The following is a 57,671-nucleotide window of genomic DNA, read 5'->3' as shown; positions in this document are numbered from 1 at the left end:
AGGACCCAAGCTAAGGCCGCCCGGCCCCGGTCACCCCTCGGACCTGCCAGTTGCCTCGGGCCGCCCGTCGCCCGCCACCGCCTTGAAGGGAAGCGCTACGCGCCTTCCGGATTCCTGAGATCGCGGCGCAGTTCCTTCGGCAGCGAGAACTGGATGTGCTCCTCCGCCGAGGTCACCACCTCGACGTCCGCGAAGCCGCGCTCGGCCAGCCACTCCAGCACGCCCTCGACCAGGATCTCCGGCACCGAGGCGCCCGAGGTGACGCCGACCGTCGACACACCGTCCAGCCAGGCCTCGTCGATCTCGTCGGCGAAGTCCACCAGGTGCGCGTCCTTGGCACCGGCCTGCAACGCCACCTCCACCAGCCGCTTGGAGTTGGAGGAGTTCCGCGAACCGACCACGATCACCAGGTCGGCGTCCGCGCCGATCTGCTTCACCGCGACCTGGCGGTTCTGCGTGGCGTAGCAGATGTCATCGCTCGGCGGGCTGACCAGCGCCGGGAAGCGGTCCTTGAGCCGGTCGACGGTCTCCATCGTCTCGTCCACCGACAGCGTGGTCTGCGACAGCCACACCAACTTCTTCTCGTCGCGCACCTCAAGCTTCGCGACGTCCTCCGGGCCGTCCACCAGGTGGATGCGGTCCGGGGCCTCGCCCATGGTGCCGATGACCTCCTCGTGGCCCTCGTGGCCGATGAGCAGGATGTCGTAGTCCTCGCCCGCGAACCGCTGGGCCTCCTTGTGCACCTTGGTCACCAGGGGGCAGGTCGCGTCGATGGAGGCCAGGCGGCGCTCGGCGGCCTCCTCGTGCACCACCGGGGCGACGCCGTGGGCGGAGAAGATGACGATGGAGCCCTCGGGCACTTCCTCCGTCTCGTCGACGAAGATCGCGCCCTTCTTCTCCAGGGTCTGCACGACGTACTTGTTGTGCACGATCTCCTTGCGCACGTAGATCGGCGCCCCGTACTGCTCAAGCGCCTTCTCGACGGTGATCACGGCTCGGTCCACGCCTGCGCAGTAACCGCGGGGAGCGGCAAGCAGGACCCGGCGGGAAGTCGTAGCAGTCATGCCCCCATCGTAAGGGCGCGCACCGACGCCCCCAGGGCGCGGCTTCGTACCCGCCGGGGCGCCCGCGGTGGTGCAATCGGGACGTCGCGCCCGCCGCCACCCTCAAGGGAAGGCGCGTACGCGCCCGCTGCCCTGTCCGCCCGAGGAGGCACCCGTGACCGCCGCACCGCAGCCCGTCCCGCTGCGCCGCACCCTGGGCGCGCGCGACCTGGTGGTCTACGGGCTGCTGTTCATCGCGCCGATGGCGCCGGTCGGGGTCTTCGGCGCGCTGGACGCGCGGTCGCACGGCGCGGTAGCGCTGGTGTACATGGTGGCCACGGTGGCGATGGGGTTCACCGCGTACTCGTACGCGCTGATGGTGCGGGTGGTGCCGCAGGCGGGCTCGGTGTTCGCGTACGCGCGGGCCGGTCTGGGGCCCGGGCCCGGGTTCATCGCGGGCTGGATGGCGATGCTCGACTACGTGCTGATTCCCGCGGTCGCCTACCTGTTCTCCGGTATCGCGCTGCACGCGCTCGTCCCGTCCGTCTCGCAGTGGGTCTTCACCGCGGCCGCCGTGGTGGTGACCACGGCCCTGAACATGTCGGGGGTACGGGCGGCGGCGCTGGTCGGCTCCCTGGTGCTGGCCATGGAGATCGCGGTACTGCTGGTCTTCGTCGGCGCGGCGGTGGTGGTACTGGTACGGCACGGCGCCAGCCGCGGCCCGGCCTCGCCGTTCACCGGGCAAGGAGGGTTCTCCGGCACGGCGGTGCTGGGCGCGGTGTCGGTGGCGGTGCTGTCCTACCTGGGGTTCGACGCGATCGCCGCGTTCGCCGAGGAGAGCAGCGGAGGGCCGCGGCGGGTGGCCCGGGCGGTGCTGTGCTGCCTGGCGCTGGCCGGGGTGCTGTTCGTCGTCCAGACGTATCTGGCCGCCCTGCTGTCCCAGCGGTCCTCCGCCGCGCTGGCCGCCGACCCGTCCCGGCAGGGCTCGGCCTTCTACGACGCGGTGGAGGCGGGCGTCGGCCACTGGCTGCACCAACTGGTCGCCGTGAGCAAGGCGATCGGCGCCGCGTTCGCGGCGCTGGCCGGGCAGGCGGCGGCCGGCCGGCTGCTGTTCGCCATGGCCAGGGAGCGGCGGCTGCCCGGTGCGCTGGCGAAGGTCGACCCGGGCAGCGGAGTGCCACGCCGCGCGCTGCTGGCGGCCGCCGCGGTGACGCTGGTCGCGGCGGTGTGGGCGGCGCGCCGGGCGGACGGCCTGGCCTGGCTGGTCTCGGTGGTGGACATCGGCGCGCTGACCGCGTTCTCGCTGCTGCACCTGTCCGTGGTGGCCTGGTTCGCGGTACGGCACCGGGACGCCGGGTTCAGCGTCGTACGGCACATCGCGGTGCCGGTGCTGGGGCTCGCGGTGACCTGCGCGGTGATCGCGGCGGCGGCGCGCACCGCGCAGTGGGTCGGGCTCGGCTGGCTGGTACTGGGCCTGCTGGTGCTGCTGGCGCAACGCGGCGGGCGTACGATGCGGGCCGCTTAGACTGGGGGATCGGTCCCCGCTGGGGCCGAACCATTCGTCCTCGCTCTGGGAAGTCGCCACGTGTCGCTCACGATCGGAATCGTCGGTCTGCCGAATGTCGGCAAGTCGACCCTGTTCAACGCCCTGACCAAGAACGACGTACTGGCGGCCAACTACCCGTTCGCCACCATCGAGCCGAACGTCGGCGTGGTCGGCGTCCCCGACCCGCGCCTGGACACGCTCGCCGAGCTCTTCGACTCGCAGCGCAAGCTCCCGGCCACCGTCGACTTCGTGGACATCGCGGGCATCGTGCGCGGCGCCTCCGAGGGCGAGGGCCTGGGCAACAAGTTCCTGGCGAACATCCGCGAGTCGGACGCGATCTGCCAGGTCATCCGGGCCTTCAAGGACGAGAACGTCGTCCACGTCGACGGCAAGATCTCGCCCAGGGACGACATCGAGACCATCAACACCGAGCTGATCCTCGCCGACCTGCAGACCATCGAGAAGGTCCTGCCGCGGCTGCAGAAGGAAGCCCGGCTGCAGAAGGACAAGGCCGCGGTGGTCGCCGCGGTCGAGGCCGCCCAGAAGATCCTGGAGGAGGGCGGCACCCTCTTCTCCGCGGGCATCACCAAGGGCACCGAGCAGGGCGCCCTGCTGCACGAGCTGCACCTGCTCACCACCAAGCCGTTCCTGTACGTGTTCAACGTCGACGAGGACGAACTGGTCGACGAGGACTTCAAGAACGAGCAGCGCGCCCTGGTCGCCCCCGCCGAGGCGATCTTCCTCAACGCCAAGATCGAGTCCGAGCTGATCGAGCTGGACGACGACGAGGCGCTGGAGCTCCTCCAGTCCATGGGCCAGGACGAGCCCGGCCTGGCCACCCTCGCCCGCGTCGGTTTCGAGACCCTCGGCCTGCAGACCTACCTGACCGCGGGCCCCAAGGAGGCCCGCGCCTGGACCATCAAGAAGGGCGCCACCGCCCCCGAGGCCGCCGGAGTCATCCACACCGACTTCCAGAAGGGCTTCATCAAGGCGGAGATCATCTCCTTCGGCGACCTGGTCGAATGCGGCTCAGTCACGGAGGCCCGCGCCCAGGGCAAGGCCCGCATGGAGGGCAAGGACTACGTCATGCAGGACGGGGACGTGGTGGAGTTCCGGTTCAACGTGTAGGCGGCGCCTTACCGCCACGTCGTTGTTCTGGCGAACATGCGGTCAGAAGGGGTTGCGCTACCGAGAGTCCAACCTCTTCTCGACCCCCTGCTGAATCGGTGCTGGGTATTCTGACTTGACGTCAGGAGACTTCAGGTGCCGTTGACGGTGGAGCGATGTCCGACGTGCACGCCCCACACCATCAGCTCGCCATTGTCGATCGTGGAGATCACGCGATAGTCGCCCACCCCAGGCGGCGGCGGTCGGGCTGGGAGACGAGAGCTTTGCTGTCTCCACGCGCGCCGCCTTGGCTGGAGGGGCAGCCTGTCTCAAGGCATTCCGCCCCGTCTGCGGATGACATGACGAGTGTTTGGCTGTCTCGCAAGAAGTACCAGGCTTCGACCTGGTCGACGTCTGTCGCCATACCGTTTCCATTTACGGCTACCGCTTCAAGAAGGCGTGCGTATCGGTCGGCCTGGCCGAGGTGCATGCGCTGCGGATCGGCGTGCCGCTCTGCTGCGCGTGGCTGACTCAGCGAGTTACACGGCCGCGACGCTCGAGGCCGCGCCAGTCAGCGCGCGGAGCTTTTCGCGTGTTTCGGCATCGGTCGAGTACACCACCGTGCCGATCATCCCTCGCGTTAGCAGGACCTTGTACGTGTTGCGGATCAGCCGGTCAACATCCGCGTCCGGGGTGGACTTCTTGAAGACCGGATCCTTGGACGCTGAACGGTCGGTGATCCAGTGGTCGCCTCGCCACACCAGGTCGGGACCCATGATGACGCCACTCCAGTCGTACTCGAAGCCCTGAGCTGTGTACACGCAGCCCACCTGCCCGAAACCGGCCGGATCGGTTGCCCACAAGGCGGCAGGAGGCGCGCCCCCGACGGACCGGTCACCGAAGACGTTCCAGGGCCGTTCCCACTCCCCGATGACGACGTCCGCAGGCAGCGCCTGCCCGGGCGACACCTTCTTCGTCCACTTCCAGCAGTAGCCTGCGGATATGCGCGCGCTGTACCCCTGCGAGCGGCGGTTGTCGAGGAACGCCTCCAACTCCTGAGGGCTGTCCGCGACCGTGAGGCGCATCTTGTCGTCGGGTTCCCATTTCACCGGGCCGCCTGGCTCAAGGCCCAACAGTCGTACCACCCATCGCAGATATGCGTCGCTGCCACCGCACCGGAACTGGCCGTCCAGCGGCACCACGCGACATTGGAACCCCTTCTTCGCGGCGGCTGCCTTGATCTCCGCGACCGTGCCCATTTCGCCGGGCCGAACGACCTGATGCTCGTCGAGCAGGAAGACCGGGACACGTGCCGCGTCGATAAGTTCCTCGATCTGGGCTTTGCCGGTGCGGTTCGACGCCGGCGTGTAGCGGTTGGCCGATGTCTCCCGGATACGATGGGCCTCGTCGCAGATCAGGACATCAAGGCTGTTGCGCTCAGCGGCCATGAAGCTGTTGAAGTATTTGAAGAGGTCCTGCACCTCACGCTTCCGAGCCCCAGCCACCTTTCTCATGGTCGTCGTGAACGAGTTGGAGCCCGTCGCGTGAAGCGCAGTGGTGCCCTGCCGGTACAGCTCACCGAGGAGCGACAAGGCGATGACGCTCTTGCCGGTGCCGGGTCCGCCGGTGACGATCACGACCTCCTTGTGGTCGGACTGCCTGGCGCGGCGTACGGCGTTCAAGACAGTGCGATACGCGATCCGCTGCTCGTCCAGCAACACGAACTGCTCACGTTCGCGCACCTCTCGGGCGGCAACTGCCATGAGTTGCTTGGACGGGCCGATCTTCCCGTTGACCAGCTCGTCCGCGGCCCAAGCACCGGACTCCGGCCCCAGCTTCGTCCGCAGATAGTCGACGAACTCGCCGCGCCGCGCCCCGACGAAGAGCTGACCGTACTGGTCCTGGTCGACATCGAAGAGTCCGCTGACGCCGAACTCAGTGGCGTTGTGCAGATATGCGGCGCCGTTGACGCGTTCCGGGTGTTGGGCGAGCGCTCCGTTGAAGGAGACGAGGTATTCGCAGTAGCCGCGTACCTGGTCGACTGGATTCAGTACCGCCCGCGCGTATGAGTCGATGCGGCACAGCGACGGATCGTCGTCGTCCGGCTCCGCGCTGCTCCACTGCTTCAGCTCCACGATGACGTAAGACGGCAGCCCGGTCTCGGGGTGCACCCCGGCCAGCACGGCATCGGCCCGTTTGCTGTTCAGCGGCAGTCCGTACTCCAGGAGCACCTCCACTTGCCCGAGTCCGGCATCGTTGAGCGCGCTCGCGAGTACAGGGATACTCCGCTCCCACGAGCGCACCTCGGACGAACCAGGCTTGTGACCGTGCACGTGCACGAACTGCTCCGTCAAGCGGAAGAACAGGGCACCGGAGTGGCACTCGGCAGCGATCGCTGCGGCGGAGTCGCGGAACAGCAAAACATGCCCCCAGGCAGCACGGAGAAACTCGTGCGGGTGGGGGCATTTCCCTCGCTACTCCGCCAGGCGGAGCGGAAGCCCGGCGGGCCGCAGCTACGTCGGGATCAAGGTTACCTTTGCCGTCTGCGGTAGGCGGGTGGCAGCTGTGATCCTTCGGCGGTGAGCTTCGGCTGGACGCCGTCGTAGTGCTGCATACCGATCGCGCCAGTGATGAGCCTGCGCAGTGCGTTGTGAGTCGCCGGGTCGACGGCGTAGACCACGGTGCCGACGACGCCGCGGGTGAGGAGCACGTGGTAGGCGTTGAGGATGCACCGAGTGGCTACCGCGTCGTCGATCGGACCGCGGAAGGCGGGATCGCAGGAAGCGCTCCGGTCCACCCTGAACTTCCCGTCACGGAACAGCAGATCGGGTCCGATGATGACGCCGTTCCAGTCGTACTCGAAGGTCTGTGCCGTGTAGACGCAGCCGACCTGGTCGACACCACGGCGATCGGTCGACCACAGGTCCGACCGTGGTGCGTTCGGGACGCTGTGCTCCGGCTTCACGTTCCAAGGCCGACGCCAGTCCCTGATATGTACGTCGTCGACAAGCTGTTCGCCGTCCGGGTTGCTCCACGGCCAGCAGAAGCCTGCGGTAATACGGGCTGTGGCGCCTTCCAAATGGCGCTCCCGGATGAACTGCTCCATCTGCTCGGGGGAGTCGGCGACCGCCAGCGTCATCCTCCCGTCCGGTCGCCAGGCCACCGGATCGGAGGCGTCAAGGCCCAGCAGTTGTTGGACCCAGCGCTGGTAGCGCTTGCTTCCGCCCGCTCGGAACGTGCCCTCCAGATCGGTCACCTCGACTTCGCAGCCCATGCCCTCGGCGAGCTTTTTCAGATACGCGGCAGTGCCCACCTCGTCCGGACGGATCGACTGGTGATCGTCGAGCAGGAAGATCGGCACTTTGGCGGCTCTTATCACCTCAGTTGCCTGCGGCCGGTCGTCGTCTCGCAGAGCTTTCGGCATCCAGCGGTATGTCGAGCTGCGTCGCATGCGGTGTGCCTCGTCGCAGATAAGGACGTCGATGCTGTCCGGTGGGCTCTCGCTGAAGCTGTTGAAATAGCGGTACAGCCTGTTGGCCGCGCGGCGCTTGTCCGCTGTCTGTCCTCGACGGGCCGTGCTGAGCATGATCTCGCGCAGAGTCTCCGTGTAGGCGTGCGAGCCGCTTGCCAGCACGGCTTCGCGCCCCTTGAGGCCGAGGGCGCGCTGCAACTCGAGGGCCACTGCGCTCTTCCCGCTGCCAGGACCGCCCCGCAGGATGTAGACGCGCTTGACGCCCGGATCTTGGGCGGGGCTGTGGGGGGCTTCGGCGTCGTAGAACAATCCGACGTCGAAGCCGGTGAAGTGGGCAGTCTTCTCCAGGTGCCGGGTGATCCGGTCGACTGCGACGTACTGCTCGTCAAGGAGCGTAAGACCCCCACCGACGACAGAGCGCTGACGGGCCACATCGGTGACCTTGAGCAGGGGATCCTGGCGGGCCTGCTCCAGTGCTGATGCGGCCCGCTTCCCAGACGCGGGAGCGAATCTCGAAGTAAGGACTCGTCGGAAGCGGGCCAGATCATCGAGTGTATAAAGGAAGCCGTGGTCGGTCTCGGGCAGACCGAACAGCGCCTCCACATCCGCGTCACGTGCGTTGTGGAGCAGTGCCACACCCATCAACTGGTCCTCGTTCTCACGAAGATGGGGCAGATAGCGCAGCATGTACTCGCAGTAGCGCTGGACCTGCCGGACCGGGTGCAACTTGTTCTTCCCGTCACCGAACCCGAGATCGACGGCGATGGGACACAGAGGGTCCACTGTGGCGTGCCGTACCTGCTTCAGCTCAACCGCAAGGTATGAATCCGTCCCTGTACCGGGGTGCCGGCCGCACAGCACCAGATCGACGGCGGAGTTGGTGTGCGGCAGGTCGACCTCGATCTGCACCTCGACTTCGTCGAGGCCGCAGTCCAGCAGAGCTTTGACCACTACGGGGACGCTGTTGTTCCAGGAAGCGATGTCTCCCTGTCCGGCCGCTCCTCCCTTGATCCGGGAATGCTCGTGAATCAGTTGCTCGGTGAGCGGAAGATGCACAGATCCGGCTCGGGCCACGGTGAGTCGGCCGAGCTCGGCCGCGGACAGTTGTAGGAGCACGAAGGGTCCCCAGGCACGAGATGACTCGTGCGGGTGGGGGCATATCCTTCGTGACTCCGCCGAAGCGGAGCGGAAGCCCGTCGGGCCGCAATGACGTTCTGCAGATTACCCGGCTGCAAAGGTAAGGAGGGCGGGCCCCTGGAGGCCCGCCCGCCGCCCGGCTCAGCCGAGGCGGTGCACCACGATCTGCGCCAGAGCCCACGCCAGGTTTGAGCCGAGGCTCGCCGCGATGCCAACCAGGACATCACGGACCCAGGTGCGGCGCTTGGGCGTGTACTCGACGGCAACCACAGGAATGCGTCCCCTTCGGTTTGATCGGTGACGGCGCCGGATGGCTCCCGCCGGGAGCGCACCATGGAGCTACGTCACCGAACCGAAGGGCATTGCGCACGCCCCGGGGCACGTCGCGTACACCCTCCGGGGAGGGCACGCGGTGCATGGCAACGGTAGTCCACGACTGGGCAGTGTGGGCAAGAAGTTAATACACAGGCACTGACGAGCCGGTGCGGCGAGGGGGGATGACGGATTGAGGAAGGTCGGTCGGGCATCGACTGCACATGGTGCTGGGACGAATCTCCCGTGCTGGGCTCGTGCTGGGATGCCCGCGCCGAATCAACGTTTCCGGATCAAGGTTTGGGCGGCGCCTTAGCGTTGCTGGGGGGTTTGACAAGTCTGCAGGTCAGGGGGCGGCCCTGTACGCGTGCCCGTTGCTGGATCCGTGCTGGACGGGGGTGACGGGGCGTCTGCGGGGTGGGGCGGGCCCGGCTGTGGATTCCGTCGCTGCGGGCCGCGCTGCGCGGGATTCCGTGCCGGTGGCGGGTCCTGATCTGCACACCCGGCGTGCCCAGTACCCGGCGCCTCGCTCGATCCAGCTCTCACCGACGACTCCGAGCCGCAGGCGTCCTCGTTGTTGCCCTGCGTAGCGGTTCACTAGGATTTCCCGGCGCGCCGCCTGCCGTGTGCCACGGAGTTCGTCCAGTGCCCACTGCCACTTCTCGCGTGGGCGTCACCCAAATATTCCTTGCCACATGCCTTTGGCCGTCCCTACGGGGTCCGCGATCGAGCTGATGACTTTAGCGCCCTCGTCGGCGAAGTCACCCTTGATGGTGTGCCATGGGCCTTGGGCGAGGCTGTACTCCACGCCCCCGACGACCCTGATCTGGAGTTCGCGGGTCTGCTTGCCGTGCGCAGACTTCGCTGTGCCCTCCGGTAGGTAGAAGTAGTCGGGCAGCAAGGCAGCCAGGGACAGCGCGTCCGAGTCGAAGCGTGCGTGCACCAGGGTTCCACTCGGCTCGGGACGGCCCGGCGTAGCCCAGGAGGCCCGGCTGGCCAGCGACTTGGAGGGCTGCACGGCCGCCAACTTCGTTGGGCCATGTCAGAGGTGGGGCGATAGAGTGGTGCCAGGTGTTAGGGGTGGTGTTAAGGGGAGGACACCGTGGTTGCGCCCAGCAGTGATGCGAAGGGGCTCGCGGTCAAGGCCGAGTCACTTGCGGTGTTCAAGGGCCGCGTCGACAAGATGCTCAGCGACTTGGAGAAGTCCCAGGCGTCGCACACCAACATCAGGACTCAGGGGATCTCGTACTCGTCATACGGCGAAGGCTTCGCTGAGGCAAGCGATCTGGCAGGCCTGTACGACAAGGTCCACAGTCGGCTCGTCGCTCTGTCGCAGACGTTCGGGGACCAGATAGAAGCGCTCGGCATTGCCATCCAGATGGCCAAGGACGGCTACAGCGGCGTTGACCAGGAACAGATGGACCGGCTGATCGCGATCCGGCAGAGCACCGAGCAGTTCTACCAAGCCCCGAAGTCAAGCGGATCTGGTAGTCAATCGACCACTTCGTCGAGGACTCAGCCGACTGAGGGACACGGTAAGACTGCCGCTCCGGGCAGCATCTAGATACCGGAGGAGCAGATGGGACAAGGCGACGACGGCATCACCGCCGGCCAGATGAATGTCACCGCGTGCTATCGCAGTAAGACCGACTTCGAGAGCAAGTCCTTCGAGGACATGCATGCCATGGTGGCCAATGCCATGCCGAGCGAGCTCACCAGCACAGGCCATGCGCTCTTGGCCGCTCAGAAGCAGGTCGAGTCCATCGCCAACGACCTCAAGACGTATGGGCAAGGGGTTGAGTGGGACGGGCAAGGCGCCGACAGCTTTCACCAGTGGATCGGCCAACTGTCCCAGCAGAGCCTCACGTTGGCCAACTACACCGGGACGGCGGGCGACCACATCCTCGCGGCGGGTCAGGCGCTCTCCGAGGTGACGGGGACCATGTACTCACTGTCCAAGGGCGGTGGCAAGGCCAGCGAGTCGGACCGCCAAGAGGCCATCAACCAGATGAACAAGCTGGCCTCTTACTACGTGACGTCTACCGAGACGATCTCGCAGCAGGAGGAGCCGATCTTTCAGCCGATGCCGGTAAGCATGGCGCAGCCTTCACGTGATGGAGGATTCCGCCCTTACGGATCGCCTGACGAGACGACCAGCGGTACCACACCGCGCGGTGAAAGGTACGAGCCAGTGGTATCCCGGGGGGACAGCAGTGATGCTCCCGCACCCACTATGACACCGCGCAATGGGGCGGCAGCCACGGCAGAGCAGGTGCGCCAGGGCGATGTCGGTTCGCATACGTCGATTGACTCGGTGGCTCATGCCCCCACCGCGCCGTCGGTGACGCCGCATGGCAGCAATGCATCGGTGGAACCGTCGGTCCCCCCGGTGAAGAGCATGGGCATTCCTCCAGTGGCCACCATCCCTGGAACTGGCCTTGGCTACGTAACTCCACGTGTCCCAGAGAGGGCTGTCGAGGTACCCAAAGGCCCCGGTGAGTTCGGCGGTTATCGTCTCCCGACGCGTGGCGGTTTGCCGAGAGAAGCGGGTGGCGACGGGATCATCGGTGGTATGCCCAGCCGCAACGGAGCCTCCACGTTCTCGCCTCGGCTTCCTCAAGGGACCGTCATCGGCGGAGAAGGCGAGCCGTCTGCTGCTGGCTCGACGTTCCGTGGGCCGATGGGCACCGGCGCAGTAGGGAACATAGGTGGGCGAGCGCCAGGCGCTCCTACGAGTCCTGGTCGCCGCCTGGCTTCCGAAGTAGGCGGAGTCGTGGGCGAGGTCCAGGAGCCAGACCCGGCCGCGCGGGAGTTCACCCCTGGCGGTTCCGGCCTGGTGAGGGAAGGCGCGGGCGGCGGGGTCATGCCGTCGGCTGGCGTAGGGTCGAGTGGCGCCGCTCGACGCATCTCCCGCGCTCGTCCGGACTATCTCGAAGAAGACGAAGAGACGTGGAAGGCGAAGCGGCAGGACGTCGTGCCACGTGTCATTGAGTAGGGCAAAAGGAAGCCATGAAACTGGTGGGAGGCTACGGCGCCATGCGAACGGCGACAGCGAAGGTGGCGCGTCATCGCCTGGCGTGTTTGCTGGTAGCTCTCGGCAGCTTCACGGTCTTCTTCTCAAGCACGCTCGCTCCAGCGGTGTTTGCTGATGATGCTCGCTCTCATCAGTGGTACCTCGACCGCATGCAAGCCGACAGCATGTGGAAGGTGAGTGCCGGGCAAGGGGTGACGGTTGCCGTCATCGACGGCGAGGTCGACGCGTCGCGGCCGGAACTGCAGGGCCAGTTGCTGCCCGCTCCGGATCTGACCACGGGCAAGCCTCCTAGGGGGAGCGACGACAGCCACGGTACGGAGATGGCGGCCTTGATAGCGGGGACGGGCGCCAGCGGCGGCATCCAAGGCCTCGCGCCACGGGCAAAGATCCTCCCTCTCAAATACTACGTGGTGCCTTTTGGTGGAGGGGTGATCCCCAAATACATTCGATACGCCGTTGATCACGGGGCTCGGATTATCAACATGTCTTTCGGGGATCTCTTCAAAGGTGAGGACCCTGATATGCGGTCGGCGGTCGATTACGCCAACTCCAAAGGTGTATTGATGTTCGCGGCTTCAGGGAACGACGGGGACAAGGCCAACCTGCTGACCGCCCCTGCCTCCATGTACGGCGTCGTGGCCGTTGGAGCTGTGGACAAGACCCTCACCGTCACCAAGTGGTCCACCCACGGTCCGCAGGTGGCCCTCGCGGCACCAGGGGACGACATCCCCATGCACTGCCCCAATAGCCAGGGACTGTGCTCCAGCTGGGGCACCAGCCAAGCCACCGCCATCGCCTCCGCCTCCGCCGCGCTCGTCTGGTCCGCTCACCCGGACTGGACGGGCGACCAGGTGCTGCGCGCACTGATCGAGACCGCCGGTAAGCCGCAGGACGGCAAGGTGCCCAGTGAGTACCTCGGGTACGGAATCGTCCGGCCCCGGATGGTTCTGCTGAGTCATCAAGGCGATCCGGGCCCTGCCAACGTCTTCCCCCTGCCCAACCCTGCCGGAGGCGACTCCGCGGCCTCCGCGGCACCCAAGCCTGAGACTGCGGCGCACAAGGGGAAGGTCGAGGCAGATGGCGGAAGCCGTGGCGGTAGCGGCGTGATGCCTTGGGTGCTGGGCGGCTTGGGGGTGATCGTCGCCGCAGGAGCCATTGTCGGGTTCCTCGTACGGCGGCGTACCGCCCAAACCACCTGAGCGCCGCCGCTCAACACAGCACCGTGGCTTGGGACCACCGCCCGGAAACACTCGTGCCGTCCGTATGGGCGGCGCGCTCCCCAACCCATGCGGACGAGCTTCGTTGGTCGCAGACGCCCCAAGGAGCGTTCCTCGGGGCTGGGTGCGGAGTGGTGGTGGTGCGTGCCCATTGACGTAACTTGCGGATGGGCGCGCGTAGCGAATGTGGACACGCCGCCAGGGCGCATCCTCCGCGGCCGACGCATCTTTTAGCGTGCGCGAGGGGGTTCCTGCGCCGCGCGCCGCGCGGCGACCTCGCTGGGGTACTCGCGTACCGTCACCGCAGCGCATACCCAGCCCATGGCCCATGCTGCGAGGGCGGGTAGTACGGGTGCTGCGAGGAGTGCCGCTCCGCGTCCGGCGGCTATCAGGCCAGGGGTGCGACGTGTCTCGTCTCGCTTGCGCTCGGCGACCTGGGTTGGGGTAGGCGGGTCCAGCAGCTTCTCTCGGTGGCCTTTGCGTTGTACCCGCCAGCCCCACACCAGGGCCACTCCGGAGCCCGCGATCTGTGCCCAGTCCCACACGGAACGCACGGTAGGCGGCAGGACGGTCCTGAAGCCGCGATAGAGGCTCACGGCGATGAAACATACGAAGGCCATGACGGCTAGCAACATGAGCCCTGTGGTCGCTCGGCGCAGCCAGTACCGCATGCCGCGCGCGTACCAGGTGGTACCGAGGCCCGGGAGCTCGACGGGTGCTGGTGCCGTTGTCTCAGAAGATGCTCTTGATGCCACCCCACACGTCCTCTCCCAGCCGCTTGAAGTCGCCGCCTGTCTGCTTGAACACGTCACCGGTTCCATCCAGGACACCCATAACGTAGCCGTTCTTGTGGATGTCCTCCCTCCAGTGCTCGTGGAACGCGTGGTCGAGAACGCCAGTAGCACCGATCACGACGGCGCCGCCCACACCGGCCACCACTGCCGTGGGCACTTCGACGGGCAGTGCGGCGACCGCCCCCGCCGTGATTGCCGTTCCGAGGACCAGACCGCCGACGTTCGCGCCCCCGTCCACGACCACGGAGTGCGTCCACGACCAGCCTTGATCGTGGTCCTGTTGGGCTTCGAGAATGCCGCAGGCACCAGCGGCAGCAACGTCGAGGACCGGCATCTCCTTGAGGAACTCCGGAAGCTTGTCGACGCCCTCGCCCAGCCGCAGCGCCTTGGCCGCGTCCTCCACCTTGACGTTCAGTGCCCGGTCGTACGGCATTGCCGTGCTGCCGTTCTCGGCGCGCGCCAGCTTCGTCTCCAGGTCGTCCACCGTGGCCATGGCGTTGCGGTAGGCGTCCTTCGGCGCGAAGTCCTTGGGCAGTGACCGCCCTTCGGCCTGCAACGCCTTGCGTTCCTTGCGTAGTGCCTTCTTGGCCTGGTCGGCCTCCTTGCGCGCGTCGTCAAGTTTGGCGCGGGCTTCCTTGCCTCCTGCTCGGGCATCCTCGGCGTCGTATGCGTACAGGCCGCGCAGGTAGTCGGCGATGGTGGCTTTGTCACCTGGTGACACGCTTCCGGTGGCCTGCGCGTACAGCGCGTTGAGCTGGTCGGCAGCCTGTAGACGGGCCTGCTGTGCGGCGTGCAGGAGTTCCTGGCGGACCGTTGCGTACTCCTTCAAGGCGGCGATCGCCTTGCTCTGTGCGGCAGTCGGCGAGCTGCCCGTCGCGATCTCGCCGGGTACGCCATTGCCGTGCATGGGCACGCCCGCCTGGGTGGCGACGTCCTCGGCGTTTTTCAGAGCCGTCTCAACCGTATCGAGGCTGTTGGCAAGGTTGTTGAGGATGTTCCCGGTGTCGTGGACGAGTTGAGCGAATGCACCTGCCGTCATCGCGTCCTCGCTCCAGGCGCCACGGAAGCTCGAGGCCGCCTCGCCCTTCCAACCGGTGTCGGAAGCCAGCGTATCCACGGCGTGTTCAAGCGGCTTGATGACGCCTTCGAGCTGCTGTTGGGCGTTCATGTACGTTTCGCCCATCACGCGCAGGCCGCCGATGTCACCACCGACCCAACTGTCTGTCATCGCCGACTCTCGTTCTTCATCAGGTCGTCGAACAGGCCATGCACGTCAACGTCGTGCCGTTGGTAGGAATCGTGCGCGTCGTGCACTTTGTCACCGTGCTCGTCCAGCCGGTCAGCGAAACCGATGTGCAGGGAGATGATGAGGTCGGCCATTTCCTTGATCGCGTGGTCCAGGCCTGCGTCGCCACCGCTCACGACGGTGGGCGCGACGCTCTGACGGAGCTTGCGGTAGTCACCCGCCGCATTGTGGAAGGCGTCACTCAATGACTTCAGATCACCCAGGACGGCCTTGAGGTCCATGGCTACTTCACCTTCCGGGCGTACGCCTCAAGTTCTTCCGCCCGCCAGGTGACCGTACCCGGGGTCACCGCCGGGTCGAGCCGGACCTTGGGGAGTCCCGCGTCACGCATCGCCTCTGCGAACGGACCGATGGAGGAGGCGATCCACAGCTGCGCGGGACCCAGTGCCTCCACCAGTTTCTCCAAGCTGGTGAACGCGACGGGAACAGGCGTAGTGCCGGAGTGCTCAAGGAGTTCGACCGCGATGCGCGGTTGGCCCTCGCCGTCTGGGTACCGTGGATGAGCCGGGATGAAGACCACGGTGTGATAGGCCGGAACGCCTGGTACCGGGCCCATCGTCGAAGGCCCCTCAAGGAAGTCGAGGATGCGGGACCTTATGTGCTCCCCCACGTACTGCTCCCTCATTTGCTCGGCGGCTCACGGAATCGATCCTCACCGTACACACCATGGAGTACGCCACAATCCGGCAAACCAGCCTCACGACGACATCGGTTGACACAACCCATGCGACTGCTTGATACCCAGTGGCGACCCTTTGACCAACCGTTGACCAGGCGTCGCTCGCACTGTAAGCGGGGCCCGTCAGGGGTTTGCGTAGGGCGGCGTGCTCCCGACAGAGGCGATGATCGGCTGGTCCCATGGTGCGCTACTGTGCCCCCCGTCATTTGCAGTCGGGGTGTGCTCGCCGTTTCCGGTACTGGTCGTCGCGCAGGTGGTGCACACCCACCGGCACATGGGGGCCGGTTCGGCGGTGGAATTCCTGCGCGGCGTCGTACATGCCGAGTTCGCGTTCCTCACCTGGTTCGGCGTACTGGCCGTGCTGCTGCCCGCGCTGGGCGTCGGCGCGGCCTTCGGCGCCGCCGCGTGCTGCGCGGCCGTCGTCCAGGGGACGGTCTACGCCATCCGCCGCACCCGTTCGGCGTCGCTGGTACGCGGGCAGGTCAGGCAGGCCTCGTCCGGGCGTACGGCGTAGTACATGCAGCAGCCGAGCCGGGTGCGGATCGGCTGGCCGGACAGCTCACGGAAGGCGGCGGCGCCGGGGAACGGCGGGGTGCCGCCGGGTAGTACGGCACCGGCCTCCCGTACCCCGTGCCGCTCGTCGCCGAACACCCGGCCGAGGTACCAGATGCCGGACACCAGGTCGTCGCCCGCCATTCCCCACAGCGCCCGTGGCCCGCGCCGCACCTGCGGCGCGAAGGCCCGCAGCACCGGTGCCACATGCTCGGCGACGGCGGTGCGCAACTCGGCCGGGGGCGCGGCGCGTCGGCCCTCGCGGCAATCGTCGGGCGCCAGCGCGAGCGTGCCGCTCACCGGGTCGACGCGGACCTGGTCGGGGGCGATGTCGGGCACCCGGCGGTCCAGGTACCAGGGGCCGCTGAACAGCAGGCTGGCCGTCCACAGGTAGTGGTGCAGCGCCCGGGACGCGGCGACGTCGTGGCGGGGCCGCAGGCCGTGGTCGGCCAGGATGCGGGCCGACTCGCCGTCGATGACGGCGGCCAGCGCCTCGGGGCGGGCGGCCAGGTCCGACGCCGTGATCCACTCCGCGGGGCCGCTGGTGACCTCGGCGCACCATGCCTCGCAGCGCCGGGTGAGCTGGTGGTACAGCTCGGTGAGCGGTCGTACGCATGTGCTGGAGGGGTCGGTGAACCCCCTGCTGGTGTTGGGCATTGGCGTTCCGATCAGGGTGGGGCGCGCCCGGAAGAACCACACCATACTTGACAGGATTAGGTGTGCCTAACCTAAGTTTCTCGCGTGTTGACGACCGAACGAAGGCGTCCGTCCATGCGGCTCTACCTGCTCGCGCTCAACCCCACCGACTCGGTCACCGAGGGATTCCTGCCCGCCGCCGAACGGCTCGGCCTGGACGTCACCGTCCTCACCGACGACCCCGCGCCGCACCGCCGCGTCCCGTACCCGGCCGGGGTGGAGGTCGTCGGCTGCGAGGTCCGTGAGATCCGCGAGGTCGTCGGGGCCATCACCCAACGCCCCGCTCCCGCCGCGGTGTTCACCAACAGCGACCACCTGCAGACCCAGGCGGCGCTGGCCGCCGAGTACCTCGGACTGCCCGGCAAGGACTGGCGGGCCGCGCTGCGCACCAAGAACAAGGCGCAGCTGCGCCGCCACCTCGCCGACGTCTGGTGCGCCGAGGTGCCCGCGGGCGCGGCGCCGGACACCTCGCGGACGCGCTACCCGTGCGTGGTCAAACCGCGCGAGGGGGTGGCCAGCGAAGACGTGGTGCGCGTCGCGGACGAGCGCGAACTGCTCGCCCGCTGCGCCGAGATCCAGGCCCGGCGGCCCGGCGCCGCACTGCTGGTCGAGGAGTTCCTGCCCGGCGAACTGCACACCCTGGAGACGCTGGGCGACGGCCACGGCACCCGCCATGTGCTCGGCGGCTTCCATACCGAACTGTCGCCGCCGCCGTACTTCATCGAGGAGCGGATGGTCTTCGAACCCGAGCCGCCACCCGGGGTCGTCGAGCAGGTACTGGCCCAACTCGACGTGCTCGGCGTGGGTTTCGGGGCCTGCCACACCGAGTACGTGGTGCACGACGGGCAGGCCAGGCTGATCGAGGTCAACTACCGAGCCGCGGGCGACCAGGTGGACCTGCTGCTCGACGGACTGCTGGGCGTCCCGTTCTTCGAGCACGTGCTGCGGGCGCACCTCGGCGAACCGCTCCCCGCCGACCTCGGCGCCCGCGCCGACCGGGCCGCCCGAATCGACTACCCGTACGCCGACCGCGCCGGAACCCTGACCTCGGCGCCCGAGGCGGCCGAACTCACCGTGGACGGCGCGCGGTTGACGTACCGGCCGCTGCGCCGGACCGGCGAGCGGCGGCCACTGCACCACACCAACCGGGACTACCTGGGAGTGCTGCGCACCACCGGCGCCGACCAGGCGGCCGTGGACCGGGCCGCCACCGGGTTCCTGGCCGCCCAGCGCTGGGAGATCACCCGGTGACGGCCGAGGACCAGCTGACGCTGCGGGTGCTGAGCGCACTGCTGCGCGAGGACGTGGTCGGGCTGCGCCGCCGTAGCACACCGGTGGCACGGCCGGACGGGCGCTGGCTGCGGCTGCCCGCCGCGGACGGCGGCGCGCTGCTGCTGGCGGTGGCCGAGGACGGCTACCAGTGCGAGTACGCCGCCCGACTACCGCTGCTACGGCAAGAGAGCGCCGAGGGCCGCACCGCCGAACTCACCCGCTTCGCCGACATCCTGGGCGCCCTGCGCGCCCTCGCCGAGCCGGTCGACCGCCCCGGATTCGACGCCTTCGCCGAGGAGTACCGGCAGACCCTGGCCACGATGCGGCTGCACGACGAGGTACGCGCCGCCACCCATCGGCGGCTGGCCGCCGAACACGGCCCGGACCCGGCCCACTGGCGCGGCCACCGCGGCGCGCTGGCCCATGACACCCTCGCCGCCTATCTGGACCACCCGGTGTACCCCACCGCGCGGGGCCGCCGCGGTCTCGGCGCCGCCGAACTGCGGGTCTGCGCACCGGAGTTCCACCCCCGGTACCGGCCGCGCTGGCTGGTGCTGCCCCGGGAGGCGGTCAGCGTCGGCGGCGCGGCGCCCGAGGAGGTGCTGCCCGGCCGGTGGCCCAGCCCCGCGCTGCTGGGCATGCCGGAGCGGGACCGGGACCACCTCGCGCTGCCGGTGCACCCGCTGACCAAGGCCCGGTCGATCCAGGAGGCGCTGCGGGCGGTCGGGCTCGACCGGGACGCCGTACTGGCCCGTAGACCGCATCTGGACCTGGTCCCCACCCTCTCCATGCGCACCGGCGCGCTCGCCGACCATCCCCGCGCGCACCTCAAACTACCGCTGGACACGGCCACGTTGGGCGTCGCCAACCTGCGCACCATCAAGCCCGGCACGCTGGGCGACGGCGCCGAGTGCCAGCGGCTGCTGGAGGCGGTGACCGCCCGCGAGCCGCGCTTCGCGGACACCGTGCTGCTCGCCGACGAGACCTGCTGGGCGCACGCCGGGCATCCACTGCTCGCCGCCCTGGTGCGCGTGCACCCGGCGGGCCTGGACCAGTCGGCGGTGGTGCCGATGGCGGCGCTGCTGGCCACCGCGCCGAGCGGGCGACTGGTCATCGACCACCTCGCCGACCGGTTCCACGGCGGCGATCCGCTGACGCTCCTCGACGCCGTGCTGCGGCTGCTGTTCGACTGGCAGACCACGCTGTTCGGCTACGGCATCGCCCTGGAGTCGCACCAGCAGAACATCTCGCTGGTCTTCGACGCCGACCGGGTGCGGCTGCTGCTGAAGGACAACGACGGCCCGCGGATCAACGCCGTACGACTGGGCGACCGCCTCGGCCCGTACGCGTTCGACGATCCGCGGATCACCACCGAGGACGACGGCCCGCTGGCCGACCTGTTCACCACCATCACCGTGCACCTGTGCGCCGGGGCGTACGCCTTCGCCCTCGCCCGCACCGGCCGCGTGCCCCTCGTCGCGGCCCTGCGGATGATCCGCGCCCGCATGGCGGAGGCGGTGGACCGCCTGCCGCACGGCCCGCGGGAGGTGCTGCGCGAGCGCGTACTGGACGCCGAGCGGCTCCCGGTCAAGGCGATGGTCAGCGCCGGAACGCTGTTCGCCAAGGCGCGCAGCGGCGCGACGGACATCAACAAGCACTACACGTCCGGCCCCAACTACCTGCTGGGGGCGTAACCCCCAGGGGTCCGGGTCCAGGGCGGAAGCCCCGGAGGTCGAGCCGCCGCGGCGGCGAGCGGCCCCCGACGACGCGGACCGGCGGTCCGAGCGAGCCACACCCCACCAACCTCCGCTGGAGAACCCCATGTTGCTCTCCCCGGTGACCGACCGCAGGTCGCCCGCGTTGCCCGACGCGGACGTGGTCGCCGTGCACACGCTGCTCAACTGCCTGCTGCGGGAGGTCTCGGGACCCGAGCAGCAGGCCACCGTCGTGGACGGGCACCTGTACCTGCGGCTGCCCAGACGCGGTGTGCTGCTGCGCGTGGCACTGCGGCGCCTCTCGCTGTTCGGTGCGCACCGCTTCCGGGGACCGGCGGCCGAGCGGGTCGACGGCGGCTGGCGGCAGGTGGCACTGGAGCGGCTCGGTGAGTACGTGCACACCGAGCTGTCGCTGCGCTCCGGCGTCGGCAACGACGAGTTCCTCGGCCAGCTCGCCGCCAGCCGCGACGGCATCGCCGCCGCCCTGGCGCTGCGCACCCGCCCGTACCCGGGGACCGACCGCTATCTGGAGTCCGAGCAGTCGCTGGTCTACGGCCACCGCTTCCACCCCACCCCCAAGGCCCGCTGCGCGGCGTACGACGCCTGCGACGACTACGCGCCGGAGGCCCGCACCGCCTTTCCGCTGCGGCACCTGGCGGTGCGCCGGGAACTGGTCGCGGGGGAGTGCGCGACCCCGGGCGCCGACGCGCTGCTGGACCGGCTGCGGACGGTCCCGGACGGCTACCGGCTGCTGCCCGTACACCCCTGGCAGTACCGGCTGTTGGCCGACGTGCCCCGGCTGCGCGCCGCCATCGGCGCCGGTGACGTGCGCGACCTCGGCGAGGGCGGCGCGCCGTTCACCGCCACCGCCTCGGTGCGCACCCTGTACGGCCAGGGCGCCTTCCTCAAGTTCAGCCTCAACGTGCGGATCACCAACTGCCTGCGGAAGAACGCCCGTTACGAACTCGCCGGTGCCGTCGCCCTGACCCGACTGCTCGACCCGGTACTGCGCGAGCTGGCCGCCCGCTTCCCCGGCACCGCCATGCTGCGCGAGCCCGCGTACCGCACACTGGCGCTGCCCGGTGACGACGCGCTGCTAGAGGGGTTCGGCGTGATCGTCCGCGACGGCCTGGCCGCCCATCTGCCGCCCGGCGTGACCCCGTTGCTGGCCGCGGCCGTTGCCGACGAGTACCCGACCAGCGGCGCCCATGTCTCCCGGCTGCTGGACGGCGCGGGCCGGCCGGAGGCGCTGGAGTGGTGGACGGCGTATCTGCGGCTGCTGCTGCCACCCGTGCTCGCCGCCTACTTCGACCACGGCGTCGTCCTGGAGCCGCACCTGCAGAACGTGCTGGTCGGCGTCGACGGCGCCGGGCTGCCACGGCACATCGTCTTCCGCGATCTGGAGGGCACCAAGCTGCTGGCCGAGCGGCACGGCGAGGCACTGGCCGCGCTGCCCGCCGATGTGGCCGGGCCGTTGACGTACGACGCGCGGCGCGGCTGGGACCGGGTGGTCTACTGCCTGCTGGTCAACCACACCGCCGAACTGCTGGCCGCGCTCGCCGATCTGCACCCCGGGTCGGAGCCCGCGCTGTGGGCGCGGGTCCGGGCCGTGCTGCGCGAGTACGCGGACGAGCACGGCTGTCCGCCGCGGTTGCGCGCCCTGCTCGCGGGCGTGCCACTGCCCGCCAAGGCCAACCTGCTGACCCGCTGGGCCCGCCACGCCGACCGGGACGCGGGATACGTTGCGGTGCGCTCACCACTCGCCGCCCCGGGACACGAGGTCTCCTCGGCGGCGGGCACCCAGACCACCGCACCGGGAGTCCGCCGTGATCACTGAGGCCGTGCGTGACCACGTCCGTGCGCTGCCGGACGACCAACTCCCCGCGTATGTCTACGACATCGCCGCCCTGCGGGCGCACGCCCGGCGCGTCCGGGACGCGCTGCCCGAGCGGGTGGAGCTCTACTACGCGGCCAAGGCCAACCCGGACCCGCAGATCCTGGCCGCGCTGCGCTGCGCGGTGACCGGCTACGAGGTCGCCTCGGGAGGCGAGTTGGCCCATGTGCGCCGGGCGGTTCCGGGCGCGCGCGTGGCCTTCGGCGGGCCGGGCAAGACGCCCGGCGAACTGGCCGCGGCGGCGGGAACCGGCGTCACGCGCTTCCACGTGGAGAGCGAACGCGAACTGCGGCTGCTGGCGGGCGCGGTGGGGCCGGGGCGGCGCGCCGACATCCTGCTGCGGGTCAACCTGCCGGTGGAACTGCGCGGCGTCCCCCTGGCGATGGGCGGCCCCAGCCCGTTCGGCCTCGACCCGGCCGGAGTCCACCGGTGCCTGTCCCTGCTGGCCCGGCCGGACTTCGCCCGGCTGCGGCTGCGCGGCATCCACGCCCACCTGGCCAGCGGCCTGGACGCCGGCGCCCAACTCGCCGTGGCCGAACGGATCGTGGACTGGGCGGTACGGCTGCCGGTCCCAATCGAGGAGGTCAACACCGGCGGCGGCATGGCGGTGGACTACGCGGATCCGGCCGCCCGCTTCGACTGGGCCGCGTTCGGCGCCGGACTCGACCGGCTGCTGCGCCGCCACCCCGGGCTGCGGCTGCGGATCGAGCCGGGGCGGGCGCTCACCGCGTACTGCGGCTGGTACGCCACCGAGGTGCTGGACGTCAAAAGCGCGCACGGCGAGGACTTCGCCGTACTGCGCGGCGGCACCCAGCATCTGCGCACCCCGGTGACCAAGGGGCACGACCAGCCGTTCACCGTGCTGCCGGTGGACGACTGGCCGTACCCCTGGCCCAGGCCCGTGGTGCGCGGCCAACGCGCCACGCTCACCGGGCAGTTGTGCACCCCGAAGGACGTGTTCGCCCGTGCCGTACCGGGGGCCGCCGGACTACGGCCGGCGGACAGGGTGGTGTTCGCGCTGGCCGGGGCATACGCCTGGAACATCTCCCACCACGGCTTCCTGATGCATCCGCACCCGGGCTTCCACCACCTCGGGTGGGACTAGGCCCGGCGGTGCCGAACCGGTCCGCACCGCCGGGCCCGCGTCGTGTGAGCGCTCCCGCTCAGGACACCATCTCGTCCTCGGGGACGGTGATCACCCAGTGCGTGGCCCGGCGCGGCCGTAGGTAGAACACCCAGTACAGGGCGGCGACCGCGGTGATGCCCCCGGTGATCAGCAGATCGCGCGCGGCCTGCTGGGCGAGCACCCAGACCAGTACCGCCAGCAGCACCACCGGGACCACCGGCCACAACGGCATCCGCCACACGCCCTCTCGCTCCTTGTGCGCGCCGCGCCGGGACGCGAGGGCGGCCACCGCCACGAAGGCGTACAGCGCGGCAACGGCCACGCCGGTGACGCCGTTGAGCGTCGCAACCGGCACGAAGCACAGCACCGCGCCCGGTACGCCGACCGCCAGCGTGGCGATCCACGGCGAGCCGAACCGCTTGCTCAGCGCCGCCAGTGCCCGGCCGACCGGCGCGGGCCAGGCGTTGTCACGCGCCGAGGCGAACAGCACCCGGGAGTTCTGGATCACCATCACGATCGCCGCGTTGATGATCGCCAGCGCGATGCACAGGCTGATGAAGGTGCCGACGCCGGAGTCGCTCCACTTCTGCACCATGCCCGCGATGTCGCCGCCGGCCAGCGTGTTGAGGTCGGGAGCGCCCAGGGTGATGGCGACCACCGGGACCAGCACCACGGCCGCGCCGATGGCCAGCGTCCACAGCACGGTCCGGGAGACGGTGCGCCGCGGGTTCTCCATCTCCTCCGACAGGTACACGGCGGTGGAGAACCCCTGGAGGATGAACAGGGCCGCCGCCAGGCCCGCGACGATCAGCCCACCGGTGACCGGCAGGCTCGCGCCGTGGTCCCCGGCCATCACCGGGTGGACCAGCACCGAGGCGGAGCGCCGGGTGTGCGAGAAGCCGAGGAAGGCCACCACGGCGGACGCGACCACCTCAAGTACCAGGAAGACGCCGGTGATCCAGGCGTTGGCCCGCAGGTCGAGCAGGCCCATCACGGTGGCCAGCAGCATCACGGCCGCGCCCGTCGCCTTGGCGTCGACGTGGATGAGCGGTGCCAGGTAGTCGGCGGTGCCCAGCGCGATGATCGGCGGGACGATCATGACCACGATCAGCGCCTGGATGAACACCAGCCACCCCGAGAAGCGACCGGTGAGCGTGCCGACCATGGCGTACTCGCCGCCCGCGCTGGGGATCAGCGTGCCCAACTCCGAGTAGCAGAAGGCCACCGCGACACACAGCACGACGGCGATCACCAGGGTCAGCGCGGTGCCGGTGCCGAGGGTGGCGAACGAGCCCGGGACGATGACGAAGAGGGACGAGGCCGGGGTGAGGCAGGAAAGGGTGAGCAGTGTGCCGCCGACCACTCCGATGGAGCGGGTCAGTTTGCCCCTTTCCGTTGCCGCCGTGGAGGCGGCGGCGGAATCGGGGACTTCGGCGGGCGGGCGCAGGATTTCGGTCATACGGCGTCCCATCGGGCTCGGTGGGGCTCTGCGGGGGAGCGTTATCGCCTCCGTTATGGCTGGCTCATCAGATGCTGGGGCGCTCCCGGGACGTCATGAGACAACTGGTGTCAACAAAGCGTCAACCCCCCTCTCGCAACGAAATCCGTTGTCCGGTAGATCGAATTCGACTGATCTGAAAGCGGATTAGCTGTTAAATGGAGGTAAACGGCGTGGCGTGACGGGGGTCACGGCCGCTTGTGGCGGCACTGCGGATCGCGCGGCGGGGGTGGCGCGGCGAGAGAAATTAATTGCCGCCAGGGTAGGGGAATCCAGAGGTGATGCGTTGGCCTTGGCTTGCGGTTGGACACGGTACGTTGTCAAGCTGTTGCAGCCGGTCAACCTCTGTGGAGGGTCACGTGCCATTTGGTGAGCAGCCCGCGTACCTCCGGGTCGCCGACGACCTGCGGAGCAAGATCCTCGACGGCATCCTCCTCCCGCACACCCGGTTGCCCTCGCAGGCCCGTATCCGCCGGGACTACGGCGTCTCCGACACGGTCGCCCTGGAGGCCCGCAAGGTCCTGATGGCCGAGGGCTTCGTCGAGGGCCGCTCCGGATCCGGTACGTACGTCCGTGAGCGGCCGGAGCCGCGTGCCATCGCCCGCTCCGGCTACCGGCCGTCGTACGGCCCCACCCCGTTCCGCCAGGAGCAGGCGGACGAGGGCTGCAAGGGCACCTGGGAGTCGGTCAGCACGCAGGAGAGCGCCAGTCCGGCGATCGCCGCCCGGCTGCGGATCCAGCCGGACGACCGGGTGATGTGCACCCGCTATCTGTTCCGCACCGAGGGCGAGCCCATGATGCTCTCCACCTCCTGGGAGCCGCTGGCCGTCACCGGGCGCACCCCGGTCATGCTGCCCGAGGAGGGGCCGCTGGGCGGACGTGGCGTGGTGGACCGGATGGCGGCCATCGACATCGTGGTGGACAACGTGGTCGAGGAGGTCGCCGCGCGCCCCGGCCTGGCCGTCGAGACCGCGGAGCTCGGCGGCGTTCCGGGCCATGCGGTGCTGGTCGTCTCCCGCACCTTCTACGCCTCGGACCGGCCGGTGGAGACCGCCGACCTGGTCATCCCGGCCGACCGCTTCAAGGTCGCGTACCACCTTCCGGTCCGCTGATGCCCTTCCCGTGGACCGCTCGGTCGCATGGGTGGCGGTGCGGTGCCCGCCACTCGCCGTCGCCGCTCGCGCCACGGCGGAATCCTCCTCGCGGCCGGCCTTCGCGCGGGTGATACCGACTGTTGACAATCAGTGACGGCTTCCCGGCCGATCGGTCGGCGTAACCCCTCTGAGCTGCAACGTCGTTGACGGAGTGGTCCGTTCGCACCCCGGTTCGATCACGATACGTGGCTGTTGCAAAGATCACACAACACCTCCAGGGGGAACCGCAGACGGCCTATCGCCTTTAAGCTGCCGGAGTTTGTGCAAGGCCACGGGGAGAAGAAAGGGGAACCACCGATTTGTCTGGTTCCAACTACCGCCGTTCCCTCGGCACGGTATCGCTGACGGCCGTCGGCCTCGGCTCGATCATCGGCTCGGGCTGGCTGTTCGGTGCCGCCAAGGCAAGCCACCTGGCTGGGCCGGCGGCGATCTTCGCCTGGGTGATCGGTGCCGTGGTCGCGCTGACCATCGCCTTGACCTACACCGAGCTGGGCTCGATGTTCCCCAAGGCCGGTGGCATGGTCCGCTACGGCCAGTACTCGCACGGCTCGCTCGCCGGTTACCTGGCCGCCTGGGCCAACTGGATCGCCATCGTCTCGGTGATCCCGGGTGAGGCGACCGCCTCGGTCACCTACATGAGCTCGTGGAAGTGGTCCTGGGCCAAGGGCCTGTACAACGGCACCGAGCTGACCGGCTCCGGTGTCGCGCTGGCCAGTGTGCTGCTGCTGGTCTACTTCGCGCTCAACTGGTGGGCGATCACGCTGTTCGCCAAGACCAACACGGCGATCACCGTCTTCAAGATCGTGGTGCCCACGCTCACCGCGGCCACCCTGATGCTGTCGCACTTCGACACGCACAACCTCAGCCGCGCCGGAGGCTTCGCCCCGCACGGCTGGAACGCGGTGTTCAACGCGGTCGCCGTCTCCGGCATCGTCTGGGCGTACAACGGCTTCCAGTCGCCGCTCAACATGGCCGCCGAGGCCCGTAACCCGCGCAAGTCGCTGCCGCGCGCGGTGATCAGCTCGATCCTCATCGCGCTGGTGATCTACGTGGCGCTGCAGGTCGCCTTCCTGATGGCGGTGCCCGCCCACGACCTGGCCGGTGGCGGCTGGTCCGCGCTGAACTTCAAGTCCCCGCTGGCCGACCTGGCCATCGCCTGGGGCATCAACTGGCTGGCCATGCTGCTCTACGCCGACGCCTTCATCTCCCCGTCCGGCACCGGCATGATCTACGCGGCCACCACCTCCCGCATGATCCACGGCGTCCAGGAGAACGGCCACCTGCCGGGCGTCTTCGGCAAGGTCGACCCCAAGACCGGTGTGCCGCGTCCGGCGCTGCTGCTGAACCTGGTGGTGGCGTTCGCCTTCCTCGCGGTGTTCCGCGGCTGGGGCTCGCTGGCCGAGATCGTCTCGGTGGCCACCGTGATCTCGTACATCACCGGCCCGGTCGCCGTGATGTCGCTGCGCCGCCTGGCGCCGGACATGCCGCGTCCGGTGCAGCTGAAGGCGATGCCGGTGATCGCGCCGGTCGCGATGGTCTTCGGTTCGCTGGTGCTGTACTGGGCCAAGTGGCCGCTGACCGGCAAGGTCATCCTGCTGATGGCGGCCGGTCTGCCGATCTGGGCCTTCTACGAGCTGCGCAAGCCCATGTCGCAGCTGAAGCCGCACCTGAAGGCGGGCGTCTGGATGGTCGCCTACCTGTTCGTGATGGCCTTCATCTCGTACATCGGAAGCAAGGACTACGGCGGCCAGGGCTACCTGCCCGAGGGCTGGGACCTGCTGGTCGTCGCCGTGATCGGGCTGGCCTTCTACTTCTGGGGTGTGCGCAGCGCCTGGCACAACCCGTCGCTGGAAGCGGTCCGCGAGGAGCTCAAGGCGGCCCAGGACGACGCCGAGCGCGTCTCCACGGCGGTCTGATCCGTCGCTCGCGATGAGGACCCCCGCGCACCGCGCGGGGGTCCTCATCGTTTCCGCCTTCAACAGGTGGCGAGTTCATACCCGTTCGCGTACGGACGGGTTCACACGGTCACCGGCGGGCGTAGGCTGTGGCATATGCGGATCGCCGTTTCCTCGGACATGGATGAGCCGGTAGCCAGGGTCCTCGTCTACGAACTGCGCAGGCGCGGGCACGAGGTGTCCGCCTACGGGGCGCTGCGCGGCGACGACCGGGAGGGCGCGGGACGCCCCGACTGGGCGTGGTCGGCGACGGCCGCGGCCCGCGAGGTCGCGGCGGGCCGGGCCGACCAGGCGGTGGTCTGCTGCTGGACCGGCACCGGCGCGTCGATGGCCGCCAACAAGGTGCCAGGAGCGCGCGCCGCGCTGTGCACGGACGCCTACACCGCCAACGGCGCCCGCCAGTGGAACGACGCCAACGTCCTCGCCATCGGTCTGCGGCAGACCTCGGAACCACTGCTCAAGGAGATCCTCGACGCGTGGTTCGCCGGTAGGGCCAGCGAGGAGAAGGACGACCTCGCCAGCATCGACCACGTACGGGAAATCGACGGAGTCGCCTGATGGGCGAGCTGCTGTGGGCCGTCATACGCCAGGACGACAACGGCAACCGCTACCGCGTCGCCAGTTGTGAGACCCGCGAGGAGGCCGAGACGGTCGCGGGACACTTCGAGGCACGCGGGCTGGGACGGCGCTACCTCATCGAGAAGATCGACCAGCCCCAGGCCTCCTAGCCGCTGACGGGACGCCCTGCGCGGCGCCGTAGAGTGCCGCGCATGAGCGTTTCGGTGCGTGTGGTGGTGGGCGCGGCGCTGCTGCACCAGGGCCGGTTGCTGGCCGCTCGGCGCAGCGCCCCGCCGGAGCTGGCCGGGCGCTGGGAGCTGCCCGGCGGCAAGGTGGAGCCGGGCGAGACGGCCGAGCAGGCCCTGGTGCGCGAGCTGCGCGAGGAACTGGGGGTCGAGGCGGAGCCGCTGGAGCGGATCCCCGGCGAGTGGCCGTTGCGGGCCGATCTGGTGCTGCGGGTGTGGACCGCCCGGCTGGCCGAGGGCTCCGCGCCGCCGCGTCCCCTGGAGGACCACGACGCCCTGCGCTGGCTGGCGCCCGCAGAGGTGGCCGGCGTCGACTGGCTGGACCAGGACCGCCCGGCGGTCGCCGAGGCGGCCCGCAGGCTCTCCGGGGGCCGGTGAGCGAGGTGCGGACAGGGCGGCGCGCGGCACCCCGCTCGAGGCGGGCGGGAAGCGGGCGCGCCGGACCCGTTCGAGGACTCCGCCGGACTGAACGGAGTAACGCGCCGGGCCGGTCGCCGTGTACTCCATTGATCATGGGGTACGGGGGGTTTAGGCACTATGTCCGAACTGGCGGGAGGTGTGCCGGATGAGCACCCCATCCGCCGCGCACAATCCGCCACACAACGCGGCCGACCGCCACCGGACGCGCGGCCTGCAACCGGCCGCCACCCAACCAGCCGACTCCGGTGGGCTGCTGGACACCCTGCGGGTCGGCGTCATCATGCTGGACACCCGGGGCCGGGTGGTGCTGTGGTCCCCGCTGGCCGAGGAACTGCTGGGCTGGGCCGGCGAGCACATCGTCGGCCGCCGGATCGACCACATCATCAGCGACTGGTCCACGGCGCACGCCGTCCGCGCCGAGCGCCTCGGCCGGGTGCCCAGCCCCGGCCCCGCGGAGCAGGTGCTGGCCGAGCTGCTGCGCGCCGGACGCTGGGGCGGGGTGCTGCCGCTACGGCACCGCGACGGCCACACCGTGCAGGCCGAGGTGCGGGCCTCGCTGCTGGTGGACGGGGACGGCAAGCCGTACATCCTGGTCTCGCTCGCCGAGACCCAGCTGCTGCGCGGCCTGGAGCACGATCTGGCCATTGTCGACGCGGTGTTCGACACCTCCGCGCTCGGCATCGCGATCTTCGACACCGATCTGCGCTTCGTCCGCGTCAACCAGGCCCTGGCCCGGATGAACGGCCGCCCCCCGGACGACCACATAGGCCGCACCGTCGACGAGATCCTGCCCGGCAGGACCGGCCACAACCTCACCCTGGTCCAGCGCGAGGTGCTGGCCACCGGGCGCACAGTGGTCGACCTGCTGAACAAGGGACCGGGCGGCGAGGGCCTGCGCTCCGCCTCGTACTCCAGGATCGTGGACCGGGCCGGGCGGGTGCTGGGCATCTCCTGCATCGTCATGGACGTCACCGAACGCCACATCGCGGTCGCCAAGGCCGAGCGGGCCCGCGCCCGGCTCACCCTCCTCAACGACGTGGGCGGGGTCCTGTCCGACCTGCTCGACGTGGACCGCATCGCCCGGCTGCTGCCCGACATCCTGGTACCGGAGTTCGCCGACTACGCCGGGGTGCTGCTGGTCCGCGACGTCCCCCGGGGCGCCGACCTGCCGCGCCGCCCGCACCCCGCGCACACCCCGCTCGTGCTGGCCGGGGTCACCACGGGGCCCGGGACCGAGGCGGTCGCCGCCCAGCTGCGCGCCGGGGCCAGCCTCAGCTTCCCCGAGGGCTCACCGCTCACCGAGGTGCTGGCCGGCGGCCCCGCCTGGTACGCCGAGACCAGCGCGGACCTGCACGCCGCCACGGACAGCGCGTACGGCCTCGACCCGCGCATAAAGGCCGCCCTGGAACTGGGCGTCGGCTCGATGCTCGTCGTCCCGCTGCGGGCCCGCGGAATCGTGCTCGGCCTGCTGGTCATCGGACGCTCCGTGCAGCGCGAGTCGTTCGACCCCGACGACCTGGCGCTCGCCACCGAACTCGCCGACCGCGCGGGCGCCGCCCTCGACAACGCCCGGCTGTACGCGCGGGAACGGGAGGGCGCCCTGATGCTGCAACGCAGCCTGCTGCCGCAGCACGTGCCCGAACTGCCGGGCGTCGAGGTCGCCTACCGCTACGTGCCCGGCAGCACCGGCGCGGAGGCGGGCGGCGACTGGTTCGACGTGGTGCCGCTGGCGGGCGGCCGGGTCGCCTTCGTGGTCGGCGACGCGATGGGGCACGGGCTCCAGGCCGCCGCCACCATGGGACGGCTGCGCACCGCCATGCGCACCCTCGCCGCGCTCGACATGACCCCCGACGAACTGCTGCGCCGGATCAACGACCTGTCCGACGACTTCGCGCAGTTCCCCGACGAACCGATGATGGCCACCTGCGTCTACGCCGTCTACGACCCGTCGACCCGGATCTGCTCCATCGCCAAGGCGGGCCATCTGCCACCCCTGTTGATCGACCCCGGCGAGCGCGGAGCCGAAGGCGTGCACCGCCTCGACATGCCCACCGGCACCCCGATCGGCGTCGGCGAAGCGGAGTTCGAGACCACCGAACTGCGGGTGCCGGACGGCTCGGTGCTGGTGCTCTACACCGACGGTCTGATCGAGCGGCGCGGCGAGGACATCGGCCATGGCATCGACCGGCTCAGGGCGGTACTCGGCCGCCCGCACCGGTCCTTGGAGGACGCGTGCGACGACATGGTCACCAACCTGGTCGGGGAGCTCGAACCGGACGACGTGGCCGTGCTGATGGCCCGGCTCGGCGGTCTCCCGGAGGGCAGCGCGGCGTCCTGGGCCTTCCCCGCCGAACCCAGCGCGGTACGGCAGGCGCGCACGCATGTCCGAGAGACGCTGGCCGTATGGGGTTTGAACGCGCTGACCGACGTGACCGTACTTCTGGTCAGTGAACTGGTCACCAACTCCCTGCGGTACGCGCACGGACCCATCGGCGTCCGCATGGTCCGCGGACCCTCGCTGCTGGTCGAGGTCTCCGACCCGCTGCCCGATCCGCCGCGCGCCCGTACCGCCGACCACGAGGACGAGGGCGGCCGCGGACTCCAACTCGTCGCCCGGGCATCCCGGCGATGGGGTACCCGGCAGGGGCCGCTGGGCAAGACGGTGTGGTTCGAACTGGCGTTGCCGGGTAGCTGACCTCGGTGAAGTTGCCTCGTTGAAGCCGAAATGATGCTGTGATCGACAAGACCGTGTGTCCGGTGCCGCCGGTGCTCAATACTTCAGGGGTGCCCAATACCCTGAAGACTGGGCAGCGGCCGGTCCGGGAGTACTGAATAACTGGAGGGGTCTTGCGCTGCATACGTTCCGGCGGATCCTGCTCCGCCGCTTCGCACGGAGAAGGCCACCACCCCTCGGGGGCCGACCATGGCTGAACTGCCAAGTCCCCGGGGCCTTGAGGGCGACCGGGAGCGGGACGCCTCCCTGGCCGCGTTCGAGGCGATTTTCGGCCAATCTCCGATGGGGCTTTTCCTCGCCGACACCGACCTCAGACTGATCCGCGTCAACGAGCGCTTCGCACACGTCTACGGCAAGCCCGCGGGGGACTACCCGGGCCGCACCCCGCACGACTTCCTGCCCCGGGTCGAGGCCGACCGGCTCACCGCGGCGCTGCGCCAGGTGCTGGACTGCGGCGAACCGGTGGTCGACATGCAGGTCGTCGGCACCAGCCCCGGTTCTCCCGGCCGCCGCCGCTGGGCGATCTCCCTGTACCGGCTCACGGACCCGCACGGCCGTCCGTCCGGAGTGGCGGGCGTGGCAACGGATGTGACGATCCGTCAGCGCGCCGAACGGGAGGCGGCGCACACCCGGCGCGACCTGGCCCTGCTCAACGAGGCGGGCACCCGCATCGGCAACTCCCTCGACCTGGAGACCACCGCCCGGCAGCTGCTGGACGTCGCCGTACCGCACTTCTGCGACCTGGCCGCCGTCGACCTCTACCAGGTGCTGCTGACCGGCGACGAGGACCCGGTCGGCAGCTCCGACGGCAGCGCGGACGTGCGCAGGGTCGCGGGCGCCAGCGCGGTCTCCGGCGGCCCCGACTCACTGGGCGTCGAGGACGGCTCGGTGAGCGTGGGCGCGGTGCACCGCTATCCGTTCACCTCGCCCGCGGCGAAGGCGCTGCGCACCGCGCAGATCCAGGTCGTCGGCGTCAGCGGCGGCGGCTCCATGGCCGACGAGCCGACCGAACCCGACCTGGAGCGGGGCGAGTTGCCGGCCGTCGTCCAGTCCACCCTGGTGGTGCCGATGGTCGCCCGGGACACCGTGCTCGGCCTGGTGCACTTCTCCCGCGCCAAGGGCAGCGAACCGTTCGGCGAACGCGACCGCGCGCTGGCCGGGGAACTCGTCGCCCGGGCCGCCGTGTGCATCGACAACGCACGGCTGTACCGGCGCGAGCACGAACGGGCGCTGCTGCTCCAGCGCAGCCTGCTGCCACCGGGCAATCCGGAGGCCGCCGGACTCGACATCGCCTGCCGCTATCTGCCGGGCAACGCCGCCGCGGAGGTCGGCGGCGACTGGTTCGACGTCATAGAACTGCCCGGCCACCGCACCGCGTTGGTGGTCGGCGACGTGATGGGCCGCGGACTTCGGGCCGCCGTCGCCATGGGCGAACTGCGCACCGCGGTACGCACCCTGGCGCTGCTCGACCTCGAACCGGCCGAGGTGCTGACCCAGTTGGACGAGATCGCCCGCGGTCTGTCCGACCCCAGCGGTGGCCGCAGCCGACGCGCCAAGGACCGCGACACCGAGGACCTGGCCGAGGTGTACCTGGCGACCTGCGTCTACGCGGTGTACGACGCGGTCACCCGGCGCTGCACCATCGCCAACGCCGGCCATCTGCCGCCGGTCATCGTGCAGCCAGGTGATCCGGCGCTGATGCTCGACGTGCCGCCCGGCATGCCGCTGGGCGTCGGCGGCGAGCCGTTCGAGGAGGTGGACATCGAACTCCCCGACGGCGCGCTCCTCGCCCTCTACACCGACGGGCTGGTGGAGTCCCGCCACCACGCCCTGGACGAGGGCCTGGAGGCCTTCCGGCGCGCCCTGAGCACCGCCGCGCTGCCGCTGGAGGACGCCTGCGACCACGTACTGACCAGCCTGGACACCCACCACGGCGAGGACGACGTGGCGCTGCTGATGGCCAGGGTGCAGGGCCTGCCGGACGACGCGGTCGGCGACTGGACGCTGCCGCCGAAGGGCCAGTCGGTGGCCCAGGCCCGGGAGCTGGCCCGGGGGCGGCTGGAGGCCTGGGGCCTGGGCGAACTGGTCGACACCACCGAACTGCTGGTCAGTGAGCTGGTCACCAACGCGCTGCGGCACGGCAGGGGGGACATACGGCTTCGGCTGCTGCTGGACCGGACGCTGGTGTGCGAGGTCTGGGACTCCGGCCTCGTCCAGCCCAGGCGGCGGCGGGCCCGGGACACCGACGAGGGCGGTCGCGGGCTGCAACTCGTCAGCATGCTCAGCGAGAGCTGGGGCAGCCGTAGGACGCCGCGCGGCAAGACCGTGTGGTTCGAACTCGGGCTGCCCGACGGGGAGACGAGGGGACCGGACCTGGCGTCGGCGCTGCTCAGCGTGTACTGATCGGTCGTGTTGTGGGCAGCCGCTCCGCACGGCGGAAACGGATGGGCACAACACGGCCCACGGCCCGCACCTTGGAACCCCGTCTCAGCGCCGACGAATCCTGTTCCCCAACCAGACCAGTGGATCGTATTTACGATCCACTGCCCGTTCCTTGAGCGGAATCAGCGCGTTGTCGGTGATCCTGATGTTCTCCGGGCACACTTCGGTACAGCACTTGGTGATGTTGCAGTAACCGAGCCCGTGTTCCTCCTGCGCGGCGGACTTGCGGTCCAGGCCCGACTGGTCGGCCGAGTCCAGCGGATGCATGTCCAGTTCGGCGATCCGCATCAGGAAACGCGGCCCGGCGAACGCCTTCTTGTTCTCCTCGTGGTCCCGCACCACATGGCAGGTGTTCTGGCACAGGAAGCATTCGATGCACTTGCGGAATTCCTGCGAACGCCCCACGTCCTCCTGCTGCATCCGGTATTCACCGGGGCCCAGTCCGGGCGGCGGGACGAACGACGGAACCTCCCTGGCCTTGGTGTAGTTGAACGACACATCGGTCACCAGGTCGCGCACCACCGGAAAGGTCCGCATCGGCGTCACGGTCACCGTCTCGTCCGGCGCGAACACCGACATCCGCGTCATGCACATCAGCCGCGGCTGGCCGTTGATCTCCGCGCTGCACGAACCGCACTTGCCCGCCTTGCAGTTCCAGCGCACCGCGAGGTCGTTGGCCTGGGTGGCCTGCAACCGGTGGATGATGTCGAGGACGACCTCGCCCTCGTGCACCTCGACGTCGAAGTCCCGCAACTCGCCGCCGTCCGCGTCGCCGCGCCACACCCGGAAACGACCGGTGTACACGGAACCGTTGGCCTTCGGGCCAGGCGCTGCGCTCATGTGTCGAGCTCCTCGTCCGTGAGGTACTTGAGCAACTCGTCCTTTTCGAAAAGGCCGAGCAGATCGCCGCGGATCGGCGGCGTCTCCCGCCGGGTCAGCCTGATCTGGCCGTCGGCGGGATCGACCGCCGCCAGTTCGCCGTCGCGGTCGGCGAGTTCGCAGACCAGATTGGTCTTCCGCCAACGGCGGTCCATTTCCGGGTAGTCGTCGCGGGTGTGGCCGCCGCGGCTTTCGGTGCGCTCCAGCGCGGCGCGCGCCACGCACTCGCTCACCAGCAGCATGTTGCGCAGGTCGATCGCCAGGTGCCAGCCCGGGTTGAACTGGCGGTGCCCCTCGACCCCGGCCCGCCGGGAGCGCTGCCGCAGGCCGGCGAGGCGGCGCAGCGCCTCGGTCATCTCAGGGGCCCGCCGGATGATGCCGACCAGGTCGTTCATGGTCTGCTGCAACTCCTGGTGCAGCGCGTACGGGTTCTCCGCAGGGCCCCCGGCCGCCTCCGGCTCGTCGCCCTCGACGCTGAACGGGCGCAGTGCCTCGGCTGCCGCGGCGTCCACCTGCTCGGCGGAGACCCGGGGGCGGCCGTCGGTGTCCAAACCGGCGGCGTACTCGGCGGCGTGCAGCCCGGCCCGGCGGCCGAACACCAGCAGGTCGGACAGGGAGTTGCCACCCAGCCGGTTGGAGCCGTGCATTCCGCCGGCCACCTCGCCCGCCGCGAACAGCCCGGGAACCCCGGTCGCGGCCGCGCTGTCCGGGTCGACCTCGACCCCGCCCATCACGTAGTGGCAGGTCGGCCCGACCTCCATGGGCTCGGCGGTGATGTCGACATCCGCCAGTTCCTTGAACTGGTGGTGCATGGACGGCAGCCGCCGTCTGATCTCCTCGGCGGGCAGCCGGGTCGACACGTCCAGGAACACCCCACCGTGCGGAGTGCAACGCCCCGCCTTCACCTCGGAGTTGATGGCCCGGGCCACCTCGTCGCGGGGCAGCAGTTCCGGTGGGCGGCGGTGGTTGTCCGGATCGGTGTACCAGCCGTCCGCCTCCTCCTCGCTCTGCGCGTACTTCTCCTTGAAGACGTCCGGAACGTAGTCGAACATGAAGCGCTTGCCGTCGCTGTTGCGCAGTACCCCGCCGTCACCGCGCACCGACTCGGTGACCAGGATTCCCTTCACGGACGGCGGCCAGACCATTCCGGTCGGATGGAACTGCACGAATTCCATGTTGATCAGCGGTGCCCCGGCCAGCAGCGCCAGCGCGTGCCCGTCCCCGGTGTACTCCCAGGAATTGGAGGTCACCTTGAAGGACTTGCCGATGCCACCGGTGGCCAGTACGACGGCGGGCGCCTCGATGACGAAGAAGCGCCCGGACTCCCTTACGTAGCCGAACACCCCGGAAACCCGCTCACCGTCCTTCAGCACTCGGGTGACGGTGCATTCCTGGAAGACGCGCAGCCGGTCCTCGTAGTCACCGCACCGCTTGTGGTCCTCCTGCTGGAGGGAGACGATCTTCTGCTGGAGGGTGCGGATGAGTTCCAGACCGGTGCGGTCGCCGACGTGCGCCAGCCGGGGATACTCGTGACCGCCGAAATTGCGCTGGGAGATCCGGCCGTCCTTCGTGCGGTCGAACAGCGCACCCCAGGTCTCCAACTCCCACACCCGGTCCGGGGCTTCCTTGGCGTGCAGCTCGGCCATCCGCCAGTTGTTGAGGAACTTCCCGCCCCGCATGGTGTCCCGGAAGTGCACCTGCCAGTTGTCACGCGGATTGGCGTTCCCCATGCTGGCGGCGATTCCGCCCTCGGCCATCACCGTGTGCGCCTTGCCGAACAGGGACTTGCAGACCACTGCGGTGCGCAGGCCCTGTTCCCGGGCCTCGATGGCGGCCCGTAGCCCCGCTCCGCCCGCGCCGACCACCACCACGTCATAGGTGTGCCGCTCGACTTGCGTCATGTGCTGCCGCATCCCTTTCGCTGGTTTCCGGCGACCTCTTGCCCGCTAGAAGAACTTCGGATCGGTGAACGCGCCGCTGGCGACCAGGTACACATAAAGGTCGGCCACCGCGACCATCACCAAGGACCCCCAGGCCAGTGCCATGTGATGCGCCGTCAGCCGCCCCACCCAACTCCACATCCGATAGCGCACCGGGTGCTTGGAGAAGTTCTTCAACCGCCCGCCGACGACGTGCCGGCAGGAGTGGCAGGACAGGGTGTAGACCCAGATCAGCGCGACGTTCACCAGCAACACCAGGGTGCCCAGGCCCATATGGCCCCAGCGCCCGGCCGCGTCCCGGAACCCGAGCGCCGCGTCATAGGTCAGGATCACCGCGAAGACGAGCGCGAAGTAGAAGAAGTAGCGGTGCACGTTCTGCAGGATCAGCGGAAAGCGCGTCTCCCCGGTGTACTTGCGGTGCGGCTCGGCCACCGCGCACGCGGGCGGCGCGGCCCAGAATCCCCGGTAGTACGCCTTGCGGTAGTAGTAGCAGGTCAACCGGAATCCCAGCGGGAAGATCAGCACCAGCAGCGCCGGCGAAAGCCCCCACCAGGGCCCGAAGATCTGCAGGTCCGCACCCCCCCTCATGTTCACGCAGTTGGTCGCGATGCAGGGGGAGTAGTACGGGGACACGTAGGGCGCGGCGTAGTAGTCGGCGTTGGCGAAGGCCCGCCACGTCGAATAGACGACGAACACCGTCAGCACGGTGGCGGTGACGGCGGGAGCCAGCCACCAGCGGTCGGTGCGCAGCTGCCGCGCGGCGATCGCGGCACGCCCGGGGGCGTGCACGCCGCCTGATGAGGGTCCTGCTGTCTCGGTCGTGGCCAACGGGTCGCCTCCGGCGAGGTGGGTGGCTTACCGGGTTCGCCTCACGGTGTGCCGTGCTGGGGGGCTAGGGGGCGTGCCGGTCGCGGGCGCCCAGGCCCTCGTCGTCGGAGTCACGCCACAGGTTCGGGTCGTACGGGGCGTCCGGGACGGTGATCATCTGCTGGGCGGCCTTCGACTGACCGGACGGCCCGGTCCTGGAGGCCGGAGCGCTGTCGCGCAGCAACGCCAGGTCCTCCCGCAGATGGTTGGCGTCGGCCCGGACCCGCCGCATGTCGATGCTCTGCCCGACATGCTGCTCCAGCGTGGTCAGGCAGCGGTCAAGGTCGTCAAGGCGTCGCTGGGTGGCAGTGAGCTCATCCTGTAGGGACATGGACAGCACCTCCGTTGCGCGTTCGCGCGGGTTGCCCCAGAAAGTGTCGCGCGTCACAGGCGCGCTTGTGAAGACGGTATCCGCTCCGTCGGGGTCTTGCGTTTTCCCGCGAGGGGTGGCAGGCGCTCGGCTAGGCCACAAAGGTGGCCTTCGCCGTCCCCGACGCCGTGTCGGACCGGCCGCCCGGGCGCCATCACCTTCAGTAGGTGCGATAAGCGGCAAACGAGATAAGCGCTCGGGAGTCCCCCGGAGGTAGCCACGATGTCCCGCACCGCGGTCGGAACCATCGCCCTGGTCGTCGTGGCGAGCGCCGCGGCGGCCGGCTGCTCGGCCTCCTCCGGAACCGCCGCCTCCGCCGTCGACGTCGCCTCCGTCGCCCGCTCCTCGGTTCGCGACGGCGGCACGCTGCGCTGGGCGGTGGACGCGGTCCCCGGCACGCTCAACACCTTCCAGGCCGCCGCCGACCCGCAGACCGCCCGGGTCGCGGGCGCGGTACTGCCGGCGCTGTTCACCGTGGACGGCCGCGGCCGACCACAGCGCGACCCGGACTACCTGGAGTCGGCGGCGGTGGTCAGCAGGTCACCGCAGGTCGTGGTGTACAAGCTCAACCCCAAGGCGGCCTGGAGCGACGGCCGGGCTATCACCGCCGACGACTTCGCCGCCCAGTGGAAGGCGCTGAACGGAACCAACTCCGCGTACTGGAGCGCGCACAACGACGGCTACGACCGCGTCTCCGACGTACGGCGCGGCGCGGACGCCCACGAGATCAAGGTCACCTTCAGCCGCCCGATGGCGACCTGGCGGTCCCTGTTCACACCGCTGTACCCCAAGGCGGTCACCGGCACCCCGGACGCCTTCAACGACGGCAGCCGCGCCGCGCTCCCGGTGACCGCGGGCCCGTTCTCGGTCCAGTCGGTGAACGCCAAGGGCGGCACCGTGACACTGGCCCGCGACCCCCGGTGGTGGGGCGAGCCGGCCAAGCTGGACCGGCTGGTGTTCACCGCGGTGCCCAGCGCACGCCGGGCCGCCGCCCTGGCCGCCGGCAGCGTCGACGTGGCAGAGGTGAGCCCGGAGGCGCTCGGCGCGGTAACCCGGGACCGGCGGCTCGCGGTGCACCGCGCCCTGGACGCCTCGTACACCCAGCTCACGCTGAACGGCGGCAGCGGTCCACTAGCCGACGAGCGGGTTCGGCGGGCGGTGGCCCGGGCGATCGACCGCAAGGCCATCGCCCAGCAGGTGCTGCGCCCGGCCGGGCTGCCCACCGCGCCGCTCGGCAACCACCTGGTGCTGGCGTCACAGGACGGCTACCAGGACAACAGCTCGGCGATCGGCGGCCCCGACGTGAAGACCGCCCAGGCCCTGCTGGCCGACGCCGGATGGCAGCCCGGCAAGGCGAACAGCGCGCAGAACGCCGCCGCGCCCGGCCCCGGGCACGCCCACCCGGCCGCCCCGCCGCCGGGCGGCGGCAAGGTCGCGCGGACCGAGACCGTGGAACCCAGCACCCTGCGCACCGACCGGTCCGGACATCCGCTGACCCTCCAGTTCGTGCTGCCGCAGCACGACGCCACGCTCGGCGCGGTCGGCGACCGCATCGCGCACATGCTGGCCGGCATCGGGGTGCGCAGCCAGATCACCAAGGTCGCGGACAGCAGCTTCTTCCAGGACCAGATCGCCTCCGGCGACTTCGACCTGGCCCTGTACTCCTGGCCCGGCACCGCCTTCCCGGCCACCGACGCGCGCCCGATCTACGCCAAGCCGGAGCCGGGCGCGGACGGCTCGCTGGTCGTCCAGCAGAACTACGCCCGGGTGGGCACCGACCTGATCGACCGGCTGCTGGACCAGGCGGGGGCCGAACTCAACCCCGGCAAGGCGGCCGACCTGACCAGGCGGGCCGACGCCAGGATCTGGGCCGCCGCGGGCTCCATCCCGCTCTACCAGCGCCCCCAACTGGTCGCCCAGAGCATCAGGGTCGCCAACGTGGGCGCGTTCGGCTTCCAGACCCCGCGCTACCAGAACATCGGCTTCCGCCGCTGAGCGTCCGCCCGAGGGCGCTCCGAGATCGCCCAGGCGGACGCTTTCGCCCGCGCCCCGTACCATGGGGGTAAGGCCGCGGCGTGATGTTGCCCGGCGGGCGCGCGTACCGGACCGGACGCGCCGCCATCCACGAATCCGGGAGAAGCGCCCCAGTATGCCCACGCGCCACGACATCCGTAACGTTGCCATCGTCGCCCACGTCGACCACGGTAAGACGACCATCGTCGACGCCATGCTCAAGCAGGCTGGCGCCTTCGCCGCCCATCAGCTCGACTCCGTCGACGACCGGGTCATGGACTCGAACGACCTGGAGCGTGAGAAGGGCATCACGATCCTGGCCAAGAACACGGCCGTGAAGTACCACCCCAAGGGCGGTGGCGAGCCGATCACCATCAACATCATCGACACCCCCGGCCACGCCGACTTCGGCGGCGAGGTCGAGCGCGGTCTGTCGATGGTCGACGGCGTGGTGCTGCTCGTCGACGCGTCCGAGGGCCCGCTGCCGCAGACCCGCTTCGTCTTGCGCAAGGCGCTCGCCAAGCGGATGCCGGTCATCTTGTGCATCAACAAGACGGACCGCCCGGACTCCCGGATCGACGAGGTCGTCAACGAGACCTACGACCTCTTCCTCGACCTGGACGCCGACGAGGACCAGATCGAGTTCCCGATCGTCTACGCCTGCGGCCGTGACGGCATCGCCTCGCTGACCAAGCCGGAGGACGGCACCGTCCCCGCCGACTCCACCAGCCTGGAGCCGTTCTTCTCCACGATCCTGGAGCACATCCCGGCCCCGACGTACGAGGAGGACGCGCCGCTGCAGGCGCACGTCACCAACCTCGACGCCGACAACTTCCTCGGCCGTATCGCGCTGCTCCGCGTCGAGCAGGGCGAGCTGAAGAAGGGGCAGACCGTCGCCTGGATCAAGCGTGACGGCACCGTCCAGAACGTCCGCATCACCGAGCTGATGATGACCGAGGCGCTCACCCGCAAGCCCGCCGAGAAGGCCGGGCCGGGCGACATCTGCGCCGTCGCGGGCATCCCGGACATCATGATCGGCGAGACCCTGGCCGACCCGGAGAACCCGGTCGCCCTGCCGCTGATCACGGTGGACGAGCCGGCGATCTCCATGACCATCGGCACCAACACCTCCCCGCTGGTCGGCCGTGGTGGCTCCGGCAAGGGCGCCGACAACAAGGCGGCCGTCAAGGACCGCAAGGTCACCGCCCGCCAGGTCAAGGACCGCCTGGACCGCGAGCTGATCGGCAACGTCTCGCTGCGCGTGCTGGACACCGACCGCCCCGACGCCTGGGAGGTCCAGGGCCGTGGCGAGCTGGCGCTGGCCATCCTCGTGGAGACCATGCGCCGCGAGGGCTACGAGCTGACCGTCGGCAAGCCGCAGGTCGTCACCAAGGAGGTCGACGGCAAGGTCTACGAGCCCGTCGAGCGCCTGACCATCGACGTGCCCGAGGAGCACATGGGCGCCGTCACCCAGCTCATGGGCGTCCGCAAGGGCCGTATGGACAACATGTCCAACCACGGCTCCGGCTGGGTCCGCATGGAGTTCGTCGTCCCGTCCCGCGGTCTGATCGGCTTCCGCACGGAGTTCCTGACCCAGACCCGCGGCACCGGCATCGCCCACTCCATCCACGAGGGCCACGAGCCGTGGTTCGGCCAGCTGACGACCCGCAACAACGGCTCGCTGGTGGCCGACCGGGCCGGTGCCGTCACCGCCTTCGCGATGACCAACCTCCAGGAGCGCGGCGTGCTGTTCACGGAGCCGGGCACCGAGGTGTACGAGGGCATGATCGTCGGCGAGAACTCGCGCTCCGACGACATGGACGTCAACATCACCAAGGAGAAGAAGCTCACCAACATGCGGTCGTCGACCGCTGACGTGACCGAGTCGATCGTCCCGCCGCGCAAGCTGTCGCTTGAGCAGTCCCTGGAGTTCTGCCGCGACGACGAGTGCGTCGAGGTGACCCCGGAGGCGGTCCGCATCCGCAAGGTCGTCCTCGACCAGAAGGAGCGCGGCCGCGCCGCGTCCCGCGCCAAGCGGTAACGCTCACACTGGGGTTGGCGGGCTTTCCGGGGATTTCCCGGGCACCTTCCCTCGCGTTCGGATATCGGACGGGGCGTTGGAGTCATTGGACTCCAACGCCCCGTTTTTCATGGTGTGATCCGGGCTTTCCATGTCCGTATAGCGAACGGCGCGCCCGGAAGTTGTGTGAACAGTCCGTTTCGCGGGTGTCTGTCTATGTTCCATATGTCCAAGATTGCGGGGCTGTTAACGCCAGGTGTGATCAAAGCGAGACCATTTGCATGTTGGTGCCAGGCCCAACATGTCCGATAGTTGGACGCATTGAGCTCGGGTCAATGGGTCACGCGCTGATGGGGAGCGCCGACTCACGAGCATGGAGAGCCGCCTTCCGCTGTCAGGGGTGTCAGCTGGGGACCGGCCCTCCTTTCACGTAGTGATTGTGAACGCCTGTGAGGAGGCTTACCCATGCGCGGAGCCAAGAGCGCCACCATGGTCATCGGGGCGATAGCCATCGCCCTGACCGCCACCGCCTGTGGCGGTGGTAGCAGCAGCAGCGGCGCAGAGGATGGCGTGGTCCGCGCCTGGTGGGGTGACCCGCAGAACCCGCTTGAGCCCGCCAACACCAATGAGGTGAACGGCGGCAAGGTCCTGGACATGATCTTCAGCGACCTCAAGGAGTACGACCCCAAGAACTCCCAGGCCTACCTGGCCGCGGCCGACTCCATCACCTCGACCGACCAGCAGACCTTCACCATCAAGGTGAAGCCGGGCCTGAAGTTCTCCGACGGCACCCCGGTCACCGCCAGCTCCTTCGTGGACGCCTGGAACTACGGCGCGCTGCTGACCAACGCCCAGAAGGACGCCTCGTTCTTCGGCAACATCGAGGGCTACAGCCAGGTCCACCCGGACAAGGGCCAGCCGACCGCGAAGACCATGTCCGGCCTGAAGGTCGTTGACAACCTCACCTTCACGGTCAAGCTCACCCAGAAGTTCTCGGCCTGGCCGGACAGCCTCGGCTACAAGGCGTTCGCCCCGCTGCCGAAGTCGTTCTTCACCGACCACGCCAAGTGGCTCCAGCAGCCGGTCGGCAACGGCCCGTACAAGATCGTGTCGTACAGCAAGGGCCAGAGCATGAAGCTCGTCCCGAACCCGTACTACACCGGTGCGGAGAAGCCGAAGAACAAGGGTGTCCTGCTCAAGGTCTACACCGACGAGAACACCGCGTACGCGGACCTGCAGGCCGGCCAGCTGGACGTGGACGACTCCATCCCGGCGTCCGACATCCCGCACGTCAAGAACGACATGGCGGGGCGCTACCAGAACCTCCCGGCCGGCATCAACCAGGCCATCACCTTCCCGCTGAACCAGAAGACCTGGGGCGCCAAGGGCATGGAGAAGGTCCGCCAGGGCATCTCCATGGCGATCGACCGTGCCTCGATCACCCAGAAGATCTTCCAGGGCACCCGCACCCCGGCCACCGACTTCACCTCGCCGGTGCTCGGCTCGGCCGGTGGTTACAGCACCGACATCTGCGGTGACGTCTGCAAGTACGACCCGGCGAAGGCCAAGGAGCTCATCAAGGAGGGCGGCGGCATCCCGGGTGGCAAGTTCACCATCTCGTACAACGCCGACACCGGCTCCCACAAGGAATGGGTCGACGCGGTCTGCAACAGCATCAACAACGCGCTGGGCACCCAGGCCTGCCTCGGCAACCCGGTCGGCACCTTCGCGGACTTCCGCAACCAGATCACGCAGAAGCAGATGATCAACCCGTTCCGCGCCGGTTGGCAGATGGACTACCCGCTGATCGACGACTTCCTGCAGCCGCTGTGGGGCACCGGCGCCAGCTCGAACGACTCGCAGTACGCCAACCCCGACTTCGACAAGCTGATCAGCCAGGCCGAGGCCGAGCCGGACAAGGCCAAGTCCGTGGCGCTGTACCAGCAGGCAGAGAAGCTGCTCGTCAACGACATGCCGTCGATCCCGCTGTGGTACCAGAACGGTGGCGTCGCCTGGTCCGACCGCGTCTCGAACGTGACCGAGAACCCGTTCAGCTACCCGGTCTTCTACAACATCACCGTCAAGTGACCTGGTAACACGGCGTCTCCGCCAAGGCGGCGCACGGGGGAATCCACAGCAAACCGCACGCGGTGTGCGCGGCAGCCGGGCCCACGAGGCCCTGCTGCCGCGTACCCGATCCCTGGAGGGCAGATGGGGCGCTACGTCATCCGGCGACTGCTCCAGATGGTTCCGGTCTTTCTCGGAACCACACTTTTGATCTTCGTCATGGTCTACGCGCTCGGCGACCCGGTGGCCGCCATGTTCGGCGACAGAGCACCGGACCCCGCGACGGCGGCCATGATCAGGCACCAGCTTTACCTCGACCACCCGCTGTGGCAGCAGTATCTGCACTACATGGGGCAGATCCTCCAGGGCGACTTCGGCACCGCCTTCGACGGCCAACCCGTCACCCAACTCATGAGCAGTGCCTTCCCGGTGACGCTCCGGCTGACGCTGGTGGCGTTCGCCATCGAGGGCATCTTCGGCATCGCACTCGGCCTGCTGGCCGGCATGCGCCGCGGACGGTTCGCCGACACCGGCGTACTGGGCTTCACGCTGCTGATGATCTCCATCCCGGTCTTCGTCACCGGCTACCTGCTGCAGTACTTCGTCGCCGTCAAGTGGCAGTTGGCCAACCCGGCGGTGGCCGACGGCGCTCCGTTCGGCGACCTGATCCTGCCGGGCATCGTGCTGGCCGGTGTCTCACTGGCGTACGTGGCCCGACTCACCCGTACCTCGGTCGCGGAGAACTCCCGCGCCGACTACATCCGCACCGCGGTGGCCAAGGGCATGCCGCGCCGCAGGGTGGTCACGACCCATCTGCTGCGCAACTCCCTGATCCCGGTGGTCACCTTCCTCGGCACCGACATCGGCAACCTGATGGCGGGCGCCGTCGTGACCGAGCGGATCTTCAACGTCAAGGGCGTCGGCTTCCAGCTCTACCAGGGCATCCTGCGCCAGAACCCGCCCACCGTGGTCGGCTTCGTCACCGTCCTGGTGTTGGTCTTCCTCGCCGCCAACCTGCTCGTCGACCTGCTGTACGCGGTCCTGGACCCGAGGATCCGGTATGCCTGACACCACCAACTCCACGGTGAAGGACCAGGAAGCGACGACGCTCGACGCGGTCGCCGCCGTCACCCCGGCGCAGCGCGACGCACCGCGCAGCCTGTGGAACGACGCGTGGCACGACCTGCGCCGCAAGCCGATCTTCTACGTCTCCTCGCTGCTGATCCTCTTCCTGATCGTCATCTCGCTCTGGCCGAGCCTGATGACCAGCACCAGCCCGTACGCGTGCGACCTGAGCAAGTCGCAGCTCGGGCCGACCGGCGGGCACCCGTTCGGCTTCGACACCCAGGGCTGCGACGTGTACGCCCGCACCATCTACGGCGCTCGCGCCTCGGTCGCGGTCGGCATCTTCACCACCCTGGGCGCGACCATCCTCGGCTCCGTGCTCGGCGGTCTCGCCGGGTTCTACGGCGGCTGGTGGGACGCGATCCTCTCCCGGATCAGCGACATCTTCTTCGGCATCCCGATCCTGCTCGGCGGTGTGGTCTTCCTGTCGGTGATCAAGGGCGGTTCGATCACCACCGTGGTCGCCTTCATGGTGCTGCTGGGCTGGCCGCAGATCGCCCGTATCGCCCGCGGCGCGGTGATCACCGCGAAGCAGCAGGACTACGTACAGGCCGCGCGCGCCCTCGGCGCCAGCAGTGGACGGATGCTGTTGCGGCACATCGCGCCCAACGCGCTCGCTCCGGTGATCGTGGTGGCCACCATCGCACTGGGTACGTACATCTCGCTTGAGGCGACGCTGTCGTTCCTCGGTGTGGGCCTCAAGCCGCCGACCGTCTCCTGGGGCATCGACATCTCCCAGGCCTCGACGATGATCCGCAACGCTCCGCACATGCTGCTGTGGCCCGCGGGGGCGCTGAGCATCACGGTGCTCGCGTTCATCATGCTCGGCGACGCGGTGCGCGACGCCCTCGATCCCAAGCTGCGCTGAGGAGGCGTCGCCATGACCATTATGGAGAAGGCTGGTCCCGAGCAGACGGGCGCCACCGGCACCGCGCCGCTGCTCGAAGTACGCGACCTGCACGTCGAGTTCCACACCCGGGACGGGGTGGCCAAGGCCGTCAACGGCGTCAACTACTCGGTGAACGCCGGTGAGACGCTGGCCGTGCTCGGTGAGTCGGGCTCCGGCAAGTCGGTGACCGCGCAGGCCGTCATGGGCATCCTGGACATGCCCCCGGGCCGGATCCCGAAGGGCGAGATCTTCTTCCGCGGCCAGGACATGCTCAAGATGTCCGCCGAGGAGCGCCGCAAGATCCGCGGTCAGAAGATCGCGATGATCTTCCAGGACGCGCTGTCCGCGCTCAACCCCGTGCTCAGCGTGGGCTACCAGCTCGGCGAGATGTTCCGGGTGCACCAGGGCCTGTCCAAGAAGGACGCCAAGGCCAAGGCGATCGAGCTGATGGACCGGGTGCGCATTCCGGCGGCGAAGGAGCGGGTGGGGGACTATCCGCACCAGTTCTCCGGCGGTATGCGGCAGCGCATCATGATCGCGATGGCGATGGCCCTGGAGCCGGACCTGATCATCGCGGACGAGCCCACCACCGCGCTGGACGTCACCGTGCAGGCCCAGGTCATGGAACTGCTCGCGGAGTTGCAGCGCGAGATGCACATGGGCCTGATCCTGATCACCCATGACCTCGGTGTGGTCGCGGACGTCGCCGACAAGATCGCGGTGATGTACGCGGGCCGGATCGTGGAGACCGCTCCGGTGCACGAGATCTACAAGGCCCCGGCCCACCCCTACACCAAGGGCCTGCTGGACTCGATCCCGCGCCTGGACCAGAAGGGCCAGGAGCTGTACGCGATCAAGGGCCTGCCGCCCAACCTGCTGCGGATTCCGTCGGGTTGTGCGTTCAACCCGCGCTGCCCGATGGCGCAGGACGTCTGCCGTACGGACGTTCCGCCGCTGGCGGCCGTGAGCGACACGCGGGCCAGCGCCTGCCACTTCTGGAAGGAGACCCTCGATGGCTGAGGCCATTCTCGAAGTGCGGGACCTGGTCAAGCACTTCCCGCTGACCCAGGGCATCATCGTCAAGAAGCAGATCGGCGCGGTCAAGGCCGTCGACGGAGTCAGCTTCGACCTGTACCGCGGTGAGACGCTCGGCATCGTGGGCGAGTCGGGCTGCGGCAAGTCGACGGTGGCCAAGCTGCTGATGAACCTGGAGCGGGCCACCTCCGGCCAGGTGCTCTACAAGGGCGAGGACATCACCAGGCTGTCCGGCAAGGCGCTCAAGGCGGTGCGGCGGAACATCCAGATGGTGTTCCAGGACCCGTACACGTCCCTGAATCCCCGGATGACGGTCGGCGACATCATCGGTGAGCCGTTCGAGATCCATCCCGAGGTGGCGCCGAAGGGTGACCGCCGCAGGAAGGTCCAGGACCTGCTGGACGTGGTCGGGCTGAACCCGGAGTACATCAACCGGTATCCGCACCAGTTCTCCGGCGGCCAGCGGCAACGTATCGGTATCGCACGGGGGTTGGCGCTCAACCCGGAGATCATCATCTGCGACGAGCCGGTCTCGGCGCTGGACGTCTCCGTGCAGGCACAGGTCATCAACCTGATGGGCAGGCTCCAGAAGGAGTTCGACCTGTCGTACATGTTCATCGCGCACGACCTGTCCATCGTCCGGCACATCTCCGACCGCGTCGGCGTGATGTACCTGGGCAAGATGGTGGAGATCGGCGACGACGAGCAGATCTACGAGCACCCGACCCACCCGTACACCCAGGCGCTGCTGTCCGCGGTGCCCGTGCCGGACCCGGAGTCCCGTGAGCACCGCGAGCGGATCATCCTGACCGGCGACGTGCCGTCCCCGGCCAATCCGCCGTCCGGCTGCCGGTTCCGCACCCGGTGCTGGAAGGCACAGGACAAGTGCGCCACCGAGACGCCGCTGCTGGCGATCCCGGAACGGTTCAAGAACGTCGACTCACCCGCCGCGCACGAGAGCGCCTGCCACTTCGCGGAGGAGAAGGACGTGGTCGGCGCGGCCTGAGCCGTACCCGACCGGAGATGAGGGCGCTCCCCGACAGGGGGGCGCCCTCATCGGCGTTTTGAGCCTGGCTTGGGCGCCCAGGTGTTGGACACCAACGCGAACACCGTCCTGCCGGAGCTTCGGATGCTGCGGGACGGTGGTCGCCGGACGCACTGGTGGACGGGTAGGACTCGGCCCGCGGGGTGGCCCCCTCTCTCCGTGCCCTGCGGAGATACAGAGTCAACGCTCGTCAACTCAAGCCTGCCTGGCACGCGTTGACCCACCCTGGGTCTTGGGCGGAGAATCTATCGCCCGTCTCGGAGAGTGCCAGTGTTTGATGAGAACCAGCGGCTACCCCGCACGCTCGATATCAGCCTCATCGCAGTAGCGGTGGCGCTGCTCGTCCTCATCGTTGCGGTGTGGAGCAGGGTCGAAGGGCTGGGTCCCAAGATCCTACTTGCGGCAGTAGGCGCGGTCGTCCTGCTGTTTTCGGTCTTCACCCATTCTCGCGTTGTGGTCGAGAGGGACGTCGTCCGACTCTCGCTGGTGCCGGTTTGGCGCAAGACCCTTAACCTGCGGGATATCAAGGCGGCTCGGCACGCCCAGCTGAATGCTTTTCAGCAGGCCGGGGGTCTGGGCCTGCGCTGGCTCGGCAACAAGCGGGTTGCCCTCATTCTCCGCGGCCACGACTGCGTCGAACTGGCTACCACATCCGGCCACGTATATCTGGTTGGTACTTCTCGGCGGAATGAACTCCTCAGTGCACTGTGGGAGTTGGGAGTCCCGTCGCCGACCGGCGATGAGGACTGACCGGAAGCTTGCCTCGGGGCGCGGTGTAACGCTCACCGCTTCGGCTCGACTGGCGAGGGCGCCAGAGGTCGCGCTACCGCCCAGTGATGTCGAGGCGTCGCAGGGAGCGCGTTCGACCAAGGGCTCGCTGGGACTGGTGCAACGGCTCCTGTACCCCCTGCTCCAGGAAGGCGTGCAAGTCGGAGCTCAAGTGGCGGAAGTCCAGCTTCAGCGAAGGTGGAGCAGCGGACTGCGTCGAAGTCGCCACCGGCGCCGCAGGCGCGAGCCACCTTCGCGAGAGCGACGACCCGCGTACCGTCATAAAACTGCGCCCCGCGCCTTCGGCGCCCTGGTGCGCCGCATCAAGACGGGTGCGTTCGACGGCTTCGTCAGCTGACGGCGCAGGACCTTTCGGCTCGGAGGCCCGTCCGCCTCCACCACTCGTCCGGCGCACCGCGTCGGGGTAGTGGGACTCCCGCATACGGGCGGTTTCCCCCGCGGTCTCCGCGTGTACGACCGCCGGAAAGGCGTGGAAGATCACCCGTTGGGTGTTATTTGTGGCTACGTGTGACGTGAGCCATGAGGAGGCACCCGAATGCGCGGACCCGCACGCCCGAAGTGGGCGGTGTGCGCGGCAGTGGTCGTACTGACGGCCACCGCCTGCGGCGGCGGTAGCCGTCCCGGGGGTCCGAACGCCGTCGTGCGCGCCTCCTGGGGCGATCCGCAGCATCCGCTGGAGCCCGCGAACACCAACGAGGTGCAGGGCGGCAAGGTGCTCGACATGGTCTTCCGCGGCCTGAAGAGATACGACCCCAAGACCGGCGCCGCGCAGAACTGGATCGCCGACTCGATCACCAGCTCGGACCAGCAGAACTTCACCGTGCGGCTCAAGCCGGGCTGGCGGTTCTCCAACGGCGAGCCGGTCACCGCGCGTTCCTTCGTGGACGCCTGGAACTACGGCGCGCTGGTCACCAACAAGCAGCTCAATTCCAGTTTCTTCGGCTACATCGACGGATACCGCCAGGTCCACCCGGACTCCGGAAGCCCTACCGCGAAGACCATGTCCGGGCTCTCGGTCAAGGACGACCGCACATTCACCGTAAGGCTCAGCCAGAAGTTCTCCACCTGGCCGGACACCCTCGGCTACTCGGCGTTCTACCCGCTGCCCAGGGCGTTCTTCACCGACCACGCGGGCTGGCTGCGGAAACCGGTCGGCGACGGCCCGTACGAGATCAACTCGTACACCAGGGGCACCGTCATGAGGCTGCGCCGATGGGACGGCTACACCGGCGACGACAAGGCGAAGAACGGCGGCGTCGACCTACAGGTCTACACCGACAGCAACACCGCGTACACCGATCTGCAGGCCGGAAACCTCGACCTGGTCGATGACATCCCCACCACCCAACTGCGCAACGTCAAAAAGGACCTGGGGTCGCGCTACATCAACCAGTCCGCCGGAATCATCCAGACCATTGCCTTTCCGATGTACCAGTCGCGGTGGAGCGGCGGCAACACACAGAAGGTGCGCCAGGGCATTTCCATGGCCATTGACCGCGCCTCGATCACAACCCGGATCTTCCGCGGCACCCGCACCCCTGCCACCGACTGGACCTCGCCGGTGCTCGGCGCGCGCGGCGGATTCAAAGCCGGGCTGTGCGGCGCCGTGTGCACCTACAACCCCACCCAGGCGAAAAGGCTGATCCAGGAGGGCGGCGGCCTGCCCGGCGGGCAGATGAAGATCGGCTACAACGCCGACACCGGCTCGCACAAGGTGTGGGTGGACGCGGTCTGCAACAGCGTCAACAACGCCCTGGGCAACGACAAGGCGTGCGTGGGCGCCCCGGTCGGCACCTTCGCGGACTTCCGCAACCAGATCACCAACAAGTCGGAGACCCAGCCGTTCCGCGCGGGCTGGCAGATGGACTATCCGCTGATCCAGGACTTCCTGCAGCCGCTGTACTACACGGGAGGCTCCTCCAACGACTCGCACTGGTCCAACGCCGATTTCGACCGGCTGGTCGACCGGGCCAACGGGGAATCCGACCGGGGCCGGGCGGTGAACGACTTCCAGGACGCGGAGCGCATCCTCGCCCAGCAGGTGCCCGCCATTCCGCTGTGGTACCAGAACGGCAACGCCGGCTACTCCGCCAACCTCTCGAACGTGGCGCTCAACCAGTTCAGCGTCCCGGTCTACAACGACATCACCGTCAGCTGAACTCACTCGGGGAAAGGCTCCATGGGACGGTATGTGATCCGGCGGCTGCTCCAGATGATTCCGGTCTTCGTCGGCAGCACTTTCCTGATCTTCGTCATGGTGTACGCGCTGGGCGACCCGGTGGCCGCGTTGTTCGGTGACCGCGCCCCCGATCCGGCGACCGCCGCGCAGATCCGCAGGGACCTCTATCTCGATCATCCGCTGTGGCAGCAGTACACGCACTACATGGCGCAGATCTTCCAGGGGAACTTCGGCACCGCGTTCACCGGCCAACCGGTTCTCGAACTGATGGGATCCGCCTGGCCGCTGACCATTCGGCTCACCATCGTGGCGATCGTCGTCGAGGCGGTCATCGGCATCATCCTCGGCATCGTCAGCGGACTACGGCGCGGCCGCTCGGTGGACACCGGAGTGCTGGTGCTGACGCTGATCGTGGTATCGATTCCGACCTTCGTCAGCGGATACGTCCTTCAGTTCCTGTTCGGCGTCAAATGGGGAGTGGTCAACCCCTCGGTCTCGCCGGCGGCGCCGTTCAACGAACTGGCCCTGCCCGGCGTCGTGTTGGCGCTGGTCTCGCTGGCGTACGTCACCCGGCTGACCCGTACCTCCATCGTGGAGAACCACCGGGCCGACTACGTACGCACCGCCATCGCCAAGGGACTGCCGCGCCGCCGGGTGATCTTCCGGCATCTGCTGCGCAACTCCCTGATCCCGGTGGTCACCTTCATCGGCACCGATGTCGGCGCGCTGATGGGCGGCGCCATCGTCACCGAGCGGATCTTCAACATCCATGGCGTCGGCTACCAGCTCTACCAGGGCATCCTGCGGCAGAACTCCCCGACGGTGGTCGGCTTCGTCACCATCTTGGTGATCGTCTTCCTGGTGGCGAACCTGCTCGTGGACCTGCTGTACGCGGTACTGGACCCGAGGATCCGATATGCCTGAGCAGCTCGAACAGCCCAACGGCCGGACCTCGGCCGACGCCGTCGGCAACGCCGGTGCGGGCGGCGCCATGGAGTTCGCCGCCACCGAGGCGGCGTCCATCGGCCAGGCCACCGCGCCGTCCGCGCGGGCCCGCAGCCTGTGGTCGGACGCCTGGCACGATCTGCGCCGCAACCCGATCTTCATCGTGTCCGCGCTGCTCATCCTCTTCCTGGTGCTGATCGCCATCTGGCCCCAACTGATCGCCAGCGGAAACCCGTTGGCCTGCGACATCAACAAGTCGCAACTGGGTCCGGCGCCCGGCCACCCCTTCGGCTTCGACACCCAGGGCTGCGACGTCTACACCCGCACCGTCTACGGCGCCCGGGCCTCGGTCACCGTCGGCGTCTGCGCCACGGCCGGGGCCGCACTGCTCGGCAGCATCCTGGGCGGCTTCGCCGGGTTCTTCGGCGGCTGGTGGGACGCGCTGCTCTCCCGGGTCAGCGACATCTTCTTCGGCATTCCGATCATCCTCGGCGGCCTGGTCTTCCTCTCCGTGGTCACCAACACCACGGTCTGGCCGGTGGTCGGCTTCATCGTGCTGCTGGGCTGGCCGCAGATCGCCCGTATCGCCCGCGGTGCGGTGATCACCGCGAAGCAGAACGACTACGTACAGGCCGCCCGCGCGCTCGGCGCCGGGCCCGCCCGGATGCTGCTGCGGCACATCGCGCCGAACGCGATCGCTCCGGTGATCGTGGTGGCCACCATCGCGCTCGGTACGTACATCTCGCTTGAGGCGACGCTGTCCTTCCTCGGCGTGGGGCTCAAACCACCCACCGTCTCCTGGGGGATCGACATCTCCTCGGCCTCCACCCAGATCCGCGACGCACCGCACATGCTGCTGTGGCCCGCCGCCGCGCTGAGCGTCACGGTGCTCGCGTTCATCATGCTCGGCGACGCGGTGCGCGACGCCCTCGATCCCAAGCTGCGCTGAGGAGACGTCCGTTGGACACATTGCTGGACGTACGCGACCTGCATGTCGAGTTCCGCACCCGGGACGGGGTGGCCAAGGCGGTCAACGGTGTCAACTACTCGGTGAACGCCGGTGAGACGCTGGCGGTGCTCGGTGAGTCCGGCTCCGGGAAGTCGGTGACCGCGCAGGCCGTCATGGGCATCCTGGACTCACCGCCCGGCCACATCACCCGGGGCAGGATCTTCTTCCAGGGCGCCGATCTGCTCTCGCTGCACCGCGAGGCGCGCCGCCAGCTGCGCGGCGCCAGAATGGCGATGATCTTCCAGGACGCGTTGTCGGCGCTCAATCCGGTGCTGAGTGTGGGCGCCCAGCTCGGCGAGATGTTCGTGGTGCACCGCGGTCTGTCCCGTAGGGACGCACGGGCGCGGGCCGTCGAGCTGATGGACCGGGTGCGCATTCCGGCGGCGAAGGAGCGGGTGGGGGACTATCCGCACCAGTTCTCCGGCGGTATGCGGCAGCGCATCATGATCGCGATGGCGATGGCCCTGGAGCCGGATCTGATCATCGCGGACGAGCCCACCACCGCGCTGGACGTCACCGTGCAGGCCCAGGTCATGGAACTGCTCGCGGAGTTGCAGCGCGAGATGCACATGGGCCTGATCCTGATCACCCATGACCTCGGTGTGGTCGCGGACGTCGCCGACAAGATCGCGGTGATGTACGCGGGCCGGATCGTGGAGACCGCTCCGGTGCACGAGATCTACAAGGCCCCGGCCCACCCCTACACCAAGGGCCTGCTGGACTCGATCCCCCGGCTGGACCAGAAGGGCCAGGAGCTGTACGCGATCAAGGGGCTACCGCCCAGTCTGCTGCGGATCCCGCCCGGCTGTGCGTTCAACCCGCGCTGCCCGATGGCACAGGAGGTCTGCCGCACCGACGAGCCACCGCTGTACGAGGTCGCGCCGCACCGCGCCAGCGCCTGCCACTTCTGGAAGGAGACCCTCGATGGCTGAGGCCGTTCTCCAGGTGCGGGGCCTGGTCAAGCACTTCCCGCTGACCCGGGGGATCGTATTCAAGAAGCAGATCGGCGCGGTCAGGGCCGTGGACGGGGTGGACTTCGACCTCTTCCAGGGTGAGACGCTGGGCATCGTGGGCGAGTCGGGCTGCGGCAAGTCGACGGTGGCCAAGCTGCTGATGCGGTTGGAGGAGCCGACCGCGGGACGGATCCTGTTCAAGGGCGAGGACATCACCAGGCTGTCCGGCAAGGCGCTCAAGGCGGTGCGGCGGAACATCCAGATGGTGTTCCAGGACCCGTACACGTCCCTGAATCCCCGGATGACGGTCGGCGACATCATCGGTGAGCCGTTCGAGATCCATCCCGAGGCGGCGCCGAAGGGCGACCGCCGCAGGAAGGTCCAGGACCTGCTGGACGTGGTCGGGCTGAACCCGGAGTACATCAACCGGTATCCGCACCAGTTCTCCGGCGGCCAGCGGCAACGTATCGGCATCGCGCGGGGGTTGGCGCTCAACCCGGAGATCATCATCTGCGACGAGCCGGTCTCGGCGCTGGACGTCTCCGTGCAGGCCCAGGTCATCAATCTCATGACCCGGCTCCAGAAGGAGTTCGACCTCTCCTACATCTTCATCGCGCACGACCTGTCCATCGTCCGGCACATCTCCGACCGCGTCGGCGTGATGTACCTGGGCCGGATCGTCGAACTCGGCAACGAGGAACAGATCTACGAGCACCCGACCCACCCGTACACCCAGGCGCTGCTGTCCGCGGTGCCCGTGCCGGACCCGGAGGCACGGGAGCGCCGCGAGCGGATCATCCTGGCGGGTGACGTGCCGTCGCCCGCGAACATCCCCTCTGGATGCAGGTTCCGCACGCGGTGCTGGAAGGCGCAGGACAAGTGCGTGACGGAGGTTCCCCCGCTGGCGGTCCCTCCGGCTCTCCGTGAGGTGGGCGGGCCCGCGGCGCACGAGAGCGCGTGCCACTTCGCGGCGGAACGGGACTGCGCACCCGCGGGAGGTTAGGGACCTTCCCACCCACCGCCCACTTGGCGTGGGCCTTCTGCTTGCCGTCGCGCCCCTCCGCGGGTGGGTCGGGGCACGCCGGGGCGCCCCTCACTCCGCCAGTGGTGCGCGGGTGCGCGAGTTCACGACTCCTCTATGGCCGCCAGTGCCGGATCCAGGATCACGTCCTCCCCCCGCCCGGCGATGGTCGGCTCCTCCGGAAAGTGGCAGGCGGTGAGGTGCCCCGACTCGTTCCCCTGCAGCCGCACCAACGGAGGCTCCACGTCCGCGCACTTCTCCCGGGCCTTCCAGCACCGCGTCCGGAACCGGCACCCCGACGGCGGGTTGATCGGCGACGGCACATCACCGGCGAGCCGGATGCGTTCCCGGTCGTCGTCGGGGTCGGCCTCCGGCGCGGCGGACAGCAGGGCGTGGGTGTAGGGATGCCGCGGACGCTCGTAGATGTCCGCCCGGTCCCCGATCTCCACGATCTTGCCCAGGTACATCACCGCGACCCGCTGCGAGAAGTGCCGCACGATGGCCAGGTCATGGGCGATGAACAGGAACGCGATGCCCATCTCCCTCTGGAGTTCCTGCAACAGGTTGACGACCTGCGCCTGGATGGACACGTCCAGCGCGGACACCGGCTCGTCGGCGACGATCAGCTTGGGCTGCAGGGCCAATGCCCGGGCCACACCGATGCGTTGCCGCTGACCGCCGGAGAACTCGTGGGGGAACCGGTTGTAGTGCTCGGGGTTGAGGCCCACGATCTCCAGCAGCTCACGGACCCGCTTCTCTCGGCCGCCCTGCGGATTGACCCCGTTGATCTCCATCGGCCCGGAGATGATGTTGCCGACGGTCTGCCGCGGATTGAGCGAGGCGTACGGATCCTGGAAGATCATCTGGATCTCGGAGCGGATCGGCGCGAGCTGCTTGCGGTTGGCGTGGGTGATGTCCTGCCCGCGGTAGCTGATCTTTCCCGCGGTCGGCTCCAGCAGCCGGGTCACCAGCCGTCCGGTGGTGGACTTGCCGCACCCCGACTCGCCGACCAGGCCGAGGGCCTCGCCCGCCCGTACGTGGAAGTCCACCCCGTCCACCGCCTGGACGGCGCCGACCTGCCGTTTGAAGAGGAAGCCGTCCAGCACCGGGAAGTGCTTGGTGACCCCGGACACCTCCAACAGCGGCTCTCCGGCGCGCCGTTCGGCGGCGGGCTTGTCCAGGGTGGGCCGGCTCGGAGGTTCGGGGGTCTGCTCCGGGGACAACGTGGGGTCGCTCATCGGTGTTTCCTCGGCTCCTGATCAGCCTGCTCGGCCCAGCAACGGCTGGATCCGCTCGGCGAAGATTGACTGCTTCTGCTCGGTCGCGAGATGGCAGGCGGACCCCCTGCCGTCCTCCAGCGCGAGTGGCGGACGCTCGTCCTGGCACAGGGTGCCGCCCACCTCGTCGCGGAACGCGCAGCGTGGATGGAACGGGCAGCCGGACGGCGGGTTGAGCAGACTCGGCGGGGTGCCCTTGATCGGCTGCAACGGCGCGTCCACCGAGGCGGACAGCCGTGGGATGGAACTCAACAGGCCCCACGCGTAGGGATGTTGCGGGGTCTTGAGGATGTCCCGGACGCTGCCCCGCTCCACGCACCGCCCGGCGTACATCACCAGCACGTCGTCGCAGACGTTGGCCACCACGCCCAGGTCGTGGGTGATGAAGATGATCGCGGTGCCGGTCTCCTGCTGGAGGTCCTTGAGCAGGTCGAGGATCTGCGCCTGCACCGTCACGTCGAGTGCGGTCGTCGGCTCGTCGGCGATCAGCAGCTCCGGGTCGCAGACCAGCGCGAGCGCGATCATCGCGCGCTGCCGCATACCGCCGGAGAACTGGTGCGGGAAGTCGTCCACCCGGGTCTGCGGCTGCGGGATACCGACCTTGCGCAGCATCTCGACCGCCCGGTCCCGGGCCTCCTTCTTGCTCGCCCCGGTGTGCTTGCGGAACGGTTCGGCGATCTGCCGGCCGACGGTGTAGTACGGGGAGAGCGCGGTCAGCGAGTCCTGGAAGATCATCGCCATCTTGTTGCCGCGCAGCTTCTCCAGCGTCCTGTTCGTGGCGCCGGTCAACTCCTGGCCGTCCAGCACGATCTCGCCGCTGATGGCGGTGTTGCGGGGGTTGTGCAGGCCGAGCACGGCGAGGTTGGTGACGGACTTGCCGGATCCGGACTCGCCGACGATGCCGAGCGTTCTGCCGCGCTCCAGGTCGAAGGAGAGTCCGTCCACCGCCTTGACGGTCCCGTCCTCGGTGGCGAACCGGACGTACAGATCACGCACGGAGAGGAACGGAGCGCCCGCGTCCTGGGGCGACGCCTGCCCTTCGGGCTGGGTGAGGGTGGTCATGGGAGGGGTCTCCTGGGAAGCGGTGCGTGGGGCGGGGCGGACGGGCCGGTCATGCGAGCCGGATCCGCGGATCGATGAAGGCGTACGAGGCGTCGATCAGCACGTTGAACAGGACGATGGACGCGGCGCTGAACAGCATCACGCCCATCTCCAGCGGTAGGTCCGTCTGGAGCACGGCGGCCACCGCCAGCTGTCCGATGCCGTGCAGTCCGAAGGTGGTCTCGGTGATGATCGCGCCACCGAAGACGGAGCCGAGGTCGATGCCGAAGATGGTGACG

The 57,671-nt window shown here is 69.0% G+C and carries 47 protein-coding genes and 2 pseudogenes (1 of these 49 only partly in view); 31 read left to right on the top strand and 18 right to left on the bottom strand.

Going from position 1 to position 57,671, the window contains the following annotated elements:
- Positions 1-10 precede the first annotated feature (10 nt).
- A pseudogene (locus O5O46_RS02235) lies at positions 11-1,064 on the bottom strand (4-hydroxy-3-methylbut-2-enyl diphosphate reductase).
- A 127-nt stretch (positions 1,065-1,191) separates the two neighbouring features.
- On the opposite strand from O5O46_RS02235, the gene O5O46_RS02230 reads away from it, so the two are divergent.
- Both O5O46_RS02230 and ychF read left to right on the top strand, forming a co-directional pair.
- Positions 1,192-2,568, top strand: a complete 1,377-nt coding sequence (locus O5O46_RS02230; RefSeq protein ID WP_443072379.1) for an APC family permease — start codon at positions 1,192-1,194, stop codon at positions 2,566-2,568.
- Positions 2,569-2,628: 60 nt separating this feature from the next.
- Positions 2,629-3,717: a redox-regulated ATPase YchF gene (ychF, locus tag O5O46_RS02225; RefSeq protein ID WP_269853464.1), complete on the top strand. Its 1,089-nt coding sequence runs from the start codon at positions 2,629-2,631 to the stop codon at positions 3,715-3,717.
- 131 nt (positions 3,718-3,848) lie between these two features.
- On the opposite strand, the pseudogene O5O46_RS02220 reads toward ychF, so the two are convergent.
- The 5 genes and pseudogenes from O5O46_RS02220 to O5O46_RS02200 form a co-directional block, all read right to left on the bottom strand.
- Positions 3,849-3,988, bottom strand: a pseudogene (locus tag O5O46_RS02220) (type II toxin-antitoxin system RelE family toxin); the annotation flags it as partial.
- 247 nt (positions 3,989-4,235) lie between these two features.
- Positions 4,236-6,116, bottom strand: coding sequence for a DUF2075 domain-containing protein (locus O5O46_RS02215; RefSeq protein ID WP_269853463.1), 1,881 nt, complete (start codon positions 6,114-6,116; stop codon positions 4,236-4,238).
- Between the two features lie 110 nt (positions 6,117-6,226).
- The gene (locus O5O46_RS02210; RefSeq protein WP_269853462.1) at positions 6,227-8,284 is read right to left on the bottom strand and encodes a DUF2075 domain-containing protein; all 2,058 of its coding nucleotides are present in this window, start codon (positions 8,282-8,284) and stop codon (positions 6,227-6,229) included.
- A gap of 162 nt (positions 8,285-8,446) precedes the next feature.
- On the bottom strand, positions 8,447-8,575 hold the full coding sequence (locus tag O5O46_RS02205; protein WP_269853461.1) for a DUF6408 family protein: 129 nt from the start codon (positions 8,573-8,575) through the stop codon (positions 8,447-8,449).
- Between the two features lie 715 nt (positions 8,576-9,290).
- Positions 9,291-9,635 carry a hypothetical protein gene (locus O5O46_RS02200; protein WP_269853460.1) on the bottom strand — a complete coding sequence of 115 codons (345 nt, stop codon included), beginning with the start codon at positions 9,633-9,635 and terminating at the stop codon, positions 9,291-9,293.
- An 84-nt stretch (positions 9,636-9,719) separates the two neighbouring features.
- On the opposite strand from O5O46_RS02200, the gene O5O46_RS02195 reads away from it, so the two are divergent.
- The 3 genes from O5O46_RS02195 to O5O46_RS02185 are packed head-to-tail and all read left to right on the top strand — an operon-like array spanning position 9,720 to position 12,850.
- Positions 9,720-10,181: a hypothetical protein gene (locus tag O5O46_RS02195; protein WP_269853459.1), complete on the top strand. Its 462-nt coding sequence runs from the start codon at positions 9,720-9,722 to the stop codon at positions 10,179-10,181.
- Positions 10,182-10,196: 15 nt separating this feature from the next.
- The gene (locus tag O5O46_RS02190; RefSeq protein ID WP_269853458.1) at positions 10,197-11,612 is read left to right on the top strand and encodes a hypothetical protein; all 1,416 of its coding nucleotides are present in this window, start codon (positions 10,197-10,199) and stop codon (positions 11,610-11,612) included.
- 14 nt (positions 11,613-11,626) lie between these two features.
- Entirely contained in the window at positions 11,627-12,850 is a 1,224-nt protein-coding gene (locus tag O5O46_RS02185; protein ID WP_269853457.1) for a S8 family serine peptidase, read from the top strand.
- A 750-nt stretch (positions 12,851-13,600) separates the two neighbouring features.
- On the opposite strand, the gene O5O46_RS02180 is transcribed toward O5O46_RS02185, so the two are convergent.
- Genes O5O46_RS02180 through O5O46_RS02170 form a run of 3 tightly spaced genes read right to left on the bottom strand, consistent with a single transcriptional unit; the run spans position 13,601 to position 15,578 of the window.
- Entirely contained in the window at positions 13,601-14,890 is a 1,290-nt protein-coding gene (locus O5O46_RS02180; RefSeq protein WP_269853456.1) for a WXG100 family type VII secretion target, read from the bottom strand.
- Entirely contained in the window at positions 14,887-15,189 is a 303-nt protein-coding gene (locus tag O5O46_RS02175) for a DUF6317 family protein (RefSeq protein WP_269853455.1), read from the bottom strand. The genes O5O46_RS02180 and O5O46_RS02175 overlap by 4 nt, the downstream gene beginning before the upstream one ends.
- Positions 15,190-15,191: 2 nt before the next feature.
- Complete coding sequence (locus O5O46_RS02170) at positions 15,192-15,578, bottom strand: hypothetical protein (protein ID WP_269853454.1); 387 nt, start codon at positions 15,576-15,578, stop codon at positions 15,192-15,194.
- A 214-nt stretch (positions 15,579-15,792) separates the two neighbouring features.
- Here O5O46_RS02170 and O5O46_RS02165 point away from each other — a divergent pair, with 214 nt between their 5' ends.
- A complete protein-coding gene (locus tag O5O46_RS02165; protein WP_269853453.1) occupies positions 15,793-16,161 on the top strand; it encodes a hypothetical protein in 369 nt (122 codons plus the stop codon).
- Here the strand turns inward: O5O46_RS02165 and O5O46_RS02160 are convergent.
- Positions 16,083-16,901 carry a (2Fe-2S)-binding protein gene (locus tag O5O46_RS02160; RefSeq protein ID WP_269853452.1) on the bottom strand — a complete coding sequence of 273 codons (819 nt, stop codon included), beginning with the start codon at positions 16,899-16,901 and terminating at the stop codon, positions 16,083-16,085. The two genes, O5O46_RS02165 and O5O46_RS02160, sit on opposite strands and share 79 nt — an antisense overlap.
- A gap of 69 nt (positions 16,902-16,970) precedes the next feature.
- Here O5O46_RS02160 and O5O46_RS02155 point away from each other — a divergent pair, with 69 nt between their 5' ends.
- The 4 genes from O5O46_RS02155 to O5O46_RS02140 all read left to right on the top strand — a co-directional run bounded on the left by O5O46_RS02155 (position 16,971) and on the right by O5O46_RS02140 (position 22,881).
- Positions 16,971-18,146 (top strand): ATP-grasp domain-containing protein, encoded by a 1,176-nt coding sequence (locus tag O5O46_RS02155; protein WP_269853451.1) that lies wholly within the window; start codon positions 16,971-16,973, stop codon positions 18,144-18,146.
- Positions 18,143-19,861, top strand: a complete 1,719-nt coding sequence (locus O5O46_RS02150; protein ID WP_269853450.1) for an IucA/IucC family protein — start codon at positions 18,143-18,145, stop codon at positions 19,859-19,861. Before O5O46_RS02155 ends, O5O46_RS02150 begins: the two co-directional genes overlap by 4 nt.
- A gap of 127 nt (positions 19,862-19,988) precedes the next feature.
- Complete coding sequence (locus O5O46_RS02145; protein WP_269853449.1) at positions 19,989-21,719, top strand: IucA/IucC family protein; 1,731 nt, start codon at positions 19,989-19,991, stop codon at positions 21,717-21,719.
- A complete protein-coding gene (locus O5O46_RS02140; protein WP_443072350.1) occupies positions 21,709-22,881 on the top strand; it encodes a type III PLP-dependent enzyme in 1,173 nt (390 codons plus the stop codon). The genes O5O46_RS02145 and O5O46_RS02140 overlap by 11 nt, the downstream gene beginning before the upstream one ends.
- Positions 22,882-22,939: 58 nt before the next feature.
- On the opposite strand, the gene O5O46_RS02135 is transcribed toward O5O46_RS02140, so the two are convergent.
- Positions 22,940-24,361 (bottom strand): APC family permease, encoded by a 1,422-nt coding sequence (locus O5O46_RS02135; RefSeq protein WP_269853448.1) that lies wholly within the window; start codon positions 24,359-24,361, stop codon positions 22,940-22,942.
- A gap of 398 nt (positions 24,362-24,759) precedes the next feature.
- On the opposite strand from O5O46_RS02135, the gene O5O46_RS02130 reads away from it, so the two are divergent.
- The 7 genes from O5O46_RS02130 to O5O46_RS02100 all read left to right on the top strand — a co-directional run bounded on the left by O5O46_RS02130 (position 24,760) and on the right by O5O46_RS02100 (position 33,869).
- Positions 24,760-25,512: a GntR family transcriptional regulator gene (locus O5O46_RS02130; protein ID WP_269853447.1), complete on the top strand. Its 753-nt coding sequence runs from the start codon at positions 24,760-24,762 to the stop codon at positions 25,510-25,512.
- 341 nt (positions 25,513-25,853) lie between these two features.
- Complete coding sequence (locus O5O46_RS02125) at positions 25,854-27,470, top strand: APC family permease (RefSeq protein WP_269853446.1); 1,617 nt, start codon at positions 25,854-25,856, stop codon at positions 27,468-27,470.
- 135 nt (positions 27,471-27,605) lie between these two features.
- Entirely contained in the window at positions 27,606-28,067 is a 462-nt protein-coding gene (locus tag O5O46_RS02120) for an RpiB/LacA/LacB family sugar-phosphate isomerase (RefSeq protein ID WP_269853445.1), read from the top strand.
- On the top strand, positions 28,067-28,237 hold the full coding sequence (locus tag O5O46_RS02115) for an SPOR domain-containing protein (protein WP_269853444.1): 171 nt from the start codon (positions 28,067-28,069) through the stop codon (positions 28,235-28,237). Before O5O46_RS02120 ends, O5O46_RS02115 begins: the two co-directional genes overlap by 1 nt.
- Positions 28,238-28,279: 42 nt before the next feature.
- A complete protein-coding gene (locus tag O5O46_RS02110) occupies positions 28,280-28,690 on the top strand; it encodes a (deoxy)nucleoside triphosphate pyrophosphohydrolase (protein WP_269853443.1) in 411 nt (136 codons plus the stop codon).
- A gap of 187 nt (positions 28,691-28,877) precedes the next feature.
- Positions 28,878-31,427 (top strand): SpoIIE family protein phosphatase, encoded by a 2,550-nt coding sequence (locus O5O46_RS02105; protein WP_269853442.1) that lies wholly within the window; start codon positions 28,878-28,880, stop codon positions 31,425-31,427.
- Between the two features lie 228 nt (positions 31,428-31,655).
- Positions 31,656-33,869, top strand: a complete 2,214-nt coding sequence (locus O5O46_RS02100; protein ID WP_269853441.1) for a SpoIIE family protein phosphatase — start codon at positions 31,656-31,658, stop codon at positions 33,867-33,869.
- Positions 33,870-33,953: 84 nt separating this feature from the next.
- Here the strand turns inward: O5O46_RS02100 and O5O46_RS02095 are convergent, their stop codons facing one another.
- The 4 genes from O5O46_RS02095 to O5O46_RS02080 form a co-directional block, all read right to left on the bottom strand.
- Positions 33,954-34,748: a succinate dehydrogenase/fumarate reductase iron-sulfur subunit gene (locus tag O5O46_RS02095; protein WP_269853440.1), complete on the bottom strand. Its 795-nt coding sequence runs from the start codon at positions 34,746-34,748 to the stop codon at positions 33,954-33,956.
- On the bottom strand, positions 34,745-36,688 hold the full coding sequence (locus O5O46_RS02090; protein ID WP_269853439.1) for a fumarate reductase/succinate dehydrogenase flavoprotein subunit: 1,944 nt from the start codon (positions 36,686-36,688) through the stop codon (positions 34,745-34,747). Before O5O46_RS02090 ends, O5O46_RS02095 begins: the two co-directional genes overlap by 4 nt.
- 45 nt (positions 36,689-36,733) lie before the next feature.
- Complete coding sequence (locus tag O5O46_RS02085) at positions 36,734-37,555, bottom strand: hypothetical protein (protein WP_269853438.1); 822 nt, start codon at positions 37,553-37,555, stop codon at positions 36,734-36,736.
- Between the two features lie 64 nt (positions 37,556-37,619).
- Positions 37,620-37,925, bottom strand: a complete 306-nt coding sequence (locus tag O5O46_RS02080; protein ID WP_269853437.1) for a hypothetical protein — start codon at positions 37,923-37,925, stop codon at positions 37,620-37,622.
- A gap of 261 nt (positions 37,926-38,186) precedes the next feature.
- Here O5O46_RS02080 and O5O46_RS02075 point away from each other — a divergent pair, with 261 nt between their 5' ends.
- The 14 genes from O5O46_RS02075 to O5O46_RS02010 all read left to right on the top strand — a co-directional run bounded on the left by O5O46_RS02075 (position 38,187) and on the right by O5O46_RS02010 (position 55,036).
- Complete coding sequence (locus tag O5O46_RS02075; RefSeq protein ID WP_269853436.1) at positions 38,187-39,959, top strand: ABC transporter family substrate-binding protein; 1,773 nt, start codon at positions 38,187-38,189, stop codon at positions 39,957-39,959.
- A 154-nt stretch (positions 39,960-40,113) separates the two neighbouring features.
- Entirely contained in the window at positions 40,114-42,018 is a 1,905-nt protein-coding gene (gene typA / locus O5O46_RS02070) for a translational GTPase TypA (RefSeq protein ID WP_269853435.1), read from the top strand.
- Positions 42,019-42,462: 444 nt separating this feature from the next.
- Positions 42,463-44,085, top strand: coding sequence for a peptide ABC transporter substrate-binding protein (locus O5O46_RS02065; RefSeq protein ID WP_269853434.1), 1,623 nt, complete (start codon positions 42,463-42,465; stop codon positions 44,083-44,085).
- Positions 44,086-44,208: 123 nt separating this feature from the next.
- Positions 44,209-45,132 carry an ABC transporter permease gene (locus O5O46_RS02060; RefSeq protein ID WP_269853433.1) on the top strand — a complete coding sequence of 308 codons (924 nt, stop codon included), beginning with the start codon at positions 44,209-44,211 and terminating at the stop codon, positions 45,130-45,132.
- Complete coding sequence (locus O5O46_RS02055; RefSeq protein ID WP_269853432.1) at positions 45,125-46,057, top strand: ABC transporter permease; 933 nt, start codon at positions 45,125-45,127, stop codon at positions 46,055-46,057. Before O5O46_RS02060 ends, O5O46_RS02055 begins: the two co-directional genes overlap by 8 nt.
- A gap of 12 nt (positions 46,058-46,069) precedes the next feature.
- Positions 46,070-47,098, top strand: coding sequence for an ABC transporter ATP-binding protein (locus tag O5O46_RS02050; protein WP_269853431.1), 1,029 nt, complete (start codon positions 46,070-46,072; stop codon positions 47,096-47,098).
- Entirely contained in the window at positions 47,091-48,119 is a 1,029-nt protein-coding gene (locus O5O46_RS02045) for an ABC transporter ATP-binding protein (RefSeq protein ID WP_269853430.1), read from the top strand. Before O5O46_RS02050 ends, O5O46_RS02045 begins: the two co-directional genes overlap by 8 nt.
- Before the next feature lie 309 nt (positions 48,120-48,428).
- A complete protein-coding gene (locus O5O46_RS02040) occupies positions 48,429-48,908 on the top strand; it encodes a hypothetical protein (protein WP_269853429.1) in 480 nt (159 codons plus the stop codon).
- Positions 48,909-48,994: 86 nt separating this feature from the next.
- The gene (locus O5O46_RS35285; protein ID WP_333482318.1) at positions 48,995-49,354 is read left to right on the top strand and encodes a DUF397 domain-containing protein; all 360 of its coding nucleotides are present in this window, start codon (positions 48,995-48,997) and stop codon (positions 49,352-49,354) included.
- 128 nt (positions 49,355-49,482) lie between these two features.
- Positions 49,483-51,105, top strand: coding sequence for a peptide ABC transporter substrate-binding protein (locus O5O46_RS02030; protein ID WP_269853428.1), 1,623 nt, complete (start codon positions 49,483-49,485; stop codon positions 51,103-51,105).
- Positions 51,106-51,126: 21 nt separating this feature from the next.
- Positions 51,127-52,050 (top strand): ABC transporter permease, encoded by a 924-nt coding sequence (locus O5O46_RS02025; protein ID WP_269853427.1) that lies wholly within the window; start codon positions 51,127-51,129, stop codon positions 52,048-52,050.
- Entirely contained in the window at positions 52,043-53,020 is a 978-nt protein-coding gene (locus O5O46_RS02020) for an ABC transporter permease (RefSeq protein ID WP_269853426.1), read from the top strand. Before O5O46_RS02025 ends, O5O46_RS02020 begins: the two co-directional genes overlap by 8 nt.
- 20 nt (positions 53,021-53,040) lie before the next feature.
- A complete protein-coding gene (locus O5O46_RS02015) occupies positions 53,041-54,012 on the top strand; it encodes an ABC transporter ATP-binding protein (protein WP_269853892.1) in 972 nt (323 codons plus the stop codon).
- Complete coding sequence (locus O5O46_RS02010; protein ID WP_269853425.1) at positions 54,005-55,036, top strand: ABC transporter ATP-binding protein; 1,032 nt, start codon at positions 54,005-54,007, stop codon at positions 55,034-55,036. The genes O5O46_RS02015 and O5O46_RS02010 overlap by 8 nt, the downstream gene beginning before the upstream one ends.
- A gap of 122 nt (positions 55,037-55,158) precedes the next feature.
- Here the strand turns inward: O5O46_RS02010 and O5O46_RS02005 are convergent, their stop codons facing one another.
- The 3 genes in view from O5O46_RS02005 to O5O46_RS01995 are tightly spaced (at most 49 nt apart) and all read right to left on the bottom strand, a layout consistent with a single transcriptional unit that may run on beyond the window.
- On the bottom strand, positions 55,159-56,292 hold the full coding sequence (locus O5O46_RS02005) for an ABC transporter ATP-binding protein (RefSeq protein WP_269853424.1): 1,134 nt from the start codon (positions 56,290-56,292) through the stop codon (positions 55,159-55,161).
- A 21-nt stretch (positions 56,293-56,313) separates the two neighbouring features.
- Positions 56,314-57,393 (bottom strand): ABC transporter ATP-binding protein, encoded by a 1,080-nt coding sequence (locus O5O46_RS02000; RefSeq protein ID WP_269853423.1) that lies wholly within the window; start codon positions 57,391-57,393, stop codon positions 56,314-56,316.
- A 49-nt stretch (positions 57,394-57,442) separates the two neighbouring features.
- Positions 57,443-57,671: the end of an ABC transporter permease gene (locus tag O5O46_RS01995; protein ID WP_269853422.1), read on the bottom strand. The gene runs 749 nt beyond the window's last position; 229 of the gene's 978 nt are visible here — the last part of the coding sequence; the start codon falls outside the window, past its right edge — the gene reads right to left on this strand; it ends in the stop codon at positions 57,443-57,445.

Source organism: Streptomyces sp. RPT161 (genome assembly GCF_027533845.1).
Taxonomy (GTDB): Bacteria; Actinomycetota; Actinomycetes; order Streptomycetales; family Streptomycetaceae; genus Streptantibioticus_A; species Streptantibioticus_A silvisoli_A.
This window is presented reverse-complemented; position numbering and strand designations above follow the sequence as displayed.

Excerpts from the sequence above, each read along its gene's own strand:
- O5O46_RS02190 (WP_269853458.1), top strand. The coding sequence starts at position 10,197 with ATGGGACAAGGCGACGACGGCATCACCGCCGGCCAGATGAATGTCACC.
- O5O46_RS02185 (WP_269853457.1), top strand. The coding sequence starts at position 11,627 with ATGAAACTGGTGGGAGGCTACGGCGCCATGCGAACGGCGACAGCGAAG.
- O5O46_RS02180 (WP_269853456.1), bottom strand. The coding sequence starts at position 14,890 with ATGACAGACAGTTGGGTCGGTGGTGACATCGGCGGCCTGCGCGTGATG.
- O5O46_RS02175 (WP_269853455.1), bottom strand. The coding sequence starts at position 15,189 with ATGGACCTCAAGGCCGTCCTGGGTGATCTGAAGTCATTGAGTGACGCC.
- O5O46_RS02160 (WP_269853452.1), bottom strand. The coding sequence starts at position 16,901 with ATGGTGTGGTTCTTCCGGGCGCGCCCCACCCTGATCGGAACGCCAATG.
- O5O46_RS02155 (WP_269853451.1), top strand. The coding sequence starts at position 16,971 with ATGCGGCTCTACCTGCTCGCGCTCAACCCCACCGACTCGGTCACCGAG.
- O5O46_RS02145 (WP_269853449.1), top strand. The coding sequence starts at position 19,989 with ATGTTGCTCTCCCCGGTGACCGACCGCAGGTCGCCCGCGTTGCCCGAC.
- O5O46_RS02135 (WP_269853448.1), bottom strand. The coding sequence starts at position 24,361 with ATGACCGAAATCCTGCGCCCGCCCGCCGAAGTCCCCGATTCCGCCGCC.
- O5O46_RS02120 (WP_269853445.1), top strand. The coding sequence starts at position 27,606 with ATGCGGATCGCCGTTTCCTCGGACATGGATGAGCCGGTAGCCAGGGTC.
- O5O46_RS02115 (WP_269853444.1), top strand. The coding sequence starts at position 28,067 with ATGGGCGAGCTGCTGTGGGCCGTCATACGCCAGGACGACAACGGCAAC.
- O5O46_RS02110 (WP_269853443.1), top strand. The coding sequence starts at position 28,280 with ATGAGCGTTTCGGTGCGTGTGGTGGTGGGCGCGGCGCTGCTGCACCAG.
- O5O46_RS02105 (WP_269853442.1), top strand. The coding sequence starts at position 28,878 with ATGAGCACCCCATCCGCCGCGCACAATCCGCCACACAACGCGGCCGAC.
- O5O46_RS02100 (WP_269853441.1), top strand. The coding sequence starts at position 31,656 with ATGGCTGAACTGCCAAGTCCCCGGGGCCTTGAGGGCGACCGGGAGCGG.
- O5O46_RS02095 (WP_269853440.1), bottom strand. The coding sequence starts at position 34,748 with ATGAGCGCAGCGCCTGGCCCGAAGGCCAACGGTTCCGTGTACACCGGT.
- O5O46_RS02090 (WP_269853439.1), bottom strand. The coding sequence starts at position 36,688 with ATGACGCAAGTCGAGCGGCACACCTATGACGTGGTGGTGGTCGGCGCG.
- O5O46_RS02080 (WP_269853437.1), bottom strand. The coding sequence starts at position 37,925 with ATGTCCCTACAGGATGAGCTCACTGCCACCCAGCGACGCCTTGACGAC.
- O5O46_RS02075 (WP_269853436.1), top strand. The coding sequence starts at position 38,187 with ATGTCCCGCACCGCGGTCGGAACCATCGCCCTGGTCGTCGTGGCGAGC.
- typA (WP_269853435.1), top strand. The coding sequence starts at position 40,114 with ATGCCCACGCGCCACGACATCCGTAACGTTGCCATCGTCGCCCACGTC.
- O5O46_RS02065 (WP_269853434.1), top strand. The coding sequence starts at position 42,463 with ATGCGCGGAGCCAAGAGCGCCACCATGGTCATCGGGGCGATAGCCATC.
- O5O46_RS02060 (WP_269853433.1), top strand. The coding sequence starts at position 44,209 with ATGGGGCGCTACGTCATCCGGCGACTGCTCCAGATGGTTCCGGTCTTT.
- O5O46_RS02055 (WP_269853432.1), top strand. The coding sequence starts at position 45,125 with ATGCCTGACACCACCAACTCCACGGTGAAGGACCAGGAAGCGACGACG.
- O5O46_RS02050 (WP_269853431.1), top strand. The coding sequence starts at position 46,070 with ATGACCATTATGGAGAAGGCTGGTCCCGAGCAGACGGGCGCCACCGGC.
- O5O46_RS02045 (WP_269853430.1), top strand. The coding sequence starts at position 47,091 with ATGGCTGAGGCCATTCTCGAAGTGCGGGACCTGGTCAAGCACTTCCCG.
- O5O46_RS35285 (WP_333482318.1), top strand. The coding sequence starts at position 48,995 with ATGTCGAGGCGTCGCAGGGAGCGCGTTCGACCAAGGGCTCGCTGGGAC.
- O5O46_RS02030 (WP_269853428.1), top strand. The coding sequence starts at position 49,483 with ATGCGCGGACCCGCACGCCCGAAGTGGGCGGTGTGCGCGGCAGTGGTC.
- O5O46_RS02025 (WP_269853427.1), top strand. The coding sequence starts at position 51,127 with ATGGGACGGTATGTGATCCGGCGGCTGCTCCAGATGATTCCGGTCTTC.
- O5O46_RS02020 (WP_269853426.1), top strand. The coding sequence starts at position 52,043 with ATGCCTGAGCAGCTCGAACAGCCCAACGGCCGGACCTCGGCCGACGCC.
- O5O46_RS02010 (WP_269853425.1), top strand. The coding sequence starts at position 54,005 with ATGGCTGAGGCCGTTCTCCAGGTGCGGGGCCTGGTCAAGCACTTCCCG.
- O5O46_RS02005 (WP_269853424.1), bottom strand. The coding sequence starts at position 56,292 with ATGAGCGACCCCACGTTGTCCCCGGAGCAGACCCCCGAACCTCCGAGC.
- O5O46_RS02000 (WP_269853423.1), bottom strand. The coding sequence starts at position 57,393 with ATGACCACCCTCACCCAGCCCGAAGGGCAGGCGTCGCCCCAGGACGCG.